This window comes from Methylobacterium mesophilicum (assembly GCF_022179445.1).
GTDB classification, from domain to species: domain Bacteria; phylum Pseudomonadota; class Alphaproteobacteria; order Rhizobiales; family Beijerinckiaceae; genus Methylobacterium; species Methylobacterium mesophilicum.
The window spans coordinates 1-55,411 of sequence record NZ_BPQU01000015.1 but is presented as its reverse complement, the minus strand read 5'-3'; the positions used below and the strand labels follow the sequence as shown (position 1 = coordinate 55,411).

At 70.9% G+C, this 55,411-nt stretch carries 54 protein-coding genes and 1 pseudogene; 35 read left to right on the top strand and 20 right to left on the bottom strand.

Annotation, left to right across the window (positions count from 1 at the left end):
- The first annotated feature begins 83 nt into the window (after positions 1-83).
- From MFF40_RS16085 to MFF40_RS16065, 5 genes are all read left to right on the top strand, one after another.
- Complete coding sequence (locus MFF40_RS16085) at positions 84-692, top strand: CvpA family protein (RefSeq protein WP_058191883.1); 609 nt, start codon at positions 84-86, stop codon at positions 690-692.
- A gap of 132 nt (positions 693-824) precedes the next feature.
- Positions 825-2,294, top strand: coding sequence for an amidophosphoribosyltransferase (gene purF, locus MFF40_RS16080; RefSeq protein ID WP_147856073.1), 1,470 nt, complete (start codon positions 825-827; stop codon positions 2,292-2,294).
- A 155-nt stretch (positions 2,295-2,449) separates the two neighbouring features.
- A complete protein-coding gene (locus MFF40_RS16075; RefSeq protein WP_147899174.1) occupies positions 2,450-3,199 on the top strand; it encodes an SDR family NAD(P)-dependent oxidoreductase in 750 nt (249 codons plus the stop codon).
- Between the two features lie 63 nt (positions 3,200-3,262).
- The gene (locus tag MFF40_RS16070) at positions 3,263-3,670 is read left to right on the top strand and encodes a dihydrofolate reductase (RefSeq protein WP_050733992.1); all 408 of its coding nucleotides are present in this window, start codon (positions 3,263-3,265) and stop codon (positions 3,668-3,670) included.
- Positions 3,671-3,731: 61 nt separating this feature from the next.
- Entirely contained in the window at positions 3,732-4,850 is a 1,119-nt protein-coding gene (locus MFF40_RS16065) for a carboxylate-amine ligase (RefSeq protein WP_147899173.1), read from the top strand.
- Between the two features lie 9 nt (positions 4,851-4,859).
- On the opposite strand, the gene der is transcribed toward MFF40_RS16065, so the two are convergent.
- From der to MFF40_RS16050, 3 genes are all read right to left on the bottom strand, one after another.
- Positions 4,860-6,206, bottom strand: coding sequence for a ribosome biogenesis GTPase Der (der, locus tag MFF40_RS16060; RefSeq protein WP_147857545.1), 1,347 nt, complete (start codon positions 6,204-6,206; stop codon positions 4,860-4,862).
- A gap of 31 nt (positions 6,207-6,237) precedes the next feature.
- On the bottom strand, positions 6,238-6,948 hold the full coding sequence (locus MFF40_RS16055; protein ID WP_147899172.1) for a tetratricopeptide repeat protein: 711 nt from the start codon (positions 6,946-6,948) through the stop codon (positions 6,238-6,240).
- A 107-nt stretch (positions 6,949-7,055) separates the two neighbouring features.
- Positions 7,056-7,664 carry an NnrU family protein gene (locus MFF40_RS16050; RefSeq protein ID WP_147899171.1) on the bottom strand — a complete coding sequence of 203 codons (609 nt, stop codon included), beginning with the start codon at positions 7,662-7,664 and terminating at the stop codon, positions 7,056-7,058.
- Positions 7,665-7,926: 262 nt separating this feature from the next.
- Here MFF40_RS16050 and MFF40_RS16045 point away from each other — a divergent pair, with 262 nt between their 5' ends.
- The 3 genes from MFF40_RS16045 (at position 7,927) to MFF40_RS16035 (ending at position 9,992) form a co-directional block, all read left to right on the top strand.
- Positions 7,927-9,138: a hypothetical protein gene (locus tag MFF40_RS16045; RefSeq protein WP_378997204.1), complete on the top strand. Its 1,212-nt coding sequence runs from the start codon at positions 7,927-7,929 to the stop codon at positions 9,136-9,138.
- Between the two features lie 129 nt (positions 9,139-9,267).
- Complete coding sequence (locus MFF40_RS16040) at positions 9,268-9,624, top strand: hypothetical protein (RefSeq protein WP_187278089.1); 357 nt, start codon at positions 9,268-9,270, stop codon at positions 9,622-9,624.
- Between the two features lie 107 nt (positions 9,625-9,731).
- On the top strand, positions 9,732-9,992 hold the full coding sequence (locus MFF40_RS16035; protein WP_147854980.1) for a hypothetical protein: 261 nt from the start codon (positions 9,732-9,734) through the stop codon (positions 9,990-9,992).
- A gap of 21 nt (positions 9,993-10,013) precedes the next feature.
- On the opposite strand, the gene MFF40_RS16030 is transcribed toward MFF40_RS16035, so the two are convergent.
- The 4 genes from MFF40_RS16030 to MFF40_RS16015 form a co-directional block, all read right to left on the bottom strand.
- The gene (locus MFF40_RS16030) at positions 10,014-10,688 is read right to left on the bottom strand and encodes an SOS response-associated peptidase (protein WP_147854979.1); all 675 of its coding nucleotides are present in this window, start codon (positions 10,686-10,688) and stop codon (positions 10,014-10,016) included.
- A 57-nt stretch (positions 10,689-10,745) separates the two neighbouring features.
- The gene (locus tag MFF40_RS16025) at positions 10,746-12,224 is read right to left on the bottom strand and encodes a methyl-accepting chemotaxis protein (protein WP_147854978.1); all 1,479 of its coding nucleotides are present in this window, start codon (positions 12,222-12,224) and stop codon (positions 10,746-10,748) included.
- Positions 12,225-12,643: 419 nt separating this feature from the next.
- Entirely contained in the window at positions 12,644-13,825 is a 1,182-nt protein-coding gene (locus tag MFF40_RS16020; protein WP_147854977.1) for an L-dopachrome tautomerase-related protein, read from the bottom strand.
- A 92-nt stretch (positions 13,826-13,917) separates the two neighbouring features.
- Entirely contained in the window at positions 13,918-15,093 is a 1,176-nt protein-coding gene (locus MFF40_RS16015; protein WP_238261321.1) for a zinc-dependent alcohol dehydrogenase, read from the bottom strand.
- Positions 15,094-15,412: 319 nt separating this feature from the next.
- Between MFF40_RS16015 and MFF40_RS16010 the strand changes: the two genes are divergently transcribed.
- Positions 15,413-16,525 carry an alkene reductase gene (locus MFF40_RS16010; protein WP_147854975.1) on the top strand — a complete coding sequence of 371 codons (1,113 nt, stop codon included), beginning with the start codon at positions 15,413-15,415 and terminating at the stop codon, positions 16,523-16,525.
- 128 nt (positions 16,526-16,653) lie between these two features.
- Here MFF40_RS16010 and MFF40_RS16005 read toward each other — a convergent pair whose 3' ends face one another.
- From MFF40_RS16005 to MFF40_RS15990, 4 genes are read right to left on the bottom strand one after another with little or no spacing between them, the layout of a single operon-like run.
- Positions 16,654-17,895: a cytochrome P450 gene (locus MFF40_RS16005; RefSeq protein WP_238261401.1), complete on the bottom strand. Its 1,242-nt coding sequence runs from the start codon at positions 17,893-17,895 to the stop codon at positions 16,654-16,656.
- A 4-nt stretch (positions 17,896-17,899) separates the two neighbouring features.
- Entirely contained in the window at positions 17,900-19,207 is a 1,308-nt protein-coding gene (locus MFF40_RS16000; RefSeq protein ID WP_238261319.1) for an NAD(P)/FAD-dependent oxidoreductase, read from the bottom strand.
- Positions 19,204-19,416, bottom strand: coding sequence for a ferredoxin (locus tag MFF40_RS15995; protein ID WP_147857393.1), 213 nt, complete (start codon positions 19,414-19,416; stop codon positions 19,204-19,206). Before MFF40_RS15995 ends, MFF40_RS16000 begins: the two co-directional genes overlap by 4 nt.
- Before the next feature lie 23 nt (positions 19,417-19,439).
- Positions 19,440-20,762 carry a nucleotide disphospho-sugar-binding domain-containing protein gene (locus MFF40_RS15990; RefSeq protein ID WP_238261317.1) on the bottom strand — a complete coding sequence of 441 codons (1,323 nt, stop codon included), beginning with the start codon at positions 20,760-20,762 and terminating at the stop codon, positions 19,440-19,442.
- 510 nt (positions 20,763-21,272) lie between these two features.
- On the opposite strand from MFF40_RS15990, the gene MFF40_RS15985 reads away from it, so the two are divergent.
- The 3 genes from MFF40_RS15985 to MFF40_RS15975 are packed head-to-tail and all read left to right on the top strand — an operon-like array spanning position 21,273 to position 23,219.
- A complete protein-coding gene (locus tag MFF40_RS15985) occupies positions 21,273-21,827 on the top strand; it encodes a hypothetical protein (protein WP_238261315.1) in 555 nt (184 codons plus the stop codon).
- Positions 21,828-21,837: 10 nt separating this feature from the next.
- Positions 21,838-22,728 (top strand): hypothetical protein, encoded by an 891-nt coding sequence (locus MFF40_RS15980; protein ID WP_147897519.1) that lies wholly within the window; start codon positions 21,838-21,840, stop codon positions 22,726-22,728.
- Entirely contained in the window at positions 22,725-23,219 is a 495-nt protein-coding gene (locus MFF40_RS15975) for a hypothetical protein (protein ID WP_147897520.1), read from the top strand. Before MFF40_RS15980 ends, MFF40_RS15975 begins: the two co-directional genes overlap by 4 nt.
- A gap of 229 nt (positions 23,220-23,448) precedes the next feature.
- Here MFF40_RS15975 and MFF40_RS15970 read toward each other — a convergent pair whose 3' ends face one another.
- Genes MFF40_RS15970 through MFF40_RS15960 form a run of 3 tightly spaced genes read right to left on the bottom strand, consistent with a single transcriptional unit; the run spans position 23,449 to position 25,529 of the window.
- Positions 23,449-24,081, bottom strand: a complete 633-nt coding sequence (locus MFF40_RS15970) for a TPM domain-containing protein (protein WP_147853987.1) — start codon at positions 24,079-24,081, stop codon at positions 23,449-23,451.
- Positions 24,071-24,874, bottom strand: a complete 804-nt coding sequence (locus tag MFF40_RS15965; protein WP_147853988.1) for a TPM domain-containing protein — start codon at positions 24,872-24,874, stop codon at positions 24,071-24,073. Before MFF40_RS15965 ends, MFF40_RS15970 begins: the two co-directional genes overlap by 11 nt.
- A gap of 19 nt (positions 24,875-24,893) precedes the next feature.
- Positions 24,894-25,529 carry a LemA family protein gene (locus tag MFF40_RS15960; RefSeq protein ID WP_147853989.1) on the bottom strand — a complete coding sequence of 212 codons (636 nt, stop codon included), beginning with the start codon at positions 25,527-25,529 and terminating at the stop codon, positions 24,894-24,896.
- A gap of 195 nt (positions 25,530-25,724) precedes the next feature.
- Here MFF40_RS15960 and MFF40_RS15955 point away from each other — a divergent pair, with 195 nt between their 5' ends.
- The 5 genes from MFF40_RS15955 to MFF40_RS15935 all read left to right on the top strand — a co-directional run bounded on the left by MFF40_RS15955 (position 25,725) and on the right by MFF40_RS15935 (position 30,776).
- Positions 25,725-26,135 (top strand): hypothetical protein, encoded by a 411-nt coding sequence (locus MFF40_RS15955; RefSeq protein ID WP_147854001.1) that lies wholly within the window; start codon positions 25,725-25,727, stop codon positions 26,133-26,135.
- 32 nt (positions 26,136-26,167) lie between these two features.
- Positions 26,168-27,058 (top strand): LysR family transcriptional regulator, encoded by an 891-nt coding sequence (locus MFF40_RS15950; RefSeq protein ID WP_238261313.1) that lies wholly within the window; start codon positions 26,168-26,170, stop codon positions 27,056-27,058.
- A 105-nt stretch (positions 27,059-27,163) separates the two neighbouring features.
- Positions 27,164-28,357, top strand: coding sequence for a CaiB/BaiF CoA transferase family protein (locus tag MFF40_RS15945; RefSeq protein ID WP_147853991.1), 1,194 nt, complete (start codon positions 27,164-27,166; stop codon positions 28,355-28,357).
- Positions 28,354-29,277 carry a hydroxymethylglutaryl-CoA lyase gene (locus MFF40_RS15940; RefSeq protein ID WP_238261311.1) on the top strand — a complete coding sequence of 308 codons (924 nt, stop codon included), beginning with the start codon at positions 28,354-28,356 and terminating at the stop codon, positions 29,275-29,277. Before MFF40_RS15945 ends, MFF40_RS15940 begins: the two co-directional genes overlap by 4 nt.
- A 176-nt stretch (positions 29,278-29,453) precedes the next feature.
- Positions 29,454-30,776: an MFS transporter gene (locus tag MFF40_RS15935; protein WP_147853993.1), complete on the top strand. Its 1,323-nt coding sequence runs from the start codon at positions 29,454-29,456 to the stop codon at positions 30,774-30,776.
- Between the two features lie 16 nt (positions 30,777-30,792).
- Here the strand turns inward: MFF40_RS15935 and MFF40_RS15930 are convergent, their stop codons facing one another.
- The 3 genes from MFF40_RS15930 to MFF40_RS15920 all read right to left on the bottom strand — a co-directional run bounded on the left by MFF40_RS15930 (position 30,793) and on the right by MFF40_RS15920 (position 34,049).
- Positions 30,793-31,752 carry a helix-turn-helix domain-containing protein gene (locus tag MFF40_RS15930; RefSeq protein ID WP_147853994.1) on the bottom strand — a complete coding sequence of 320 codons (960 nt, stop codon included), beginning with the start codon at positions 31,750-31,752 and terminating at the stop codon, positions 30,793-30,795.
- A gap of 310 nt (positions 31,753-32,062) precedes the next feature.
- Positions 32,063-33,052, bottom strand: coding sequence for a helix-turn-helix domain-containing protein (locus tag MFF40_RS15925; protein ID WP_147853995.1), 990 nt, complete (start codon positions 33,050-33,052; stop codon positions 32,063-32,065).
- Between the two features lie 37 nt (positions 33,053-33,089).
- A complete protein-coding gene (locus MFF40_RS15920) occupies positions 33,090-34,049 on the bottom strand; it encodes a helix-turn-helix domain-containing protein (protein ID WP_147897521.1) in 960 nt (319 codons plus the stop codon).
- Positions 34,050-34,301: 252 nt separating this feature from the next.
- Between MFF40_RS15920 and MFF40_RS15915 the strand changes: the two genes are divergently transcribed.
- Both MFF40_RS15915 and MFF40_RS15910 read left to right on the top strand, forming a co-directional pair.
- Complete coding sequence (locus MFF40_RS15915) at positions 34,302-34,715, top strand: Ros/MucR family transcriptional regulator (RefSeq protein WP_147853997.1); 414 nt, start codon at positions 34,302-34,304, stop codon at positions 34,713-34,715.
- A gap of 15 nt (positions 34,716-34,730) precedes the next feature.
- Positions 34,731-34,958, top strand: coding sequence for a hypothetical protein (locus MFF40_RS15910; RefSeq protein WP_238261308.1), 228 nt, complete (start codon positions 34,731-34,733; stop codon positions 34,956-34,958).
- A gap of 120 nt (positions 34,959-35,078) precedes the next feature.
- On the opposite strand, the gene MFF40_RS15905 is transcribed toward MFF40_RS15910, so the two are convergent.
- A complete protein-coding gene (locus MFF40_RS15905; RefSeq protein WP_238261306.1) occupies positions 35,079-36,707 on the bottom strand; it encodes an inorganic phosphate transporter in 1,629 nt (542 codons plus the stop codon).
- A 494-nt stretch (positions 36,708-37,201) separates the two neighbouring features.
- Here MFF40_RS15905 and MFF40_RS15900 point away from each other — a divergent pair, with 494 nt between their 5' ends.
- From MFF40_RS15900 to phnE (MFF40_RS15865), 8 genes are all read left to right on the top strand, one after another.
- Positions 37,202-40,387, top strand: a complete 3,186-nt coding sequence (locus tag MFF40_RS15900) for an autotransporter family protein (protein WP_238261303.1) — start codon at positions 37,202-37,204, stop codon at positions 40,385-40,387.
- Positions 40,388-40,529: 142 nt separating this feature from the next.
- Entirely contained in the window at positions 40,530-41,678 is a 1,149-nt protein-coding gene (locus tag MFF40_RS15895; RefSeq protein ID WP_147897524.1) for a ceramide glucosyltransferase, read from the top strand.
- A gap of 26 nt (positions 41,679-41,704) precedes the next feature.
- Positions 41,705-42,391, top strand: coding sequence for a DUF1045 domain-containing protein (locus MFF40_RS15890; protein WP_238261301.1), 687 nt, complete (start codon positions 41,705-41,707; stop codon positions 42,389-42,391).
- A complete protein-coding gene (locus tag MFF40_RS15885; protein ID WP_147897526.1) occupies positions 42,384-43,016 on the top strand; it encodes an LbetaH domain-containing protein in 633 nt (210 codons plus the stop codon). Before MFF40_RS15890 ends, MFF40_RS15885 begins: the two co-directional genes overlap by 8 nt.
- Positions 43,017-43,139: 123 nt before the next feature.
- Positions 43,140-43,988: a phosphonate ABC transporter ATP-binding protein gene (gene phnC / locus MFF40_RS15880; protein WP_147897527.1), complete on the top strand. Its 849-nt coding sequence runs from the start codon at positions 43,140-43,142 to the stop codon at positions 43,986-43,988.
- Positions 43,989-44,114: 126 nt separating this feature from the next.
- On the top strand, positions 44,115-45,044 hold the full coding sequence (phnD, locus tag MFF40_RS15875; protein ID WP_147857800.1) for a phosphonate ABC transporter substrate-binding protein: 930 nt from the start codon (positions 44,115-44,117) through the stop codon (positions 45,042-45,044).
- 25 nt (positions 45,045-45,069) lie between these two features.
- Entirely contained in the window at positions 45,070-45,951 is an 882-nt protein-coding gene (gene phnE / locus MFF40_RS15870) for a phosphonate ABC transporter, permease protein PhnE (protein WP_147897528.1), read from the top strand.
- Entirely contained in the window at positions 45,948-46,817 is an 870-nt protein-coding gene (phnE, locus tag MFF40_RS15865; protein ID WP_147857430.1) for a phosphonate ABC transporter, permease protein PhnE, read from the top strand. Before phnE (MFF40_RS15870) ends, phnE (MFF40_RS15865) begins: the two co-directional genes overlap by 4 nt.
- 26 nt (positions 46,818-46,843) lie before the next feature.
- Here the strand turns inward: phnE (MFF40_RS15865) and phnF are convergent, their stop codons facing one another.
- Positions 46,844-47,587 carry a phosphonate metabolism transcriptional regulator PhnF gene (phnF, locus tag MFF40_RS15860; protein WP_238261300.1) on the bottom strand — a complete coding sequence of 248 codons (744 nt, stop codon included), beginning with the start codon at positions 47,585-47,587 and terminating at the stop codon, positions 46,844-46,846.
- A 79-nt stretch (positions 47,588-47,666) separates the two neighbouring features.
- On the opposite strand from phnF, the gene phnG reads away from it, so the two are divergent.
- The 8 genes and pseudogenes from phnG (at position 47,667) to phnN (ending at position 53,982) form a co-directional block, all read left to right on the top strand.
- Positions 47,667-48,134, top strand: coding sequence for a phosphonate C-P lyase system protein PhnG (phnG, locus tag MFF40_RS15855; RefSeq protein WP_147897531.1), 468 nt, complete (start codon positions 47,667-47,669; stop codon positions 48,132-48,134).
- A 2-nt stretch (positions 48,135-48,136) separates the two neighbouring features.
- Positions 48,137-48,724 (top strand): phosphonate C-P lyase system protein PhnH, encoded by a 588-nt coding sequence (gene phnH, locus MFF40_RS15850; RefSeq protein ID WP_238261299.1) that lies wholly within the window; start codon positions 48,137-48,139, stop codon positions 48,722-48,724.
- Between the two features lie 3 nt (positions 48,725-48,727).
- Positions 48,728-49,828, top strand: coding sequence for a carbon-phosphorus lyase complex subunit (locus MFF40_RS15845; protein ID WP_147857188.1), 1,101 nt, complete (start codon positions 48,728-48,730; stop codon positions 49,826-49,828).
- Between the two features lie 173 nt (positions 49,829-50,001).
- Positions 50,002-50,835, top strand: a pseudogene (locus MFF40_RS15840) (alpha-D-ribose 1-methylphosphonate 5-phosphate C-P-lyase PhnJ); the annotation flags it as partial.
- Entirely contained in the window at positions 50,832-51,605 is a 774-nt protein-coding gene (gene phnK, locus MFF40_RS15835; protein WP_147897533.1) for a phosphonate C-P lyase system protein PhnK, read from the top strand. The pseudogene MFF40_RS15840 and the gene phnK, both read left to right, overlap by 4 nt.
- Complete coding sequence (phnL, locus tag MFF40_RS15830) at positions 51,602-52,306, top strand: phosphonate C-P lyase system protein PhnL (protein WP_147856638.1); 705 nt, start codon at positions 51,602-51,604, stop codon at positions 52,304-52,306. The genes phnK and phnL overlap by 4 nt, the downstream gene beginning before the upstream one ends.
- Positions 52,307-52,315: 9 nt before the next feature.
- A complete protein-coding gene (locus MFF40_RS15825; protein ID WP_238261295.1) occupies positions 52,316-53,452 on the top strand; it encodes an alpha-D-ribose 1-methylphosphonate 5-triphosphate diphosphatase in 1,137 nt (378 codons plus the stop codon).
- Positions 53,452-53,982, top strand: coding sequence for a phosphonate metabolism protein/1,5-bisphosphokinase (PRPP-forming) PhnN (gene phnN / locus MFF40_RS15820; RefSeq protein ID WP_238261292.1), 531 nt, complete (start codon positions 53,452-53,454; stop codon positions 53,980-53,982). Before MFF40_RS15825 ends, phnN begins: the two co-directional genes overlap by 1 nt.
- A 200-nt stretch (positions 53,983-54,182) precedes the next feature.
- Here phnN and MFF40_RS15815 read toward each other — a convergent pair whose 3' ends face one another.
- Positions 54,183-55,046: an outer membrane protein gene (locus MFF40_RS15815; RefSeq protein WP_238261290.1), complete on the bottom strand. Its 864-nt coding sequence runs from the start codon at positions 55,044-55,046 to the stop codon at positions 54,183-54,185.
- Positions 55,047-55,411: the final 365 nt, after the last annotated feature.

Sequence of the window (55,411 nt, the reverse complement as noted above, 5' to 3'; positions counted from 1 at the left end):
GGTTCGGCTTGGTATACTTAGTCTGCGGTCCTGGGGAGCCGCAGGGCCGCCGCGGCATCCCCACTGGTGCCTAAAGTTCACAGATGCCGTTTACCGTCCTGGATCTCGTCGTGCTCGGCATCGTCGCGGTCTCCGCGCTGCTCGCGGCCGTGCGTGGCGTCACCCGCGAGGTGCTGGCCATCATCGCCTGGGTGGCCGCCGCCGCCGTCGCGTGGTCGTTCTATCCGATGCTGCTTCCGCTGGTGAAGCAGCACGTCAACAGCGATACCGTGGCGCTGGTCGCCTCGATCGCGGCGATCTTCCTGGGCACGCTGATCGTCGTCTCGATCATCACCGTGAAAATCTCCGACGTGGTGCTCGATTCGCGCATCGGCGCGGTCGACCGCTCCCTGGGCTTCCTGTTCGGGGCGGGCCGCGGCTTCCTGATCTGCGTGATCGGCTGGGTGTTCCTGTCCTGGCTGGTGCAGGGCAAGGTGCCGGATTGGGCGGCGCAGGCGCGCACGCGCCCGATGCTGGAAAAATCCGGCGACGCCCTGGTGGCTCAGCTCCCTGAGAATCCGGAGGGCTTCCTGAAGCAGTTCAAGAAGCCGAAGGCCGTCACGCCGCCCAACGAGGCGGCCGACGCCCCCGCCGAGACCGACCCGGCGCCCCAGCGCCGCACCGAGACCGCGCCGAGCCCGACGCGACGCTGACCTGCGGCATTCGCCGTTGGTCGGTCTGCGTGGAACGCCTAGATAGCGGTTCCGGAGACGATCGGATGATATCCGCGACGACCGGCGCGCCGGCCCGTCGCCGCCGGGACTCGTGAAGTGATCGATCGCACCATGTCCCAATCCGACGCCTACGCCGCCGATTTCGACCTCGATGGCGACACGCTGCGCGAGGAGTGCGGCGTCTTCGGCATCTTCGGGCACCCGGATGCCTCGGCCATCGTGGCGCTGGGCCTGCACGCCCTGCAGCACCGCGGCCAGGAGGCGGCCGGCATCGTCTCGTTCGACGGCGCGGTGTTCCATTCCGAGCGCCGCCCCGGCCTCGTCGGCGATTCGTTCTCGGACGGCGACACCATCGCCCGGCTGAAAGGGCGCGCCGCCATCGGGCACGTGCGCTACTCGACCACCGGCGGGACGATCCTGCGCAACGTGCAGCCGCTCTTCGCCGAGCTCGCCAGCGGCGGCCTCGCGGTCGCCCACAACGGCAACCTCACCAACGCCCTGTCGATCCGCCGCGACTTGGTGCGCGACGGCGCGATCACGCAGTCGACCTCCGACACCGAGGTGATCCTCCACCTCGCGGCCCGCTCGCGGAAGCCCCGGATCGTCGAGCGCTTCATCGACGCCCTGCAGGCGATCCAGGGCGCCTACGCGATCGTGGCGCTCACCAACAAGAAGCTGATCGGCGCCCGCGACCCGCTGGGCATCCGCCCGCTGGTGCTCGGCGAACTCGACGGCCGCTACATGCTGGCCTCCGAGACCTGCGCCCTCGACATCATCGGCGCCCGCTACGTCCGGGACATCGAGAACGGCGAGGTCGTGGTGATCTCCGAGGAGGGCGTCGAGTCGATCCGCTTCGCCGACGCCGTGCCGATGCGCCCGTGCATCTTCGAGTACATCTACTTCGCGCGGCCGGATTCCGTGGTGAACGGCAAGAGCGTCTACGCGGTGCGCAAGGCCATCGGCCGGGAGCTCGCCCGCGAGGCCGCCGCCCCCGCCGACATTGTGGTGCCGGTGCCGGATTCCGGCGTGCCGGCGGCGCTGGGCTTCGCGCAGGAGACCGGCATCCCGTTCGAGATGGGCATCATCCGCAACCACTATGTCGGGCGGACCTTCATCCAGCCGACCCAGTCCGTGCGTGAACTCGGTGTGCGGATGAAGCACTCGGCCAACCGCGCCGCGATCGAGGGCAAGAGCATCGTTCTGGTCGACGACAGCCTGGTGCGGGGCACGACCTCGGTGAAGATCGTCCGGATGATGCGCGAGGCCGGCGCCGCCGAGGTGCATTTCCGGATCGCCTCGCCGCCGATCACCTACCCGGACTTCTACGGGATCGACACGCCGGAGCGGGAGAAGCTGCTCGCCGCGACCCACGACCTCGAGGCCATGCGCAAATATATCGACGCTGACTCGCTCGCCTTCCTGTCGATCCCCGGCCTGTACCGGGCGATGGGCGAGGAGGAGCGCAACGCGGCCTGCCCGCAATATACCGACCATTGCTTCACGGGCGACTACCCGACCGGCTTGACCGACCTCTCCATCGCCGGCCCGAAGCGCTTCGCGATGCTCGCCGAAGCGGACTGACACGGGGATCCCAAAGGGCGAGCCCTTTGGCGGGGTCCAGGGGCGGCGCCCCTGGGTCCTTGGAGGGCTCCGCCCTGCACCCGCAAAAGGTCACGGACCTTTTGAAACCGGAATTTTCCGATCCCCCCGGCACGGAAATGCGCTAGGTCCCGCGCATGGCTGAGTCTCACAGAATCCTCGAAGGCCGCGTGGCGGTCGTCACCGGGGCGTCCCGCGGCATCGGGCGCGCCGCCGCCCTCGCGCTGGCCGGGGCCGGAGCCCACGTGGTCGCGGTGGCCCGCACGGTCGGCGCCCTCGAGGAGCTGGACGACGCCATCCGGGCGGCCGGGTCCAGCGCCACGCTGGTGCCCTTCGACCTCGCCGATTACGACGCGATCGACCGGCTGGGCGCGGCGATCAACGATCGCTGGAAGCGCCTCGACATCCTGGTCGGCAATGCCGGCATCCTCGGCGCCCTCATGCCGATCGGCCACATCACCCCGAAGGTCTGGGACCAGGTGATGCAGGTCAACGTCACGGCCAACTGGCGCCTGATCCGCTCGCTGGACCCGCTGCTGCGCATGTCCGATGCCGGCCGGGCGATCTTCGTCTCGTCGGGCGCGGCCTCGAAATGCCGGGCCTATTGGGGGCCGTATTCGGTCTCGAAGGCGGCCCTCGAAGCGCTGGTGCGGACCTACGCGGCCGAGAACGAGACCACCGCCATCCGGGCGATGCTGCTCAACCCGGGGCCGCTGCGCACCGGCATGCGCCGCTCGGCCATGCCGGGGGAGGATCCCGAGACCCTCAAGACCCCCGAGGATCTCGCTCCCCACTTCGTGCGGCTCGCCGCGCCGGACTGGACCGAGACCGGCAAGCTCTACGATTTCCCCACCGACCGGGTGATGCAGTTCCGCGCGCCCGAGTAAAGGGGTCCGGGGCCTGCGGCCCCGGCGGGTTGCGGGCGGAGCCCGCAGGGTTTGGGATTTACGATGATCGACGTCCGCTGCATCTGTGCGATCGGCCTGCGCGGCCAGCTCGGCCTGAACGGGCACCTGCCCTGGGAGGGCAATACCGACCCGCTGTTCGTGGAGGACGTGACGCGCTTCTTCGCCCTCACCATGGGCCACGTGCTGATCGCGGGGCCGAAGACCGTGGCCTCTGTCCCGGACTTCGCGTTCAAGGACCGCACCATCGATGTGATCCGCAGTCACGAGGATCCCGAGCAGGTGCTCAAGCGCTACCCCGGCCGGCGGATTTTTGTCGGCGGCGGCATCGCGGTGTGGAACGTCTACGCCAAGTACATCCAGAACTGGGACATCACCCGCCTGCCCTACGACGGCGAGGCCGACCGCTGGTTCGACCCGGCCTGGCTGGTGGGCGGGGCGCTGCGGCCCTGAGGAGCGGCATCTTCGGGCAGCCCGGCGCGTTAGCGTGCGAGTTGCGTGTCCGGAGACGCAGATGAGCGCCCACAGCTACCGCTTCGGCATCGAGGAAGAGTATTTCCTCGCCGATGCCGAGACCCGCGGCACGCCCCGGGGCGACTTGGCCGGCTTCCATGCCCGGGTGCAGGCGGAGCTGCCCGAGACCGGGCGGGAGCTGGTCGCCGCGCAGGTCGAGGTCTGCACGCCGCCGCTGGACGACGCGCAGGCGGCGCGCAACAATCTCGGTGGCCAGCGGGCGCAGCTCGCCGGCATCGCGGCCGAGAACGGCTTGAGCCTGCTCGCCTGCGGCACCCATCCGCTCGCGCGCTGGTCCCGCCAGACCGCCACGGACGGCGAGCGGTACAAGGGCATCCTGTCGGATGTCGGCATCGCGGCACGGCGGGCGCTGATCTGCGGCATGCACGTCCATGTCGAGGTGCCGGACCCGGACGCCCGGATCGACCTGATGAACCGGCTGCTGCCGTTCCAGCCGCTGCTGCTGGCGCTCTCGGCCTCCTCGCCGTTCTGGCAGGGCGAGGCGACCGGGCTGATGGCCTACCGGCTCAGCGTGTTCGGCGAGTTGCCCCGCACCGGACTGCCCGAGATTTTTTCGGACTCAGCCGCGCATGCCCGGTTCGTGGAGATCATGACCCGCTCCGGCGCCATCGCGGATGCGAGTTTTCTCTGGTGGTCGCTGCGGCCCTCCATCAAGTTCCCGACCCTGGAGCTGCGCATCGCCGACGCCTGCACCCGGCTCGACGATTCGTTCTGCATCGCCGCCCTGTATCGCTGCCTGGTGCGCCTGTGCGTGCGCCGTCCGGCGCTGAATGCCGGACTCGACGGCGTCTCGCGCGCCCTGGCCTCGGAAAACCTGTGGCGGGCCCAGCACAGCGGCGTACGCGCGACGCTGATCGACGAGGCGCGGGGCGAGGCGGTGCCGTTCGTCGAGGCGCTGGAGGCGGTGCTGGCCCTGGTGGCGGAGGATGCCGACGCGCTCGGTTGCGCCGCGGACGTCGCCCGCGCCCGGGCGATCGTCACCGAGGGCACCAGCGCGGACGGGCAGGTCGGCGCCTACGAGGCGGCCCTGGCCGACGGAAAGGACGAGCGCGCCGCCCTGTCGGCCGCTGTGGACTGGATCGCTGACGCGGCTCGGTGACCGGCCGCCTCAGCCCTTGTCGAACGGGTTCTGCGAGGTCCGCAAGCTCAGGCGGATCGGCGTGCCCGGCAGCTCGAACGCCTCGCGCAGGCCGTTGACCAGGTAGCGGGTGTAGGATTTCGGCAAGGCGTTGAGCTGGTTGCCGAACAGCGCGAAATGCGGCGGCCGGCTCTTCACCTGGGTGGCGTAGCGGATCTTGATCCGCCGGCCCGACACCGCCGGGGGCGGGTTGCGCGAGGTCGCCTCGTTCAGCCAGTCGTTGATGCGCGAGGTCGAGATCCGCTTGTCCCAGACCTCCGAGGCCTGCACCACCGCCTGCATCAGCTTGTCGAGGCCGTCGCCGGCGAGCCCCGAGAGCGGCACCACCGCGACGCCGCGCACCTGCGGCAGCAGGCGGGTGCAATCCTCGCGCAGCTGCTTGAGCAGGCCCGGCTGGTCGGCGACGAGATCCCACTTGTTCAGGCCGATCACCACAGCCCGGCCCTCGCTCTCGACCAGGTCGATGATGGTCAGGTCCTGCTTCTCGAACGGGATCGTGGCGTCGAGCAGCACCACCACCACCTCGGCGAAGCGCACGGCGCGCAACCCGTCCGAGACCGCGAGTTTTTCCAGCTTGTCGTCGATCCGGGCGCGGCGGCGCATCCCGGCCGTGTCGTGCAGCTTGATTTTCCGCCCGCGCCATTCCCAATCCAAGGAAATCGAATCGCGGGTGATGCCGGCTTCGGGGCCGACCAGCAGCCGGTCTTCGCCGAGCATGCGGTTGATCAGCGTGGACTTTCCGGCATTCGGGCGGCCCACGATGGCGACCTTCAGGGAGCGGCCGCCGGGGGCGTCCTCATCCTCGTCGTCCTCGTCGCGCTTGGGCAGGACGCCTTTCAGCGTCTCGTGCAGCTCGCCCAGGCCCTCGCCGTGCTCGGCCGAGAACGGGATCGGGTCGCCGAGACCGAGGGTGAAGGCCTCGTAGGCCCCGGCGAGCCCGGTGCCGCCCTCGGCCTTGTTGGCGATCAGGATGACCGGGCAGCCGGCCCGGCGCACCAGCTCGGCGAAGGGCTGGTCGGCCGGCAGCACGCCGGCGCGGGCGTCGATCACGAACAGCACCACGTCGGCGGCGAGGATCGCCGCCTCGGTCTGCATCCGCATCCGGCCGGTCAGGGTGGCGGCGTCCGATTCCTCCAGCCCGGCTGTGTCGATCACCCGGAAGTGGAGGCCGCCGAACGCGACATCGCCCTCGCGCCGGTCGCGGGTCACCCCCGGCCGGTCGTCCACGAGCGCGAGCTTCTTGCCCACGAGGCGGTTGAACAGGGTCGACTTGCCGACGTTCGGCCTCCCGACGATCGCGACGGTCGGCATATCCATGGTCTGTCTCGAAATGGTCGACGAAAAAAAATCAGCGCGTGATCGGCGGGGGCGGGGCGGCGACTTCGGGCTTGGCCTCGGTCACGGTGACCGGGCCGCCCGCTACGAGCGCCGCGTAGACCTCGATCCGCTCACGCAGATTCCGGGGTGTCTCGGGATCGGCCGAGAGCTGGTCGAACCAGCGGCCGGCTTCCTCGAAATCGCCCTTCTTCAGGGCGGCGAGACCGAGCATTTCGCGGGCGGTGTGGCGGAACGGGGTTCCGGCCGCGAGCCCCTGGAGGTTGGCCAGAGCCGGGTCCGGGTTCGGGCTGTCGAGGCGCAGCAGCGCCGCGCGCAGCCGCGCGAGGTCGCGCAGGCCGTCGCCGAGGCCGCTGTCGCCGGCCAGCGTATCGAAGTCCTTGGCACCCGCCTCGGGGTCGCGCTTGGCGGTTTCGGCGGCAGCGCGGAACCGGGCGAGCAGCCGGTAGCCGGCCGGACCCTGCTGCTCCAGCGCGTCGAAGATCGTGTCGGCTTCCGCGACCTTGCCGTCCCGGGCGAGGCGGTTGGCCTCGTCGAACCGCACCGAGGCGGTCTCGGCGGCCACGCGCTGCTGATTCTGCCAGTAGCGCCAGCCGGCCACGCCCACCACCAGGAGCACGGCGAGCGCGATGATCACGCCGCTGTAGCGCTTCCAGATCTGGAGGATCCGGTCGCGGCGATAATCCTCGTCGACCTCGCGGATGAACTCGTTGTTCTCGGCCATCGTTTCCCGGCCCGCGCTTGTCCGCGGGCCACCTTGCACAGCTATCGAGCCCCGCGCCTAACACACGGGCGCCGGGTTGGCGACAGCGGGTGTGGTCGGCGGTGGCCTCAGGCCGTGCCGGGCCAGACCGAGACGCCGATCAGCGGGTAGTGCAGGTAGCGGGAGAACACGAACCAGACCGCCGTCCCGATCACCACGGCCAGGATGTCGTTGCGCCAGCCATGCGGGGCCGCGACGGCGCCCCCGTGCTGGGCGACGACCGCCCCCGGAGCGAGCGCCCGGCGCTTGGCGCTGATCCGCGCCGCCACCGCCCAGGCCAGGAAGCCGCCGAACAGCAGGATCGAGCCGAGATCGCCGTTGGCGAGCAGGTGGGCGGTCGCCCAGATCTTCACCGCGAGCAGCATCGGGTGCTTGGCCTTCGCCCGGATGTGCCCCGGCAGGTAGGCGGCGGCGAGGCACACGAAGGCGAGCCAGACGAGCGTCAGGGCTAGGTGGCGCGTCCAGACCGGCGGATCCCAGACCGGGATGTAGCCGCTGAGCCGGTAATCGTGGAAGCCGACCCCGATCAGCACCAGCCCGAGCAGCGACAGGGCGGTGTAGCCGAGCTTGTACCGGCCCTCGCCGACCCGGCCGACGATCGCGGCGCGCTGGGAGCGTACCATCGAGAAGGCATGCGTGCCGAGGAACAGCACGAGCCCGAGGATCAGGAGAAGCATGAAGGACTTTCGAGCGACAGCCGGTCGGCAAGTACTCTGTAACCGTTCTCAAGCGAATCTGGCGTGCTTTGTCCAGGCGTGGCCGGGACGCACCCGGATTTCAGTGATGGACTCGGCGTACGGGATGCGGGGCGGAGCGGCGCCGCTTCTCCCTCACCCCTCTGCGGGGGAGGGTGTTCACCCATCTCAAGACGGGGCGCGGGTCCCCTCTCCCGTGCGGGAGAGGGGGCCTGTCGCGGCCTGCAGGGGCCGATCCGTCACTATGACAGCCGCTGCGTGGGGAGGGATCCGGCAGCGTTCCGCTTTGCTTGCCGCCGCCCTCTCGACGCTCGTCCTGTTCATCCCCCCGCCCGCCCGGGCCGCCGCCGAGCCGCCCCTCTCGGCCCTGACCCTGGTCGGGCCGCCCGCCGTGGTGTTCAAGGCCGGCCGCGATGCCTGCGACGGCGCCGACGTCCCGGACGCGCCGGCCCGGGCGTTCCGCGACGCCGCCGGGGCTGTGGCGGTGTTCGGGATGCATTACCGCAACCGCGCCCTGCGCGGGCCGGACCTCGACCACCTCAAGCTCGACTGCGCCGTCGTGCTCGATTCGGGCGAGAAGGCCGACCCGGCGGCCTATGACGACCGGTCCTGGATCACCGCCACCTGGACCGAGGACGGCAGCCGCGTCGCCGCACTGCTGCACCACGAGTACCAGGCCAACGAGCATCCCGGCCGCTGCCCGGCGGGGTCCTACATGGCGTGCTGGTACAACACGATCACGGCGGCCGCCTCGACGGATGGCGGGCGCAGCGTCCTGCGGCGGAGCCCGCCCGTCGTGGTGGCCAGCGCGCCGTTCCGGCAGGAGGTCGACCAGGGCCGGCACCGGGGCTTCTTCAACCCGTCGAACATCGTGGCGGACGGGCGCTGGCGCTACTTTCTGGCCTCGACCACGGGCTGGGATCGCCCCGGCAGCGACCAGGCGGCCGGCGTCTGCCTGTTCCGCAGCGACGATCCGGCGGATCCGACCCGCTGGCGCGCCTGGACCGGCGCCGGCTTCACCGCCGCCTTCCCGGATCCGTACCGCGCCGCCGTCGCGCTGCCGGCCACCTGCCGGCCCGTGGGGCCGTTCCCGGGGCCGGTCGGCGCGGTCGTCCGCCACCGGGCCACGGGCGCCTGGATCGCTGTGTTCATGGCCAAGGTCGGCGGCACCTTCGCACGCTCCGGCTTCTACTGGACCACCTCGCGCGACCTGCTCGCCTGGGACACGCCGCGCCTGCTCCTCGAAGGCGCGACCCTGTACGACGATCCCTGCATGGCGACCGCGCCGCTGATCGCCTACCCGTCGCTCCTCGATCCGGGCGCGCGGGGCCGCAACTTCGACGATGTCGGCGACGGAGCGCTGCTGACCTACGCGACCCTGCGCGTCGAGGGCTGCACGATCACCTCCGACCGGGACCTGGTGCGCCGCCCGGTGGCGATCCGGGTCTGGCCTTGAGGGGCGCGTCCCGAAATACGCGGCTCTACTGACCGGTCCGCCCCACCTGGGGGCCGCCGCGCGCGCTCCGGCCTTGCCGTGCTCCGGAGGGAGGGCGATACCCGAGGATCCGCCGCCAGAGGATCCCGGATGCCCGAGGAGATGACGCGCCGCCCGGTCGGGGCCGGAGCCGCCCGGTCCCGCGACCCGGCCGCGCTCGGGGCAAGGGCCATCGGGGCAGGGGCCATCGGAGCCGGAGCCGTTGGAGCCGGGGCGGTCGGCGCCTCCGCGGTGGGGGCGTTGGCGATCGGGGCCTTGGCCTTCGGCGCGGTGGCGCTGGGCGCCTTCGCGATCGGCCGGTTGTCGGTCGGCCGCGCCCGGGTCGGGGCCTTGCAGGTGGACTCCCTGCAGGTGGACTCTCTGGAGGTGGGATCCCTGAAGGTCCGATCCCTGGAGATCGACACGCTGACGGTCCGGACGCGGCGCCTCCCGGACGGGGAGCGCTGACGCATCATCCTCCGAGGTAATCGCCCGCGCCCGAGGCTGGCCCGCGGGCTCCCGATCGCGTAGCGTTTCATCCGTCATACCGGACATGCCCGCGAGGTCAGGCCGCGATGAACGACAAGACCAAGCCCTTTCGACCTGGCGACGCCATCGACGTCCTCGGCGAGACGGAGGGCGACTTCGTCCTGCCGCTCTGCCTGCCGAAGCCAAGCCTGCTCGTCGGCGAGGACCTCGCCATGGTCGTCCTCGATACGATCCTCGGTCAGCGGGTCGGGCTTCCCCTCAGCCTGCAGGGCGCGGCCGACCTGCACGCGGTGCTGGGCGAGGCCCTGCGGCTTCTTCAGACGCCCGACGGCGGCTCGATCCAGTGACCGGAACGCCGCAGCCCGCGGTCACGCCTCGGGCTCGGCATCCGGCGCGGCGCCGTCCGAGCGCTCGCCCCGGGCCACCTCGCGCAGGGCCGAATCCGGCAACGGGCGCTGCAGCTTGAGCGCCTCGGCGGTCGGAGCCTCCAGCCAGGCCGCCCATTCCTCCGGCTCGGTGAGGACGACCGGCATCGCCTTGGGGTGGACCGGGCCGACGACCCCGTTCGCCTCCGTGGTCAGGAACGAGAACAGCCGGTGCTCCTCGGGGACGCGGTCCGGGTTCTCCCGCTTGGTCCCGCGCACGCCGGTCCAGGGCCGCCAGATCCCCGCGAAGGCGAAGAGCGGACGGTCCTCGTCGCAGGCGAACCAGACCGGGATCTTGCGCGGCTTCGCGTCGGCGTACTCGCTGAACGCGTTGGCCGGCACCAGGCAGCGGTGGGCCGGGCCCAGCCAGGGGCGCCAGTGCGGGCTCGCGGCGTTGCGGACGTTGGTGACGGGGTGCTCGCCGAAGGCCTTCGGGCCGGGAATGCCCCAGCGCATCAGGGCGAGTTCCCGGCCCTCCGGCCCGTTCCAGACCACCGGGGCCATCTGGTCGGGGAAGATCGCGGGCAGCGGCGGCAGGTTGCCGGTGCGGTCGCCGACGGTTCCGAAGGCGCGGCGCAGCCCGGCGGGGCCGGTGCGCAGGCTGTAGAGGTTGCACATGGGGGTCTCGGATCGTCCTCCGGGTCGTCGGGAACCGGGTCGCGGTCCCGCAGGCGGTCAAGTGGCGTCCTGTGCGGCGGCGCGCAATTGCTGCGTGGCGCCGTCCGCCTGCCGGGCGGATCGGGCGATCAGATCGAGGCTGCCGGTGATCGAGCCGACGCCCTGCGCGGCCGCCTGCATGCTCGCCGACATCTCGCGGGTGACGGCGGATTGCTCCTCGACCGCGGTCGAGATCGCGGTGGCGACCTCGTTGAGCCGCACGATCGTGCCCTGGATCGCGTCGATCGCCGCCACGGCGCCCCGGGTGGCCTCCTGGCTCCCGGAGATGTGCGCGCCGATCTGCTCGGTGGCCCGGGCGGTCTGGTTGGCCAGCTCCTTGACTTCGGCGGCGACCACCACGAAGCCCCGGCCCGCCTCGCCGGCCCGGGCCGCCTCGATGGTGGCGTTGAGCGCCAGCAGGTTGGTCTGCGCCGCGATGCTCTGGATCAGCGCGACGACCTCGCCGATCTGGGCGGCCGACGCGCTGAGGCCGGCGATGATCCGCTGCGTCTCCCGGGCCTGGCTCACGGCCTGCCCGGAGATCTCGGATGCTTGCACGACCTGCGCGCTGATCTCGGAGACCGAGGCGGCCAGTTCCTCGGCGCCCGAGGCCACCATCTGGATGTCGCCGGAGACGTGCGTCGATGATTGGGCGGCCTGTCCGGCCTGCTGCGAGACGCCGGAGGCGGCCTCCGCGATCGCGGTGAGGTCGCGCGCGAGGGCGCTCTGAAGGTCGGCCCGGCGCCGGCGCTCCAGCACCGCGGCGGTGACGTCGGTGGCGAACTTGACGATCGTGATGACGCGCCCGTCACGGTCGAAGATCGGGTTGTAGCTGCCCAGGATGAAGACCTCGCGCCCACCCTTCGCGAGGCGCTTGTACTCGGCCATCCGGCTCTCGCCGCGGCCCAGATCCTCCCAGAAGCGCCGGTATGCGGCGCTGTCGCGCTCGGTCTGGTCGATGAACAGGCCGTGGTGGCGGCCTTGGATCTCGTCCAGCCGATATCCCAGGGTGGTGAGGAAGTTCTCGTTCGCGGTCAGGATCGTGCCGTCCAGGGCGAACGCGATCACCGCCTGCGACCGGTTGATCGCCGCGATCTGCCCCTCGTACGCGATGGTGCGCATCACCTGCGCGGTGACGTCGGCGGCGAACTTGACGACTTTGATCGGCTTGCCGCGGCGGTCGAGGATCGGATTGTAGGTCGCCTGCAGCCAGATCTCGCGGCCGTCCTTGCCGATGCGCTTGAACTCGCCCGCCTGGAACTCGCCGCGCCGGAGCGCCGCCCAGAACGCGCGGTAGGCGTCCGTCTCCCGGATGGCCGGGGCGACCAGCATCGGGTGGGACTGGCCGCGGATCTCGTCGAGGCTGTAGCCGACCGCGTCGAGGAAGTTCTTGTTGGCCGTCAGGATCGTGCCGTCGAGGGCGAATTCGATGACGGCCTGAGACCGGTCCAGGGCCTCCACTTTCGAGCGGAGATCCTTATCGAACAGCAAGTTCATCGCTCATATAATCCCTGTTACGAAATCTCGAATCTTATAAAATTGATTTTGATGGTGTCGATCGGGAAGCTGCCGGACCATGTGCCTCCCCATCATGAATAGGTGGCCGATATCGTAATTTGTGTTGGAGATGGAATTGTTTCTGTTTGTATTTTTCGACTGACAGATCTGACTTCATGTCACGACCGGACCGGTATTCAATTTTAAATGGTCGAAGAGCGGTCTTTAAAATATCGGACGTTCTATGACCCAAGATTATGAATGATAAACAGGGGGATTTGTATTTATGGTGACGTAAAGTGAATTTATCTGTTGCGACGCCATTCGCGATGTACAAGCAATCTCGTTGCGTGGTCCTGCCCCATATTGGGTGATGAGCTTCCGGCCCGGCGCCGACAGACGTCGGGCGTGTGACGGGCTCAGCGCGGAGCCGCAACCGGCTTGAAGCTCCACAGCTCGGTCGGGAGCGCGACCGGGGCGCCCTCCTTGTAGAAGGCGGAATCCTGGATGTGCGAGGTCGTGACGTAGACGGTCCCGTCCGGCCCCTGGCTGAACGTGTCCGGCCAGCGCAGGCGCGGATCCTGAATCAGCGTGGTCACCCCAGAATCCTTGGACGCGAGATCGCGGACCTTGATCGAATCGTCCTGCGGCGACGTCACGTATAGGCGGCTGCCGTCGCGATCGATGAGCAGACCGTCGGCTGGCCCATTCTCGCCCACGGTGACGACCTTGCCGGTGAGGGTCTTGTCGGCCAGCATCTCCGGCACCAGCGATGCCGTGACCCAGCCGGTCAGCGCGTCGGTCGGCAGGCTGTACAGAACCTTACCCTTGATCGCCTGCCAGTACAGCGTCTTGCCGTCCGGTGAGAGGGCGATGCCGTCGGCCGAGAACGCGACGCCGCGCCCGTCCGGCCGCCGCAGGGGCTTGCCGTCATACGTCACCGTCACGGCCGGATCGGGCATGGTCGCAGGCACGCCCGCGAGCAGCCGCTTGGCCGTCCCGGATTCGATGTCGACCACCACCAGGGCGCCCTCCGCGCCGGAATCCGTGAGGTAGGCGGTCTTGCCGTCGGGCGAGATCCGCACGTCGTTCAGGTAGGAGCCCTGCGGGGCCACCGTCGGGTCGAACGCGATCGTCTTGGCGACCGTGTTGGTCTTCAGGTCGATCGCCACGAGCTTCGGGCCATCCTTGACCACGGCCGCCATCGCGGGGGCGGCGGCATCGACGACCCAGAGCCGGCCCTGCCGGTCGGCGACCACGCTCTGTACACAGACGAAGTGGGTTTTTGGGTCGACCTCGTCCTTGCGGGCGTTGCGCCAGGCATTCCACTCGGCATCGGGGTAGGGGACCGGCTTGCCGTCCTTCAGCTCCGCCACCGACACCGGCGAATCCTCGGTCCAGCGCGGGAAGTTCACGAAGATCCGGCCGTCCTGCGCCACTGTCACGCCGGTGACCTGATGTTGGAAGTGCGCAACCTGCGTCAGCGCGGTCGAGCCGGCCGGCGGCGGCGAGGTGGCGGCCACGGGCTCCTGCGCCAGGGCCGATCCGGCGAGGGTGCAGAGGAGGAGGGGCAGCAGGGTGCGGGCGGCCGGCATCGTCATACGGGATTGGTCCTGGGATAAAGCGACGGTCGAAGCCCCGGTCTCTGGCGACCGGGGCCGTCTCGGCGGCGGCGGGCGCGCCGCAATCGGGCTCAGTTCGGGTGGAACACCACCTTCACGCAGCCGTCCTTTTTGTCGCGGAAGGTCTTGTACAGGTCCGGGCCGTCGGCGAGGTTCGTGGACCGGTGGGTGATCATCGACGTCATGTCGAACTTGCCCTCCTGGATCAGCTTGGTCAGCGTCTCCAGGTAGCGCTTCACGTGGGTCTGGCCGCTCTTGAGGGTCAGGCCCTTCTGCACGATCGAGCCCATGTTGACCGGTACCGGGCCGCCATAGACGCCCGGCACCGAGACGATGCCGCAGGGGCGCACCGCCTTGATCGCCTCGGCCAGCGCGTAGGGCCGCTCGGTGGAGGTCAGCTTCTCCTGGAGGGTCGAGAGCACGCCGGTGAGGCCGCCATGGCCCGCGCTCGCCTCCATGCCGACGCAGTCGATGACGCCGTCGGCGCCCTGGCCCTTGCCGATCTCACGGATCCGCTCGAACACGTCCTCGTTCATGAAGTCGATGACGTCGGTGGCGCCGGATTTCTTCGCGAGGGCGAGGCGCTCGGGCACGGTGTCGATGGCGATGATGCGCCCGGCCCCCATGATCTTGGCCGACTGGATCGCGAACAGGCCGACCGGGCCCGCGCCCCAGATCGCGATGGTCTCGCCGCCCTGGATCTCGCAATGCTCGGCGCCCTGCCAGCCGGTGGGCAGGATGTCGGTGAGGAACAGGACCGACTCGTCGTCCATGCCATCCGGCACCTTCATGGGCGCCACGTCCGCCATGGGCACGCGCACGTACTCGGCCTGCCCGCCGGCATAACCGCCGGTGAGGTGCGAGTATCCGAACAGGCCCGCGGTCGGGTAGCCGAACTGCGCGGCCGCCATCTCGCCGTTGCGGTTCGAGCGCTCGCAGACCGACCAGTTGCCGAGCTTGCACTGGCGGCAGGCGCCGCAATTGATGTTGAACGGCACGACGATGCGGTCGCCCTTCCTGAACTTGGTGAAGCCCTGGCCGACCTCGACGACCTCGCCCATGAACTCGTGGCCGAGCACGTCGCCGGATTTCATGGTCGGCATCTGGCCGTCCATCAGGTGGAGATCGGAGCCGCAGATCGCGCAACTCGTCACCTTGATGATGACGTCGCGGGCATCCTCGATCACCGGGTCCGGCACCGTGTCGCAGCGGATATCGTTCTTGCCGTGCCAGCAGAGTGCCTTCATCGGGTCGGTTCTCCAGATCGGGGAAGCACAGCCGCGCGGTGCGGCCTCGCCAGGGCAAGCGCCCGGCCGTACGGTCAAGTTCCGCTGCGGCGACGCCCAAGGCCGCGCCGCTCGCAAGCGACCGACAGGGCAAGGCGGGCCCTGGAGGCCGGTTCCCGCGGCATTCCGCGCCGCCGGCCTGCGATGGCAGCCGATTCGGCCGATCCAGGCGCGACCGTGGAACCCCGGACGGGCCTCGACGGGTTATTGGCCATCCCTTCCGAGCCTGGGCGAGGCGTTTTCGGCCATCGTCCTTCCGCGATGCCGTGTGCGAGGCCCCATGCCGAACAGCCCGATCCTTCAACCCGTCACCATCGGCGACCTGACGCTCAAGAACCGGGTGGTGATGGCACCCCTGACCCGCAGCCGCTCGAACGACGAAGGCGTGCCGCCGGACTTCGCCGCCGACTATTATGGGCAGCGCGCGAATGCCGGGCTGATCATCTCCGAGGCGACCAACATCTCACCGCAAGGCGTCGGCTACGCCTACACCCCGGGGATCTGGTCCGACGCGCAGGTGGAGAGCTGGTCGCGGATCGTGAGGACGATCCACGCCAATGACGGGCGGATCTTCTTGCAGCTCTGGCACACCGGCCGGATCTCCCATCCCGATCTTCAGCCGGGCGGCGCATTGCCGGTCTCGGCCTCCGCGATCAAGCCCGAGGGGACCGCGTTCACCCAGGACGGCATGAAGCCCCACGAGACGCCGCGGGCGCTGGAGACCGACGAGATCCCCGGAATCGTCGCCGACTACCGGCGGGCCGCGGAGAACGCCAAGCGGGCCGGCTTCGACGGCGTCGAGATCCACTCGGCCAACAACTACCTGCTGGAGCAGTTCGTCCGCGATTCCACCAACAAGCGAACCGACCGGTACGGCGGGTCGATCGAGAACCGCCTGCGCTTTCCCCTGGAGGTGGTCCGGGCGGTCACCGAGGTCTGGGGCGGCGGCGCCCGCGTTGGCATCCGGCTCTCGCCCGCCACCACGCAGCCCGGCGAGACGCCGCTCGATTCCGATCCGCACGCCACCTACGGCGCCTATGTCGACGCGCTGAACGGCTTCGGCCTGCTCTACGTCCACACGATCGAAGGCGTGACCCAGCAGACCCGCGACGTTCCGGACGGGATCGACTTCCTCGACCTGCGCCGTCGGTTCAAGGGCGCGTATATCGGCAACAACCAGCTGACCCTCGACCTCGCGGAGACCGAGCTGGCCGAAGGCCGGGCCGACCTGTTCAGCTTCGGCCGCCCCTACATCGCGAACCCCGACCTCGTCGATCGCCTCGCCAGCGGCGCACCCCTGGCCGAGGCGCCCAAGCCCTACTGGTACGGTGGTGGCGCCAACGGCTACTCCGACTGGCCCGGCATGAACGGTCCGGTCCCGGTGCGGCGCTGATCGCACGGGATCGACGGCTCCTCCGTCCCAGCAGGGACGGGGGCCGGAACCTGTGAATGTTTCACGGGAAACATTCCGGCGGTTCACGTTTCGTAACCCATCCGGAATCCGGCCGGGGCGACGGGCTCTCAGACGATCCCGTCGATCCCGATCCCGAGCTGCTCCGGCCCGCGCAGCGACGCGCCAGGCCGGTAGGGCGGCGGGTCGCGCAGCAGGCGGGGCGCTACGAGGCGGCGGCTCAACGCCACCAGGGCGATCTCGGCCTCGATCCGGGCGAGCGGTGCGCCGATGCAGTAGTGCAGGCCGCCGCCGAAGCCGAAATGCTGGATGTCCGCTCGGTCCGGATCGAACCGGTCGGGCTCGGAGAACCGTTCCGGGTCGCGGTTCCCCGCGGCGAACAGCAGGATCACCGGGGCGCCCTTCGGGATCGTCTCGCCGGCCATGGTGATCGAACCCAACGCCTTGCGGGTCCGAAAATGCACCGGCGGTTCGTAGCGCAGCACCTCCTCGATCACCTGCGGCGCCCGCTCCGGGTCGGCGCGCAGGCGCTCGAGTTCGCCCGGGTGGCGCAGCAGGGTCAGCATCGCGTTGGTGATGAGGTTCACGGTGGTCTCGTGGCCCGCGACCAGGAGCAGGACCGCGGTGGCGATCAGGTCGAAGTCGCTCAGCTGCTTCCGGCCATCCGGACCGGGCGCGGCCAGCCCGCTGAGCATGTCGTCGGCCGGGCGCCGGCGCTTCTCGCGGATGAGGTCGCGCATATAGGCGGCGATCGCGTCGAAGGCCCCGACGATCTGACGGCGGGTTTCGGCGTCGTGGTGGGCATCCGGTTCCACCGCGGTGGCGAGCTGCGTCGCCCAGACCTGGAAGCGCGGCTCGTCCGCCTCGGGGACGCCGAGCAGTTCGCAGATCACCGTGACTGGCAACGGGTACGACAGGTCGCTCACCAGGCAGATCTCGGAGCGCCCCCGGCAGGCGTCGATGAGCTGATCGACCTCGCGGGCGATCCGGTCGCGCAGGCCGAGCACCCGGGTGATGGAGAATTCGCGCATGACGAGGCTGCGCAGGCGGTCGTGGTCGGGCGGGTCGCGGAAGATCAGCGGCCGGTGGGTCGCGGTGATGCGGTTCTTGATCGGGTTGAGGATGAGGTCCTTGAGCGGGTTGCCGGTGCGCGGCCGGCGGGGCGGCGGCAGATCCTCCGAGCTGAGGCGCGGATCGAAGATCAGGCCGCGGATCGCCGCGTGGCCGCTCACCACGTAGCTGCCGTCCGGCTGGCGCCAGACCGGGCGCTGCCGCAGACGGGCATAGAGCGGGTAGGGGTCGGCCCGGTTGGCCGGGTCCGTCACGGCGGCGAACAGGGCCTCGTCGGACATCGGGTCAGCCATGGGCGGCCTCGGCGGAGGGGCGCGCCGGCGGGAAGCCCGGCGCTGCGGTCTCGATCCGGGGCTGGTCCGTGGCGTCGAGGATCGGCGGGAAGGCGGCGCCCGCCTCGATCGCCTCGGCATAGGCGGGCAGCCACCGGGCCTGGTCGAACGAGACCGCCGCGATGCTGCGTCCGGCCCGGCCGTAGACCGCGAGGAAGCGCCGGGACGCGCGCGTACCCTGCACCACCGCGACGGCGTCGGCACCCTCGGTGAGACCCACGGCCTTGATGTTGATCCCGAACTGGCTGGACCAGTAGGCCGGAAGATGCACGTAGGCGCGCTGGTCCTCGGGGGCCGCCAGCATGTTGCGGGCGGCGTGGGCCGCCTGCTCGACGGCGTTGCCCCAATGCTCCACCGAGACCAGCCGGTCGCCGTAGAGCCGGATCGGCCAGCGGGCCACGTCTCCGGCCGCGTAGATGTCGGGGCAGGGCGCTCCGTCCGCGTCCAGGACCCGGCAGGCCGCGTCGCAGGTGACGCCGCCGGGATCCGCCGTCAGGCCGGCGCCCCGGAGCCAGCCGGTGGCCCGGGTCGCGCCCAGAGCGGCGATCACGAGGTCGGCCTCCACGGTGCCGCCGTCCGCGAGGCGGGCCCGGGCGACCCGGCCGGCCGCGTCGCCCTCGAACCGCAGCACCTGGGTGCCGGGGCGGAACACCGCGCCGGACTCGCGCAGGCGCGCGGCGATCACGCCGCCGACCCAGGTCCCAAGAGCCCGGGCCAACGGGGTCGGGTTGGGATCGACCAGGGTCACCGGCAGGCCGAGGTCGCGCAGGCAGGAGGCCGCCTCGCAGCCGATCAGCCCGCCCCCGACGATGAGGACCCGCCGGGGCCCGGCCAGGAGGTCCGCCCGGAGGGACGCGGCGTCGTCACGGCCGCGCAGGGTGTGGATGCCGGCGAGCCCGCCGCCGGTCTCGACCGGCCAGGGACGGGAATCGGCCCCGGTGGCGATCAGCAGTTTTTGATAAGCCAGCTCCGTACCGTCCGCGAGGCGGAGCGTGCGGGCTTTCCGGTCGAGGGACACGGCCGCGTTCCCCAGCCGCCAGCGAGCGCGCAGGCGCGTACGCTCCGGCAGCCGGGTCGCCTCCGGCCTCAGCTCTCCGGCGAGCACGTGCTTCGACAGGGGCGGCCGATCGTAGGGGCGATACGGCTCGGCTCCCACCAGGGTCAGCGGCCCGTCATAGGAGCCGTGCCGCAGGGCCTCGGCGGCGCGCAGGCCCGCCAGCGAGGCGCCGATCACCACGATGCCGGCGGGCTCGGCGGTCACGGCAGATCTCCGTCGTCCGGGCCGGCCTGCAGGCTGATGGCGCGAACCGGGCAGGCCTGGACGGCGCGCTCGATCGCACCGCGCCGCTCAGCCGGCGGGGCCGGATCGTAGAAGAGGATCTCGTGGCCCCGGATCGCGAAGGCGTCCGGGGCCGCGTAGCAGCATTGGGCGTAGCCCTGGCAGCGGTTGAGATCGACCACGACCCGCAGCACCGGATGATCGGTAGCCGGCTTCACGCCGACCTCGCCATCGGAACCGCCGTGCCGCTGTTGTGGGCCGGGCCGGTGCGGACCAGCGCGTCGATCGCACCCAGGATGCCGGCCATGGCGTCCCGCGCCGCGAAGGCCTCCTGCAGGGCCATGGCCCGCTGCCGGAAGCCCGGCTCGCCGAGCACCCGCGCCACGGCTTCCCTCAGGGCGTCGACCCCCGCCGCGTTGGTGGCGAGGTTGAGGCCGACCCCGGACCAGCCGATCCGGGCGTTCACCTCCGCCTTGTCCTCGGTCAGGCCCGCCGAGACGATCGGCACGCCGTTCGACAGCGCCTGCGAGACGCTGCCGTAGCCGCCATTCGTGACGAGCACGCTCACCCGCGGCAGCAACTCCCGGAACGGCAGGAACCGCGCGACCCGCGTGTTGGCCGGGATCGGCCCGCGCAGCGCCTCGACCGGGCGGCCGCCCGTGGTGGCGAGGACGAGAAGGTCGTCCCGGTCGGCGAGGGCGGCCAGGGTCGGCTCGACCAGCGCGCCGAAATCGGCGTTGGCGAGGGTGCCCTGGGTGACTAGCACCACGGGCTTGCCGTCGGCGTTGGCCCGTTCCAGCTCCGGCCACCAGTCCGGCAGGGGCGCCGGCGGGGCCGGGGGCTGGAGCAGGCCGATGAAGCGGACGCCCGGCGGCAGCGTGCCGTAATCGTACTCGAAGCCCGGCACGGTCGGCTGGAGGAACAGGTCGGGCAGGACCACCACCGCGTGCGGCAGCGACGCCGGCAGCGGGGCCGCGCCCAGCCGCGCGAGCTGCGCGTCCGCGTAGGCCCGGACCGGGTTGGCGAAGGCGGCATCCATGCCCGCCTTCAGGGCGGCGTAGCGGGCGAGTTCGGACGGGTCGCGGGCGGGCGGCAGGCCCAGGCCGATCGGAGCGTGGTCGGGCCGTTCGAGGAACAGGAAACTGATGTTGGCGGTGACGATCGGCGGGCGCGGCGCCCTGTCGAGGAGCAGCGGCAGAACGCCGAGGAACATGCTGCCGGCCACGATCACGTCCGGCGCATCCGCGGCGATCAGGGCCCGCAGGGCGGCGGCCTGGACCGGCATGGGATCGATGAAGCGCCGCTGGAATTCGCTCCGGAACCGCTCCGGGCCGGCGGGCAGCGCCGTCTCCAGGAAGCCGGCGGAATCGTTGTCCGCGTAGGGCGCGAAGCCCAAGCCCGCCGCCTCGACCTTGGCCTGGAAGGCCGGGTCGGTCAGCACCTGCACGGTGTCGCCCCGGGCGGCGGCGGCGCGGCCGATGGCGAGCAGCGGGTTCACGTGGCCGGTGAGCGGCGTGGCGGCAATCAGGATCTTCATCACGGCCTCCTCGGGCGATCCCGGCCTAACCGACCGCGCGCCCTCTCGATCTCGGCGTCCCGCGTGCGGATGCCGAAGGCGCGGCTCGGCCCGCGCCTGTCGTGAGGGAGAATCGCCGGCGGACTTGCGGAGTTACCGGTACAGATTCGGGTTCGTGCGGCAACGCACAAATCCTGCCACCGTGAACTTTCACGAAGACTGTCACTGCCTCCGGGTGTGGCTTGCGAAGGCCGTATTCACGCGATCGACTGCTTCGATTCAAGCCTCGCGCCGGCCGACACTGTTCGCAGGCACGCCATCGAAAGTAGTAGGCGCTATAGCGGGCTTAATAAGTAGATAGCCACGCTTGACCGCGCTCGTTGGTGCCAGTCATATCGTCAAATACTGATATAACAGAATATTGGTTAACGTCCTAAGGTTCGTTATTCATTTCGATGGCGGGGCGATGGGGCTGATGCGGTCGAAGGGGAGCGGCAGATGAGTAAGAGCCTATCGCGTGTCGTCGCGGTCATGGCCATGGCCATGGTGGCGCAGGCCTTGCCGGCGCGGGCGCAAACGATCGATCTCGCCCTCGGCGCGGGGTACCGATCTTTCGATTTCGGCGGTCCGGGCTCGGTGCTGCCGACGTTCTCCTTCAGCCTTGCCGGGCCGGGAACGCTCTCGATCGTGGATTCCTATCTCAGCGGTGATCAGTTCCGGATCAACGTGACATCATCGACGGGCGTGACGATCTTCTCAGGGCTCACATCCACGCCCGCGCTCGGGAGTTACGCGACCTCGGCTTTAGACGCGTTGCAGAATCCCGCCTTCAGCTCGGCGCAGATCCACCTGAGCGCCGGCACCTACACGGCGGGTGGGTTTGCCGAAGCGAGCCCCTACGGAACCGGCGGGGCGTTTGCCGGCCTGTTCGAATCCAGCGCCGCTGCCGGTGCCGGTGCCGGTGGCGGTTCCGGTGGCGCGCCCTCGCCCGAGATCAACGCGATCCTGGGTCTCGCGCTCGCCGGCGGCACCGTGACCTTCCTGCGCCGCAGGCGCCGCGAGCAGTCCGGGCCGGCTGCCGCCTGAGAGCGCCGGCGTGGCCGAGATCCTGGCCGGACGGGGGACGGCGATCGTGGGCGGCACGGCCCACGCGCGCCCGTCGAGCCCGCCGGTCCACGCCGCGCGCTGGAGCCTGCTGGTCTTCGGCTGCGGCACCTCCCTGTCGGCCGCCCTGCAGCGCCTGCTGCTCGAGCCCGATCCGGGCCTTCAGCGCCTCGTCGAGCTTAAGTTCGGCGAGGTGTTCGCCGCGCTGGCGACGGCGGTCCTCCTGTTCACCGCCCGTGAGGTCCGCCCGGCGCTGACGCGGTCCGACCCCGGTATCCTGGTCGCCGGTGCGCTCACGTGGTTCCTGCCCGAGCCCCACGCGGTCTACGCCGGCATGACGCTCGTCGCGGCGTGGTTCCTCGTCCGGCGCTCGGAAGACCGTCTGCTCGCCGATATCGGTCAGATCTGGCTGGCCCTGTCGGTGTGCGAGCTGTGGAGCAAGCTCGTCTTCAAGCTGTTCTACCACGCCATCGAGCCGTTCGAGGTGGCCGTGATGGCCTGGGTCGGGCGCCTCGCGTTTCCCGGCCTGCACGCCACCGGCGTCTATCTCAGCACCCGCCCGGACTGGTCGATCGTGATGCTGGAGGGCTGCTCGGCGTTCCACAACCTGTCGCTGGCGGCCCTGATCTGGCTGTGCGTGCTCAAGATCGCCGGGCGACCGATCGGCCGCGGGGCGCTGGGAGCCCTGGCGGCGAGCGCGATCCTGGTCGTCGCGATCAACATCGCCCGGATCCTGGCGATGCTGCCGTCGGCAGAGGCCTATCATCACTGGCACGACGGGGCCGGCTCGGTGACCGTGGCGCTGGTCTCGGTGGCGGCCTCGCTGCTGCCCATCGTCATCCATGTCGAGAGGTCGCCGTGCCCGGTCGCGCGTCCCGTTTGACCAGAGCCGACCGCGCGGGCCTGGGCGCCCTGTGCCTGCTGCTCGCCCTGTCGGTCTCGATGCGGGTCCAGGCCTACGGGACCGGCCCGGCCGCCCCGGAGCCGGCCGCCGCCGTCGCGGCGGTCGATCTCGGCGCGGGCGTGGTCCTGACCCGGGCCGAGGCCGTGCGCCGGGTGGTCTGGACCGCCGCGTGCCCGCGCCCGGTGGTGGCCGACTTCGTCGAGCCCTCGCCCCACGGCACGGACACGTCCCTCGCGGCGCCGCGCGACCCGAACGACCGCGTCGTCTACGTCTACCGGGGCTGGACCCTCGACGGCCCCCGGGCCGCGATGGCGCTGGGCGTCCTGCATGTCGTGCGCCGGGCCGGCGCGGTTCTGGGAGCGAACGGGGCCGCGACGCGGCACGAGCTGGCCGTGAAGCTGGTCGTGCCGGCGGGATGCGACGCCTCGCCCGAGGCCGTGATGGCCGCGCTGCGGCGGACCCGAGATTAGGCTCAGGTCTCGATGGAAACGTGCGTCGCCGGGCGTTTCCTGTCTCGCGGTGCCGTTTCCCGGATGCATGCAGCGGCGGCGCTGTCCGCGCCGGGCCCCGGATCATCGTCCCCTGACGTGCCGGATGTCCGGGAAAGGGCCGCGCTTCATACGCCAGGCACGATGCGCCAGGTCTTTGCTTCGCATCGTCCCTTTCCGAAAGCCGGCGCCCGCCTTCCGGAATGACGCTTCAATCCGCGACGATCACCCGGTTCGGCAATTCGTCCGGATCGTGGGGCCCGGCCGGGAGGTGCTGCGCCAGGCAGGCGCCGATGCGCTCCACCGCCACGGTCAGGCCGCCCTCGATCTCGCCGCGCGCCAGCGCCCCGCCGAGTTCGGCCAGGATGCCGTCCCAGGCTTGCGCCGGGATTCGCCCGAGCACGCCGAGATCCGTGACGATCTCGGCGTGGCGCTCGGCCAGGGACAGGTAGAGCAGCACGCCGGTGCGGGACCGGGTCCGGCTCAGGCCCCTGGACCAGAACGCCCGCTGCCCGGCCTCCCGGGCCCGGGCGCTGCGCAGGCTGCGCGGCACCAGGGCGAGGCTCAGCCGCTCGATCTGGCTCAGGCCCAGGATCGCGGCGACCAGGGCCGCCTGCGCGAGCAGGATCGTGACCGCACTCCAGCCGGTCAGCGCGATCAGCGGCCAGGGCAGGATCAGCCCGGCGATCAGGGCGGCGTGCAGCACCACGGAGCGGTAGGCGCCCGCGCGGCGGCCGACCATCACGACGATCTCGCCGGACGTGCCGGATTCGGCCCGGGATACCGCCTGGGCGAGGCGTTCGCGCGCCTCCGGGGGGAGAACGTCCGCGATCCTACCAGTCACCCGAGGCTCCCCCGCCGCCGGAGGAGCCGCCCCCGCCGGAAAATCCGCCGCCGAAGCCGCCGGACGAACCGCCATCCGAGTAGCCGCCGCTCCATCCGCCCGAGCCTGGGCCGGGCAGGAACACGATGCCGCCGCCCCGCCCGGCCCGTCCGCCCCGGTTCATGCGCCAGGCCACGAACAGGACGATCAGGAACAGGGCGATGAAGATCGCGACCTGCCCGGGATCGACCTCGTCGCTGCGGACCTGCGGCTTGCGTTGCCACTCCTGCGCATCCCCCGACAGGATCCCCAGGATCCCGTCGACGCCGGCATCGATCCCGCCGTAATAGTCGCCGGTCTTGAAGCGCGGCGTGATCGCGCTGGCGATGATCACCCGGGACAGCGCGTCCGTCAGCGCGCCCTCGAGCCCGTACCCGACCTCGATCCGAACCTTGCGCTCGCTCGGCGCCACCAGCAGCAGGGCGCCGTTGTTGGTCTTGGCCTGCCCGAGCTTCCAGTCCCGGAACAGGCGGTTGGCGTAATCCTCGACGGTCGTGCCCTGCAGGTTGGGCACGGTCGCCACCACGACCTGGTCCGAGGTCTTGTCCTCGTGCGCCTTCAGCTTGGCCTCGAGCGTCCCGCGCTGGTCCGGCGTGAGGATGCCGGCCGCGTCGACCACGCGGCCGGTCAGCGGCGGGAAGGTCAGGTCGGCTGCCAGCGCGCCGACCGCGTAGACGGCCAGGCACCCGAACAGCACGACCAGCGCGAGGAGGAGCCGCACCACCGTGGTGAGGCTCAAGCCCATGAGCCGCATCGATCTATCCGCGCCGTCTCTAGAACTTCACGTTCGGCGGACGGTCGGAGTTGGGCGTCGCCGAGAACGTCTCCATCGGCTTGGACTCCGGATACATGATCGCTGCGATCCAGCGGCCCGGGATGGTGCGCAGCTCGGTGTTGTAGGCCTGGACCGCGCCGATATAGTCGCGCCGCGCCACGGCGATGCGGTTCTCTGTGCCTTCGAGCTGCGATTGCAGGGCCAGGAAGTTCTGGTTCGACTTCAGGTCGGGGTACTTTTCCACCGTGACCAGCAGGCGCCCGAGGGCCCCCGACAGCTGGTTCTGCGCGTCCTGGAATTCCTTGAACTTCTGCGGGTCGCTCACCGTCGAGGCGTCGACCTTCACGCTCGACGCCTTGGCGCGGGCCTCGGTCACGCCGATCAGCACGTCCTTCTCCTGCTGGGCGTAGCCCTTCACGGTCTCGACCAGGTTGGGGATCAGGTCGGCCCGGCGCTGGTACTGATTCTGCACCTCGCTCCAGGACGACTTCGCCTGCTCCTCCAGGGTCGGCACGCGGTTGATCGCGCCGCAGCCCGAGAGGCCGGTGGCGACCAGCAGGACCGTGAGCGCGCTCAGCAGGCGCGCCGCCGCGGAGGAGGGGCGCAGGGCGCCGGCATTCAGCATCGAAACCATTCCGGGGAACTCCCTTCCGGGCGAGGCCCGGTACACCGATCACAGTTCCGAGAGATAAGGCCGCGCCTTGTCAAGGTAAGGGCCCCGCCGGATTCACGCTTGAGGGCAGGCGGTGCGACCCGGTAAGGGCCTCGGCAACGGCCGGGACCGGCGCGCGTTCGAGACAGCATGGGCGAGACCGCACGGGGACCCGGGATGGATGCAGAACTCGCCGACCACGTCAGGGCCGCGGCGGCGGCGGCAAGGCGCCACGCGCTGGCCTTCCGGGCGCCTGTGGACAAGGACGCGCTGCCCTGGTCGGTGATCGAGGCGTTCGACGCCCGGGTCCGCGGCCATGTCGAGCGCGACCGGCGGATCGAGGAGGAGCGCGACCGGGTGCTGATCGCCGCCGTGAACCTCGCCGAGACCCCGGGCGAGGAAGGCGAGGGCGCGGTCGCGGCCGCCCGCGCCGACCTCGTGGACGCCATCGACTACCTGGAGCAGGCTGTCCTGCGCTTCGGCGTGGTCAACCGGCAGGGCGCGAAGCTCGGTCACGGCGCGTACGGCCAGCCGGTCGGCGCGCGGGACTGGCGCGGCCCCCCGGGGGCCGCCAAGACGAGGCCGTAGGCATTCGCGAGACGCGTCCGACCGCGGCGACCGTGAGCCGCCTCGACCTGAAGACGCTGCGCCTGTTCGCGGCGATCTGCGAGGCCGGGACGCTCAACGGCGCGGCAAGGCGGGCGGCGATCGCCCCCTCGGCGGTGAGCAAGCGCCTGGCCGAGCTGGAGCGCGCGCTGGGCTGCGCGCTCCTCACCCGCGAGCCCCGGGGGATGCGCCCGACGCCGGCCGGCGAGACGCTGCTGCACCATACCCGTCGGATGCTGGCGAGCGCCGAGCAGATGGCGCTCGAACTCGCCGAGCACGCGCACGGCGTGCGCGGCTTCGTCCGGATGCTCGCCAACCTGTCGGCGATCGTGCAGTTCCTGCCCGAGGACCTCCAGGCCTTCCTGGCCGCGCAGGAGCAGATCCGCGTCGACCTGGCGGAACGGCCGAGCGGCGGCGTGGTGCTGGGCGTCGAGGAGGGCGCGGCCGATCTCGGGATCTGCGCCGGCGGCACCGATACCCGCTCGCTCACCGCCTACCCGTATCGCGGCGACCGCCTGGTCCTGGTGATGCCGGCCGACCATCCGCTGAGCGGGCACGCCGCAATCGCCCTCGCCGACACCCTCGAATACGACCATGTCGGCCTGCACGTGGAGAGCTCGATCTACGCCGCCCTGCGGGACGAGGCCCGGCGCCTCGGGCGGCCCCTGCGCCTGCGGATCCACGTGCCGAGCTTCGACGGGATCTGCCGGATGGCGCAGGCCGGGATGGGCCTCGGCACGATCCCCGAGGGGGTCTTCGCCCTGCTCGGGCCGCAGCTGAACCTCGCCGCGGTGCCGTTGACCGACCCCTGGGCGACGCGGACGCTCACCCTGGTGGTCCGCCCCGGCGCGCTGCCCCCTGCCGCCGCCCTGTTGCTGGATCACCTGCGCACGGCCGGGGGATAGGAGGGGCTTCCGTTCGCGCGCGGAGAACGCAGCCTCGCGCATAGCGTTTGGACATCGCCCGGAAGCCGGTCGTATCCTCCGGGCAAAGACAGGGAGAGAACGACGGTGTCAGGTCCGCTCAGCGGGATCCGTGTGCTGGAACTCGGCCAGCTCATCGCCGCGCCCTTCGCCACCAAGCTCCTGGCCGAGTTCGGTGCCGAGGTGATCAAGGTGGAGGCGCCCGAGGGCGGCGACCCCTTGCGCACCTGGCGCAAGATGCACGGCGACACCTCGCTGTGGTGGTATCTCCAGTCGCGCAACAAGAAGTCGATCGCGGTCAACCTCAAGACGCCGGAGGGGCTCGACATCGTCAAGCGCCTCGCCGCGAGCGCCGACGTTGTGGTCGAGAACTTTAGGCCCGGCGGCCTGGAGAAGCTGGGTCTCGGCTGGGACGTGCTCTCGGCCCTCAACCCGTCGCTCACGATGGTGCGCATCTCCGGCTACGGCCAGACCGGGCCGTATCGCGACCGGCCGGGCTTCGGCGCCATCGGCGAGGCCATGGGCGGGCTGCGCTACACCACGGGCTCCCCCGACAGCCCCCCGGCCCGGGTCGGCGTCAGCATCGGCGACACCCTGGCCTCGCTCCACGGCGTGATCGGCGCGCTGATGTCGATCCTCAACGTCAAGGTCAACGGCGGCGCCGGGCAGGTGGTGGACGTCTCACTGGTCGAGAGCGTCTTCAACGTCATGGAGAGCCTGGTCCCCGAATACGATCTGCTCGGCGAGATCCGGACCCGCACCGGCGGCGCGCTGCCCGGCATCACCCCGTCCAACACCTACCCGACCCAGGATGGCGGCTACGTCGTGATCGCCGGCAACAGCGACCCGATCTTCCGCCGACTGATGACGGCCATCGGCCGCCCCGACCTCGCCGAGGACCCGCGGATGCGCTCGAACGAGGGCCGCTCGCAGCACGCCGCCATGCTCGACGGCGTGATCGGCGACTGGTCGAAGGCCAGGAGCGTCGCGGACGCGCTGGCTGCCCTCGACGCCGCGGACGTGCCGGCGGGCCGGATCTACTCGGTGGCCGACATCGTCGCCGACCCGCACTACCAGGCCCGCGACATGATCCTCCAGGCCGAGTTGCCCGGCGGCACGCAGGTCAAGATGCCCGGCATCGTGCCGAAATTGTCCGGCACCCCCGGGGCGGTGCGCTGGCAGGGGCCGGCGCTCGGCGCCCACACCGACGCGGTCCTGGCCGATCTCGGCCTCGACGCGACCGCGATCCAGACGCTGCGCGACGCGGGAGCCGTGAAATGAGCGACGCCACGATGCTGGTCCAGGAGGTCGCCCCCCGCGACGGCCTTCAGATCGAGTCCGCCTGGGTCGAGACCGCGGAAAAAATCGCCCTGGTGGACGCGCTCTCGGATGCGGGCTTCTCCCGCATCGAGGTCTCGTCCTTCGTCTCGCCCAAGGCGGTGCCGGCGCTCCGGGACGCCGCCGAGGTCTTTTCCGGGATCCGCCGCCGTCCCGGAACGGTCTACGTGGCCCTCGTCCCGAACCCCAAGGGCGCCGAGCGGGCGCTGGCGGCCGGGGTCGGCGAGATCAACCTCGTCGCCTCGGTGAGCGAGACCCACAACCGCGCCAACATGGGCATGAGCCCGGACGACTCAATCGCAGGGTTTTCCAAGATCATGGAGACCGTGAAGGGCTCGGCCGTCCTGACCAACGCCTCCGTCGCCACGGCCTTCGGCTGCCCGTTCGAGGGCGACCAGCCGGTCGACAAGGTCGTCGCGCAGGTGGAGCGCTATCGCGCGCTCGGCATCACCGGCGTGACGCTCGCCGACACCACCGGCATGGCCAACCCGCGCCAGGTCGAGCGCCTCGTCGCCCGCGTCCTGCAGATCGTCCCGGCCGAGCACCTGACGCTGCATTTCCACAACACCCGCGGGGTCGGCCTCGCCAACGTGCTGGCGGCCTGGCAGGCGGGGGCGCGCCGCTTCGATGCGGCGCTCGGCGGCCTGGGCGGCTGCCCGTTCGCCCCGGGCGCCACCGGCAACATCTGCACCGAGGATCTGGTCAGCATGACCCACGAGATGGGGATCCCGACCGGCCTCGACCTGCCGGCCCTGATCGCCCTGTCCCGGGACCTGCCCCGGCTGGTCGGCCACCCGGTGCCCGGCCAGGTCGCCCAGGCGGGCCGGCCCTGCGACCTGCACCCGGTCCCCCGGGCCGCCTGAGCGAAGGGCGGCCTTAGCCCGATGCATCGGGGGCTCCGCCCCCGAACCCCGCCAAAGGGCTGAGCCCTTTGGAAACCCGTGACTTGAGACACCGTGCGAGGAAGCCGCCCATCTGAAGGCGGTCCCGCGCAGCTGCCCCCGTCTTCGACGGGCGGACCGATCGAGGGAGGAACACGATGGCCATCGCGGTGACCGGCGCCCCCGCGCGCCCAGAGGACGTGACCGAGGCCGGCATCGTCCGGAAGGTGGCGTGGCGGCTGATGCCGCTGATCATGGTCTGCTACCTGTTCGCGTTCTTCGACCGGATCAACATCAGCTTCGCCAAGTTCCAGCTGCAGAGCGACCTCGGCTTCAGCAACGTCGCCTACGGTCTCGGCGCCAGCATGTTCGTGGTCGGCTACGTCATCTTCGAGGTGCCGTCGAACCTGTTCCTCTACCGGGTCGGCGCGCGGCGCTGGATCGCCCGGATCATGATCTCCTGGGGGATCGCCACCGCGCTGATGATCTTCATCCGCACGGAATGGCACTTCTACACCCTGCGCTTCATCATCGGCGCCATGGAGGCCGGCTTCGCGCCCGGCATCCTGTACTACCTGACCCTGTGGTTCCCGGCCTCGCATCGCGGCCGGATCACCTCGTTCCTGTTCGTGGCCTCGGCGTTCTCGGGCATCCTCGGGGCGCCGGTGGCCGGCCTGATCCTCGGGGGCCTCAACGGCGTCGCCGGGCTCGCCGGCTGGCAATGGCTGTTCCTGGCCGGCGGCTTGCCCTGCCTGCTGCTCGGCGCCCTGGTGCTGATGCGCCTCGACGACCGGATCTCCGATGCGCGCTGGCTGTCGCAGCCGGAGAAGGACCTGCTGTCCGCCCGGATCGCCCACCACAACCGCGAGATCGGCGACCATTCGCTCCTCGGCGCGCTGCGCCAGCCGGGCTTCCTGATGATCGGGCTGGTCTACTTCCTCCTCCAGATCGGCTCCTACGGGCTGAACTTCTGGGGGCCGGACCTGATCAAGACCGCCAGCGGCAGCAGCGCCGCCTATGTCGGCCTCCTCACGGCGGTCCCGTACATCTGCGGCGCGATCAGCATGGTGGTGGTCGGGCGCCTGTCCGACGCCTCGGGCGAGCGGCCGAAGTTCGTCGCCGCGCTGGCGATCGCCGCCGCCATCGGGTTCTTCACCGCCGGCCTGTTCGACCGGCAGATCGTGCCGCTGATGATCGCGCTGGCGCTGCTGGGATCCGGCATCGTCGCCTCGATCCCGACCTTCTGGACCCTGCCGGCAAAGCTCGTCACCGGCGTCGGCGCGGCCGGGGGCATCGCGCTGATCAACACGCTCGGCCAGTTCGGCGGCATCGTCAGCCCGGTGATGGTCGGCTGGGTCAAGGACCTGACCGGATCGACCACGCCGGCCCTCTACGTCATCGGGTCGCTCTGCCTGGTGGCGGCCGGCCTCCTGCTGTTCGCCATGCCGGCGAGCCTGCGCCGGAGCGACCGCGGCCCTTGAACGGCTTGCCGAACCGCTACTGCGGACTGAGCCCGACGGCGTAGCGGAAATCGCTGGGCGTCAGGCCGAAGCGGTTCTTGAAGCGGCGCGTGAAGTAGACCCGGCTGGTGAAGCCGCAGCCGGCGGCCAGGGTCGCGATCGTCAGGTTGGTGAAGGCCGGGTCGATCAGGCGGTCGGCGGCGACCTCGAGCCGGCGTTGCCAGATCCAGTCGGAGACGTCCTGGCCCCGCTCGTGGAACAGCTGCTGCAGCCGGCGCGGCGACACGCCGACCGCGGCCGCCAGCTGAGACGGATCGAGGCTCGGATCGCCGAGGTTCGCCTCGACATGCGCCTTGGCCCGCTGGACCAGCACGTTGCCGCCGAGCGGCTGCGGCAGGTCCTGCGCCATCCGCTCGGCGATGCTGGCGACGATCAGGTCCACGCCGATCGACCCCATGCGGGCGGCCGCGACCGGGTCGAGCTGGTGATGCATGCGGCTCAACTCCGCGAAGTAGCCCATCGCCAGGGTCGCGGTGGCCAGGTCCGCGCCCACCGTCCGGGCCGCGTAGCGGTGGGCCGGCCCGAGCACGCCCTCCAGCCGTTCGCGCGGAATCTTCAGGTACAAGGATCGATTGCCCGGGCTCGTCGTCATCACCGTCGGCTGATGCTCGATCACCACCAGGTCGCCCGGCCGCTGCGTCGAGACCCGATCCCGCTGCGCGATCGTCGTGGTGCCGGCGAGGGTGAGGCCCACGCTGATCCAGCCGTCGTCACCCAGACGGCGGATCTTGGCAGGTGTCGCCTCGCTGCGCAGCGGGCCCTCCGAGACCCGGGTCATGGTGAGCGGACCGAGCGTGGCGATCTCCAGCCTGGCCTCGAAGGGCGCGGCGTCGAGCTGCTCCTGTTCGAGGGGCAGGCGCTGCTCTTCCAGCGTCTCCAGCCATCGTTTGAATCGAACATCGATAGGAATATTATCTGTCGAAAACAATAATTTCATAAGTATATTTCCGTTTTCGGCGATGGCAGACGCCGGACAACGGCGCGACAGACCTCTGAAATATTTGGGCTGAACCTCGATCTGTTGCTGAAAACTGTGCTATAAAATTCAGTACTTGCCGGATTATCAAAGTCGTGAAGACGGTGTTTTGTCCTTGTATACAAAAAATTTCATCGTGTATGCAAGCGGAGTACCACGAGGCGAATGCGATCTTGTGTCCCGCGGGCGGGGCGATCCCCGACTGCCCTCACTCTGCCCGGAACAGGGACCGGACCGCGTGCGGCGGCGGCGATGAGACCGCCGGGGAATCCTATCGCCGCCGCGTCGGATCGTCGGGCCGCTCCGCCGTGTCCAGGAGGGCCGCGACCCGGTACTCCCGCGGAGACAGGCCGTGGCGCTCCTTGAACCGGCGGGCGAAATGGGCCTGGCTGGCGAAGCCGCAGCCGAAGGCCACGGCGCCGATCTGCAGATGCGCGCAGCTCGGGTCGGCCAGGCGCTTGGCGGCCGCCACGAGGCGGCGCTGCCAGATCCAGTCGGAGATGTGCTGGCCGCGCTCGTGGAACAACTCCTGCAGCCGGCGCAGCGACACGCCCACCGCCGCCGCGAGTTGGGGCGGGTCGAGGGTCGGGTCGCCGAGGTTGGCTTCGACGAAGGCCTTGGCGCGCTGGACCACGACGGTCCCGTGCAGCGGCTGCGGCACCTCCTGGGCCATCCGCTCGGCGATGCAGGCCACGATCAGGTCGAGCCCGATCGTCGACATCCGCTCGGCCGAGTCCGGATCGAGCCGGTGGCGCACCTGGATCAGCTCGCGGAAGAAGGTCGATGCCAGGCTGGTCGAGGCCATCTCCGCCCCCATCGACAGCGCGGTGTAGAGGCGGGTCGATCCGAGCATGCTCTCGAGGCGTTCGCGCGGCAATTCGAGGAACACGGCTTGGCTGCCCGGGCTCGTCGTCACCACGGACGGCCGGTGATCGAGCACCACGATGTCGCCCGGCTTCTGGACCGAGTCCCGGCCGTCCTGAAGGCAGGTCGACCTGCCGGAGAGCTTGAACAGCACGACGGCCATGCCGGCCCGGTCGTGATGGCGCGCGGCATTGGGGGTCGTCTCGTTGCGCAGGGCGCCCTGCGTGACCCGGGTCATCCGCAGGGTGCCGACGTTGGCGAACTCCATCTTGCCGGCGAACGGGCTGTCGTCGAGGCGCTCGATCTCGATCGGCACCAGCCGCTCGAACAGCGTCTCCCGCCAGATCTTGAAGCTGCTCTTCGGGTGAAGGTTGTCGGTCGAGAATACGGGCTGCACGGGTGCTGTCCCTGGCGATGCCGGGCGATGTGGTGGTTTACGGGATGCTCAAGAGGGTCGCGTGGCGGTACTCCCGGGGGGCCATGCCGTAGCGTTCCTTGAAGCGGCGGGAGAAGTGGGCCTGGCTGGCGAAGCCGCAGCCGAAGGCCAGGGTTCCGATCGGCAGGTGGGCGCAGCCCGGGTCGGCCAGGCGCTTGGCCGCAGCCTCCAGCCGACGCTGCCAGATCCAGTCGGAGATGTGTTGGCCGCGCTCGTGGAACAGTTCCTGGAGCCGGCGCAGGGACACGCCCATCGCCGCCGCGAGCTGGGGCGGGTCGAGGGTCGGGTCGCCCAGATGGGCCTCGACATGGGCCTTGGCCCGCTGGACCACGACGGTCCCGTGTAGGGGCCGGGACACCTCCAGCGTCAGGCGCTCGGCGATGCTGGCGACGATCAGGTCCACGCCGACCGACGCCATGCGGGCGGCCGAGTCGGGGGCGAGCCGGTCGCGCAACCGGACAAGCTCGTGGAAGAACTTGACCGTCAGCCCCGTCGAGACGACGTCGGCACCCATCGTCAGGGATGTGTAGAGCCGGGTGGACCCGAGCACGCTCTCCAGGCGCTCCCGGGGCAGCTCCAGGAACATGGACTGGCTGTCCGTGCCCGACTCGTGCGCGGCCGGACGATGATCGATCACCACGAACTCGCCGGGGCGCTGCACCGAACTGCGGTCATCCTGGCTGCGCATCGACGTGCCGGCGAGCTTGAAGATCACCACGACGGTGCCGTCCTTGCCGTTGCGCCGGATCAGCCCGCGCGTCGCCTCGCTGCGCATGGCGCCGTGCGCGACGCGGGTCAGCACCAGCGGGCCGACGCTCGCGGCTTCCAGCTTGGCCCGGAAGGGGCGGTCGTCGAGGCGCGTCTGCTCGAGGGGGACACCCCGCCCGACGAGCGACTCCCGCCAGCGCCGAAAGCTGTGCAGGGGGTTAAGACCCTCTGTCGAAAACAATGCTTCCATAAGTAAATTTTTCGACCGAACGGCATTTCGCGCGGCCGGAACAAGGGATCCGCGTCACCAGACAAGCGCCGCCCGACACATATTGTATATTATTTTCAGCCTCAAGGGATGCATTTGAGCAACCTGAGGTGAACTTGGCAACTCACCGCCGGTGGGACGCCTCGCGGCTGTCGATCACTGGGGCGGACCTTCGGGCCGTCGGTCGGCGGACGTGGGGTATTGATGACGTGAGATTGAACAGCAGCGCCTCACATGATCAACGAACCCGAACCCCGCTCATCCTTCCTGCTCGAGAAAGTCGGCGCGATCGTTGCGGCCTACGTGTCGCGAAACCCTGTGGGGGCAGGGGATTTGCCGGTGCTGATCGATCAGGTCCATGCCGCGATCGCGGTGCTCCAGCGCAAGCCCGCCGGCTCCGCCACGTCCTGGACCGGCCCGGCCGCCGCCGAGGTCGAGGCCTCGATCGGCGAGGACGGCCTGATCAGCTTCATCGACGGCCGCTCGTACAAGACGCTGAAGCGCCACCTCACCGCCAACGGTCTCACCCCGGAGCGCTACCGCGCCAAGTTCGGCCTGCCGGCCGACTACCCGATGGTGGCCCCCGGCTACGCCAAGCGGCGCTCGGAGATCGCCCGGGCGATCCAGCTCGGTAACCAGGCGGCCTGAGCGATGGCCTGCGCCATGACCCATCCGGTTCACGGGCAGCCCGAGACGGATCGCTCCGGGGAGATCCTGGAGCGGATCGCCGGAACGCTCCGCATGCCGGTCGCCGCCTTCCTGCCGGACGAGCCCGAGCCGCGCGAGGCCGTGGCTCAGGCGGCGGATCTCGTGACGGCCTTCATGGCGATCGAGACCGTCGCCGCGCGCCGCACCTGCCTCGCCTTCGTGCGAGCCATGGCGCGCCCGTGAGGTCTCGGGAAACCGGGGCCGGAACAGATGGGGCCGTTTCCGCGGGGTGCGGAAACGGCCCTGTCCGTCGTCATGCTTGTCCGTCGATTGCGGGGCTCGACCCCGCCGATACCCGCGGCGTCAGAACACGTGGCGCAGCAGGAAGAACAAGGTCGCGGCCAGCGTGATGGCGGCCGGCAGGGTCAGGATCCAGGCGAGCGCCATGTTGCGCACCGTGGCCATCTGCAGGCCCGAGCCGTTGGCCGCCATCGTCCCGGCGACGCCCGAGGACAGGATGTGCGTGGTCGAGACCGGCAGGCCGTAGAGTTCGGCGAGCCCGATCGTCCCCGCGGCGACCATCTCGGCCGAGGCGCCCTGGGCGTAGGTGAGGTGGGTCTTGCCGATCTTCTCGCCCACCGTGACGACGATGCGCTTCCAGCCGACCATGGTGCCGAGGCCGAGCGCCAGGGCGACGCAGACCTTCACCCAGCCCGGGATGTAGCGGGTGCCGTTGTTGAGCAGCCCGGTGTAGCTCTTCAGGGTCGTCGTCTCGGCCTCGGAGAGACCCGCGCCGGCGTTGGGCAGCAGCCGCACCGCGTCGGCGGTGAGGTACATGGCGCTGCGCAGGTTCTCGGTCTGGGCGGCCGGGACGGTGCGGATCGCGCCGTAGTTCTTCACGCTGGTGGCGATGTCGGTGGCGAGCGCGGAGAGCGCGGCGTAGACCGGCGGCTGGTTCAGGTCCTTGGACTTGAGGGCGTCCGTCACCGTCCGGCGCGCCTGTGCCGCCTCCGGCTGGGGAGCGCCGGCGGCCCGGGCGGAGAACACCTGGCTCGCCGCCGCCGAACTCTGGATGAAGGCCGGGGTCGTGTCGTCCGACATGGTGCGGTTCAGCGCGTAGGCGGTGGGTGCCGCGCCGATCAGGATCAGCATGATCAGGCCCATGCCCTTCTGGCCGTCGTTGCCGCCGTGGAAGAACGACACCAGCGTGCAGGTCAGGATCAGGAGGCCGCGGATCCACACCGGCGGCGGCGTCTCGCCCTTGGGAGCCTCGTAGAGGTCCTTGCGGCGCACCGCGAATTTCAGGGCCAGCAGCAGCAGCGCCGCGAGGGCGAAGCCGCACAGGGGCGAGAACAGCAGCGCCTTGAACACGTTGAAGGCCTGGTTCCAGTCGACGCCGGCGGTGCCGTCGCCGCCGCCCATCAGCTGGTTGGCGAGGCCGACGCCCAGCACCGAGCCGATCAGCGCGTGCGACGAGGAGTTCGGCAGGCCGAAAGCCCAGGTCCCGAGGTTCCAGATGATGGCGGCGAGCAGCAGCGCGAAGATCATCGCGTAGCCGGCCCCCGAGCCGACATGCAGGATCAGCTCCACCGGCAGCAGGGTGACGATGGCGTAGGCCACCGCGCCGGAGGACAGCATCACCCCCAGGAAGTTGAAGAAGCCCGACCAGACCACCGCCACCAGCGGCGGCATCGAGTGGGTGTAGATCACGGTGGCCACCGCGTTGGCGGTGTCGTGGAACCCGTTCACGAACTCGAAGGCGAGGGCGATCAGCAGCGCGAGCCCGAGCAGCGCGAAGGCCCCGTAGGCCAGCGGCGCCTCGCCGACGGCGTTCATGTCGGCGATGAGGCTCACCACCGCGTAGCCGAGCCCAGCCACCAGGACCGCCAGGAAGGCGACGACGCCCCCCAGATGGATCCCGTGCTCGAGGCGCGGACCGCCCGCGGGCCTGCTCCCCACCCCGTGTTGCGGAATGACGGCGAAATCGGACATGGGCCCTCGCGTTGAATCGTCTTGGGAAGCGAGCCGGGATTAAGATTCTGGGATGACGTTTCGGTGACGTTTTACCGAATGTATTCAGCGAAGCATTATATTCGTGCGTCCACCGCCAACGATCCGAAAATATCAATCCGGACGAAGTCTATTCCGCCCTCTTCGAGGTCTGGGTCGCGGTGTTTACTGGTACGACCGCGCCGGGTCCGGGTACCGAGACCTGACATCCGTCCGGCGATGGTCCGCGTCGATCGAAAGGCCGGCGTCGGGCGCGGGGGACGCGTGAAGCTTTTGTGGCGGTGCGGCCGCAGCTTCGGAAGCATAGCGCAAGACGATCCGAACCTGGATTTGTGCCGGCTAATATATCGTGCTGTTGCTGCCGGGATACACGCGATGATTCAGGGCTTTGTGAATGGATTATGACGCATTCGCGTTCGTGGAAGTGGCTAAATCTCCCGCCGCAGGCCGAATGGCCGCGGGCTTGGGGGCCAGGAATGAACGTTCGCTTTGGGGTCTCGATCGCGGCCTTGATGGTCGCCGCGTGCGGGTCGGAGGTGCAGGCGCAGACCGTCAACACGACGGCCTCCGACGTCAACGTGCTCAATCTGCTGGCGCCCTACCTGGCGCTCAACGGGACGGCGGCCGGGCAGGCGACGCTGACCCTGAACCTGGCGCAGACCATCGCGCTCAACACCGGCGCGGACCTCGCCCGGCAGCAGGTGGCGATCAGCGACAAGAACCTGCTCAGCGCGGCGAGCAACAGCCTGTCGTCCTCGGGGCTCGGCAGCTACGGCGTCGCGGCCAACATCGCCGGCGGCCTGCCCGGACAGATTCCGATCAACGGCATCGTCCCGCAGCAACGGGTCGGCGGCCTCGGTGCGCAGCTCGGCCCGATCTACCAGCGCGGGACCGCCCAGGGCGTGAACGGCGCCCTCGGCAGCGTGGTCAACCTGCTGGTCAACGCCAACACCTTCACGGGCAACAACCTCGGCGTCGCCAAGAACTACTTCGCCAACGGCGCGGCCAACAACCCGAGCGTGACGCCGGCCAACTACGTGGCGGTGCCGGCCGTGGCGCCGGCGGGTTACAGCCTGCCCACCGCCAACGGCCTGCCCAACACCACCAACAGCGTCTACGACCTCGCCTACGGCGTCACCAACACCCAGCCCGGCCAGGACGTCTACGGCTCGTCGCGCCCGGTCCAGGTCGCACCCGGCCGGATCAACCCGTTCGATCCGACGGCGCTCACCGGCCTCGCGACCAACGCCTCCTTCCCGAGCGGGCACACCACCTACGCGTTCACCAGCGGCTACCTGCTGGCGATGCTGGTGCCGCAGCAATATCAGAACGTGCTGCTGCGGGCCTCCGAGTACGGCGAGAGCCGGATCGTGCTCGGCGTCCACTATCCGCTCGACGTGATCGGCAGCCGGGCGCTGGCGGCCTACGACCTGGCCCAGGCGTTCACGAACCCGGCCTACGTCAACAACGCCGCGGTGACCGGCGTCGCGATCAACCTGCCGAACCAGTTCGTGCAGGCGCAGGGGCAGCTCCAGGCCTACCTCGCCGCCCAATGCGGCGACACCGTCGCGGCCTGCGCGGGTGGCGCCGCCAACACCGCCGGCAACCCCTACGTGCCATCCGGGGCCAGCCAGGCCGCCTACCAGCAGCGCCTCACCTACGGCCTGCCGACCCTCACCTTCGCCCAGGCCCCGCGCGAGGCGGCCCCGGCGGGCGGCCCCGACGCCGCGATCCTGCTGGCGCCGCTCTACGGCGGATCGACCGCGGCCGCCCGCACGCTCGCCCCGCAGGGCGGCCTCTACGGCCAGCTCTCGACCGCCACGATCAACCAGATCGTGGTCAACACGCAGACCAACGCGCTCGCCGCCTTCTACGGCAGCCCGCTCAGCTACTGGAGCCGCATCGACCTCTATTCCGCCGCCGGCTATTTCGGAGCCGTCACCGGCACCCTGCGGATGGACACGAGCGACCGCCTCGGCATCGATGTCGGAATCGGCAACGGCGGCGCGCTCTACGCCAACGGCACCATCGCGGGCACCGTCTCGGTCGGGGCCGGCGGACTGCTCGGCGGCTCGGGCACGCTCGGCGGCCTCAACGCCCTGTCGGGCGGTATCGTGGCGCCGGGCAACTCCATCGGCACCCTCAACGTCGCCGGCTCGGTCGCCTTCGCGCCGGGCTCGGTCTACCGGGTCGAGGCCAACGCCGCCGGACAGGCCGACAGGATCGCGGCCGGCGGTGCCGTGAGCCTCAGTGGCGGCACCGTGCAGGTCGTGGCCGCCTCAGGCGCCTACAGCCCGCGCACCACCTACGCCATCCTGAGCGCGGCCGGCGGCGTCTCGGGACGGTTCGACGGGGTCACGGCGAACCTCGCCTTCCTCAGCCCCGGCCTGCGCTACCTGCCCAACGACGTCGCCCTGACGCTGACCCGCAACGACGTCCCGCTGGCCGCCGGCGCCACCGGCCGCAACGGCGTCGCGTCCGCCAACGCGCTCCAGGCGGCGGGGTCCGGCCGGGCCTACGACGCCGCCCTGGCGTTCACCACCGCCGAGGCCGCCGACGGCTTCCGGGCGCTCGCCGGCGACATCCACGCCGGCACGGTGTCGGCGGCCTACGAGACGGCGTTCTTCGTGCGCGAGGCGGTGCTCGACCGGCTGCGCTGGGGCGGCTCGGCCGCGAGCCTCGACGACGGCCGCGTGCCGGCGGCCTACAGCGCCGACCTGCCGGGCCGGTCGCCCGTGGTGGCGAGCGTGCCGGCGCGGATCCTCGACCCGCAGGTGTTCGGGCTCTGGGGCCAGGGTTTTGGTGCGTTCGGCACGGCCGGCGGGGGCGGCAACGCCTTCGACCTCGACCGGCAGATCGCCGGCTTCGCGCTCGGCGCCGACATCCGGCTGCCGAGCGGGTTCAAGTTCGGCGTGGTCGGCGGCTACACCGAGGCCAACCTCGACAGCGCCGGCCGGCAGGGCGGCAATGCCCGGGCGGAGAGCGCGACGCTCAAGAGCGGCTTCGGCGGCGTCTACGGCGGGTACGAATTCGGTCCGGTCGCGGTGCGGCTCGGCGCCCTCTACGCCGACACCGACACCCGCACTCGGCGCAGCGTGCTGTACGGCCTGTCGGACAGCCCGACCGGGCATGGTGGCGGCCACACAATCCAGGGCTTCGGCGAGATCGGCTACCGGTTCACCCTGAGCGCGCCGGCGGCCCTGATGGCGAAGGACGGCCCGGCGCTGCAGCAGGCCTCGACCTATCTCGAGCCGTTCGTCGGCGCGGCCTATATCGGCATCCGGCGGGACGGGTTTGCGGAGACGGGCGGCGCGGCGGCCCTGGTGAGCTACGCGCGCGACTATGACCTCGGCGCGGTGACGGCAGGCGTGCGGGCGCAGACCAGCCTGGATCTGGGCTTCGGGCTTCCGGTGAAGGCCTACGGCCTGCTTGGCTACCGGCGGGCGTTCGGGGACGTGGTCCCGACGGCGCTGCTGAGCTTCGGCACCGGCCCGGCCTTCCTGAGCGCGGGGGTGCCGATCGACCGGGACGCGCTGGTCGCGAGTGCGGGGCTCGACCTGCGGGTGGCGCCGAACGCGACCCTCGGCGTGTCCTACACCGGCCAAGTCGGCGCCCGGGCGCAGGACCAGGCCGTGAAGGGCAACCTCACGCTGCGGTTCTGAGGGAGGCGCTGTCACACGGTTGACGCGGTCCGGCCGCTAGAGCCGTCCCCGATCACGTTGTGATCGGGGACGGCTCTAAGTCCTTGATTCAACGCGCTCGCCGGCGATCCGGGCCGATCACGGGCGTGAACAAGGGATCCGCATGATTGACCCCACGGTGTCGGCGTTGTCCCTCGGCGCGCTGTTGGCCCTGATCCAGATCGCCAGCATCGCGATCGCGGGCCGGCGCATCGGGACGGTCCACGGCGCGTCCACCTTCCCGGCCGGGGCCCCGGTCTCCCTGGTCCGGCCGCTCCACGGGGTCGAGGCGTTCAGCGACGAGATGCTGGCTCGCAGCTTCCGCCTCGCCTATCCGGCCTACGAGCTGATCTTCTGCGTGGCCGACCCGGCCGATCCGATCGTCCCGCGGGTGCAGCGCCTGATCGCCGACCACCCGCAGGTGCCGGCCCGGCTGATCCTCGGCGACGAGCGCGTGAGCGACAATCCCAAGCTGAACAATTGCGTGCGCGGCTGGCGCGCCGCCGCGCATGACTGGGTCGTGCTCGCCGATTCCAACGTGGCGATGCCGCCGGATTACCTCCAGCGGCTGCAGGCGGCCTGGCGGGCCGACACCGGCCTGGTCTGCTCGACCCCGGCGGGCGCCCGGCCGGGCAATTTCATGGCCGAGGTGGAATGCGCCTTCCTCAACACCCTGCAGGCCCGCTGGCAATACGCGGCCGAGGCGTTCGGCCTGGGCTTCGCGCAGGGCAAGAGCATGCTCTGGCACAAGCCGTTCCTGGAGGCCCGGGGCGGCCTTCAGGCGCTGGCCTCCGAGATCGCCGAGGATGCAGCCGCCACCAAGCTGGTGCGCGCCGCCGGCAAGCGCGTCCACCTCGTGGCGAGCCCGTTCGAGCAGCCGCTGGGACAGCGCGGCTTCCGCGAGGTCTGGGCGCGGCAGCTGCGCTGGGCGCGCCTGCGCCGGGTGACCTTCGCGCTGTTCTTCATCCCGGAGATCGGCAGCGGCGTCCTGTTGCCGGCGCTGCTGGTGGCGCTGTGGGCCGGCAGCCCGGCCGGCCTCGCGGGCGCTGCCGGCCTCGTCGGGCTGTGCTATGGCGCCGAGTACCGGCTCGCTTTCCGCGCGGGCTGGCAACGCGGGCCGCGCATGCTGGCGGCGTTCGTGGTGCGCGACGCGCTGATCCCGGCTCTGTGGCTCGGCGCCTGGGTGCAGAGCGCCATCGTCTGGCGCGGCAACGCCATGGATGTGCGCCCGCGCCGCGCCGGCGTCGACCGCGCCTGCGCGCCGACGGCGTGACCGCGCGGAAGGCCGGAGGTCACGATATGACGCGCCGTTACGCCCTCTACTGGCTCCCCCCGCCCGGCTCGGGCCTGGCCGCCTTCGGCAGCGCCGTCCTCGGCTACGACAACGCCGCCGGCGCGCCGGTGCCGCATCCGCAGGCGCTCGGCGACCTCGCCGCCGTCACGGCGGGCGCCCGGGTCTACGGCTTCCACGCGACGCTCAAGGCACCGATGCGCCTCACCCCGGGGGCCGAGGAGGCCGACCTCGTCGCGGCGGCGCGGGACCTCGCGGCCGGGCACCCGCCGGTGGCGCTCGGCCCGCTGGCCGTCGCGGCGCTCGGACCGTTCCTGGCGCTGGTTCCCGCGGCCCCGCCGCCGGAACTCGGGCTGCTCGCCGCCGAATGCGTCGCCGCCCTGGACCCGTGGCGGGCGCCGCTGTCCGAGAGCGAGCGCGCCAAGCGCCGCCCGGAGCGCCTCGATCCGCGCGGCCGCACCCTGCTCGCCCGCTGGGGCTATCCGTATGTCTTCGAGGCCTTCCGGTTCCACATGACGCTGACCGATGCGCTGCCGGATCCCGACCGCGCCGCCTGGCAGCGCCGCCTGACCGACGCCTACGCGGCCACCGGCCCGGAGCCCGCGGTGATCGACGCCCTGAATGTGCTCGTGCAGGACGGGGCCGAGCCGTTCCGGCTGCTGGCGCGCCTGCCGTTCGGAGACGCGCATGGCTGAGCGGCATCTCGGCCTCCAGCCGGCCGTCGACCCGAGCGCCCGGATCGTCGAGTGCCATCTCGGCCGCTACACCGAGATCGGCGCCCGCACGCGCCTGACCGAGACCGTGCTCGACGATTATTCCTACATCGGCCAGGACGGCGAGGTCATCTACACCACCATCGGCAAGTTCTGCTCGATCGCCGCCGCGGTGCGGATCAACCCGGGCAACCACCCGATGGAGCGCGCGAGCCAGGCGCATTTCACCTACCGGGCCCAGGCCTACTGGCCCGAGGAGGCGGACGAGGACGCGTTCTTCGCGCGCCGCCGGGCCAGCCCGGTGACCATCGGGCACGACGTCTGGATCGGCCACGGGGTGGTGGTGCTGCCCGGCCGCAGCATCGGCACCGGCGCGGTGGTCGGGGCGGGCGCGATCGTCACGCGGGACGTCCCGGCCTACACGATCGTCGTCGGCAACCCGGCCCGGCCGGTGCGCCGCCGCTTCCCCGAGCCGGTCGCCGAGCGGCTGGAGCGCCTCGCTTGGTGGGATTGGGACCACGAGCGCCTGCGCAGGGCGCTGCCGGATGTCCGCGCGCTGCCGATCGAAGAGTTTGTGGAGCGGTATACGAGTTGGTCGGGGACCTAGGGAGAAACCGGGTCGGGCGTCGCGGATTTTGGTGCGCCGACTAAAGAAATCATTTCGTATTCGTCATTCAACCGTCGTGGAAGAGGCGTTTAGCTGCCTCCACCCCGCAGCGGATGGAAGTTTATGCTCGTCGTCGAGGATCTCACGCGTCAGTACGGCGGCCGCCTGGCCGTGGACGGAGTCTCGCTGCGGATCGAGCGCGGCAGTTTCGTCGGCGTCATCGGCCGGTCTGGAGCTGGCAAATCAACGCTCCTGCGCCTGATCAACCGCCTCGCGGACCCGAGTTCCGGGCGCATCCTCCATGACGGTCGCGACATCACCGGCCTGAGCGGTCGGCCGCTCCGGGAATGGCGCACCCGCTGCGCCATGATCTTCCAGCAGTTCAACCTCGTCGGCCGTCTCGACGTGATGACCAACGTGCTGATGGGCCGGCTCAGCCATGTGCCGACCCACCGCTCCCTGCTCCGGCTGTGGTCGGACGAGGACAAGGCCATGGCGCTCGCCGCCCTGGAGAGCTTCGACATGGGCGAGTTCGCCGGCCAGCGGGCCGACGGCCTGTCGGGCGGCCAGCAGCAGCGCGTCGCCATCGCCCGGGCGCTGGTGCAGGAGCCCGAGATCCTGCTCGCCGACGAGCCCGTGGCGTCCCTGGACCCGCGCAACACCCGGCTGGTGATGGACGCGCTGGCGGCCGTGAACCGGCGCTACGGCATCACGGTCCTGTGCAACCTGCACTCCCTCGACCTCGCCCGGGCCTATTGCGACCGCCTCGTCGGGCTCGCCGCCGGCCGGGTGGTGTTCGAGGGCGGCCCGTTCGACCTCACCGAGGACGTGGCGCGCCGGCTCTACGGCCTGGAGGCGGGCGAGGTGCTGGACGATTCCCCGGAGCGCGAGGCCGAGCAGCGGGCGGCCCTGCCGGGGCTGCCCGGCCTCGTCCCGGCCCAGCCCATCCGCGAGGCCGCCATCGGCGCCTGAACCGGGCGCCGGTCGCCGGCGCACCGGGCTCGAGGCACCCAACAACGACGGATGGAAACGCCCGACCGGGCGCGCCGAGCGCGCGGCCGGACGATCCCGCGCTTGAACAGACCCGAGGACCACCCGATGATCACCCGACGCACCCTCGCCGCCGCCGCGGCGTCGCTCGCCCTCTTCAGCCTGCCGGCCGCCGCCCAGGAGTGGAAGGCCAAGTATCCCGAGCTGACCCTCGCGGTCATCCCGATGGAGAATGCCAGCGGCACCAACGACCGCTACGCGCCCCTGGCCGACTACCTGACGAAGACGATCGGTGTGCCGGTCAAGCTGCGGGTCGCCAGCGACTACGCCGCGGTGATCGAGGGCCAGCGCGCCGGCAACATCCAGATCGCGTTCTACGGGGCCGCTTCGTTCGGCCGGGCCGTGATGACCGGGGTGAAGATCGAGCCGCTGGTCAACCCGCAGCACGAGACCGGCGCCTCGGGCTATTACTCGGTGCTCTACGTGCTGGCTTCCAGCCCGTACAAGACGGTGGCGGATTTGAAGGGCAAGAACCTCGCCCTGGTCGACCCGAACTCCACCTCCGGCAACCAGGCGCCGCGCTTCTTCCTGAAGCGGGCCGGCTTCGACGTGGACAGGCATTTCGGCAAGGCGGTCTTTGCCGGCAGCCACGAGAACGCCGTCCTGGCCCTGACCCAGGGCACCGTCGAGGCCGCCGCCAACCTGTGGAATTCCGAGACCGACACGATGGTGACCCGCATGGTCGCCAAGGGCGTCCTGAAGAACCCGGACGGCACGCCGATGAAGCAGTCCGACTTCCGGGTGGTGTTCAAGTCCGACTTCCTGCCGGAGGGCCCCTACGCCGTGCTGGCGAGCCTGCCGGACGACCTGAAGGCCAAGATCCGCCAGGCCTTCCTCGACCTGCCGAAGGCCGACAAGGCGGCGTTCGACAAGCTGTCCGACGGCAAGGATCTCAGCCTCACCCCGGTGACGCTCAAGGATTACCAGCCGGTCATCGACATGCTGAAGTTCAACGACGAGCAGCGCAAGAAGTCCTGATCGCGGTCCTGAGGAGGCGCCGGCCTTGCGCGGCCTGACACCCCTGCCGCCGGAGCGGGCAGCCGCCCTCTCCGGCCTGTACGCGGCGGCGAGCGGCTCCGCCCGCCGCCGCACCCTCGCGAGCTTCGCCGTCCTGGCGGTGCTGGCGCTCCTGGCGGGCCTCGCCGCCGAAGTCCGGCCGCTGGTCTTCGTCGAGAACATCGGCAAGTTCACCGCCTATATCGAGCAGATCTGGCCGCCGATCGGCCTCGATCACCCGCTGGAGGACGTGCGCGCCTGGTACTGGGGCCTGCCCGGCTGGCTCGCCCTGCTCGGCGAGACGCTGCTGATGGCGTATCTCGGAACCCTGCTCGGGGCGGTCGCGGGCTTCGCCCTCAGCTTCGTCGCGGCCGCCAACCTGGTGCGGTCGGCCACGGTTCGCTTCCTCGCCAAGCGCGTCCTGGAGGTGTGCCGCACGATTCCCGACGTGGTGTTCGCGCTTTTGTTCGTGATCGCCTTCGGCCTCGGCCCGATGGTCGGCGTGCTGGCCCTGGCGATCCACACCACGGGGGCGCTGGGCAAGCTGTTCTCAGAGGTGGTCGAGAATATCGACATGCGGCCGGTCGAGGGCCTGTCGGCCTCGGGCGCCAGCTGGCTCGAGACCGTGCGCTTCGCGGTGCTGCCGCAGGTGCTGTCGAACTTCGTCTCCTACGCGCTGCTGCGCTTCGAGATCAACGTGCGCGGGGCGGCGGTGCTGGGCTTCGTCGGCGCCGGCGGCATCGGGCAGGAGTTCCTGGCCGCGATCCGCAACTTCTACTACGCGGATGTCAGCGCGATCCTGGGGCTGATCATCCTGACCGTCGTCGGCATCGACCTCGCCACCGAGCGGGTCCGGCACCGGCTGACCGGCCCGGAGGAGGCCCGATGAGCCGCGCCGGAACCGAAACCCTGCGGGCGGCGGCCCGGGCCGATCTCGCGCGCCTGCGCGCCCGCTATCCCGCCCAGTTCCGGACCGATCGGGCCGCGCGCCTGCGCCGGCTGGCGGTCCTCGCGGGCCTGGCCGGGCTTGCCGGCTTCGGCGCCTGGCAGTTCGAGATGTCGCCCGCCCGGATCCTGTATGGGCTCGGCCGTCTCGGCACCTTCGCGGTGCTGATGCTGCCCCCCTCGCCGGAGGGGCATTTCGGCACCTTCGTGCACGCGCTGGGCGAGACCCTGGGCATCGCCTTCCTGGGCACCCTGACGGCGGCGATCCTGGCCTTCCCGGTGGCATTGCTGGCCGCCCGCAACGTCGTGCCCAACCCGTTCGCGCATTTCGCCGTGCGCCGGGGCCTCGACGTGATGCGCTCGGTCGACGTGCTGATCTGGGCGCTGATCTGGATCAACGTCGTCGGCCTCGGCCCCTTCGCGGGCATGCTCGCCATCGCGTGCTCGGATTTCGGGGCGTTCGGCAAGCTGTTCTCCGAGGCGATCGAGACCTGCGACCGGCGGCCCGGCGAGGGTGTCGTCGCCTCGGGGGGCTCGACCCTCCACCGCATCCGCTTCGGGTTGATCCCGGGGGTGCTGCCGGTCCTGGCGAGCCAGGTGCTGTACTTCTTCGAATCGAACACCCGCTCGGCGACGATCATCGGCATCGTCGGGGCGGGCGGCATCGGCCAGTACCTCACCGAGCTGATCCGCGTACTGGAGCTGAAGCAGGTCGCCTTCCTCGTGCTGATGATCCTCGCCACCGTGGCGGCGATCGACTGGGTCTCGACCCGCCTGCGCCGGGCGATCATCGGGCCGGCGGCCCGCTGACCGGCTCCAACCCGGCGGCGTGCGCTCTAGCCGCCGATCACCAGCTCGACCCGGTCGGCGGCGAACAGGGTGCGGTTCGCCTGGATCGGCGCGCCAGCGGTGTCGATGTTGACGCTCGACACCACCATGACGACCCGCCCGGGGGCGATATCGAGGCGCTCGGCCTCCTGGGCGTCGGCCGGGCGGGCGCGGATCCGCGTCGAGAGCCGGGTGTAGTCGTGGACCCCGCAGGCCGCGAACGCCCGGGTGATCGAGCCGCGCTCGGCATAGGCTGCGGCGAAATCGGAGAAGCGCGGCAGGGGCAGCCAGGTCTGGGCGGTTGAGATCGGGGCATCGTCCGCCCGGTGGATCGTCAGCAGTTCCAGGATCGGCGCCCCCGGCGCGATCGCCAGGGCCGCCGCCTGCTTCGGGCCGGCCGGGACGGTGGCGGCGGCGAGCAGGTCGCCCCAGGCCTCGCGCCCCGCCCCGGTGACGATCTCCGAGAAGCGGGTGCGCGGGCCGATCGGATAGGCGAGCGGCGCCTCCTCCACGAAGGTGCCGCGCCCCTGGCTGGCGCGCACGAGGCCCCCCTCCGCCAGGGCGGCGAGCGCCCGCCGCACCGTGTGGCGGTTGACGGCGAAGCGCGCGGCCAGCGCCGTCTCGGTCGGCATCTGCTGGCCCGGCGCGTAACGCCCGGCCGCGATGTCGGCGGTCAGCGCGTCGGCGATCTGCCGCCACGCCGTCAGCCCCTCGCCCCGGATGAGGCCGGGCGCCTGCTCCTGTGCATCCATACCGTCATCCAAACTTCATTTGCGCCCGGCACGCTAGTTGTCTACACGACTAGACAACAGCTCGACAGAGGGATTCGCGATGGCGACGCGCCCGCATCAATCGGGACCGGACGATATCGCGGCCCGGCAGGCCGTCATGGCGCTCTGCACCGAGGCCAGCCGGGAGGACCTCGACGCCGCCTTGCGGTCCCTCGAAGCCCCGGCCTCCGAGGACCTGCGCCCCCCGGAGACCGGCCTCGTCATGGCGACGGGCCGGATCGGCGGCGACGGGCGCCCGTTCAACCTCGGTGAGGTGAGCGTGACCCGGGCGGCGATCCGGCTCCCGGATGGCGCCACCGGCTTCGCCTATCATCTCGGCCGCGACCGGACGAAGGCGCGGCTGGCCGCCACGCTCGACGCGCTCTGGCAGGATCCGGCCCGGCGCGCCGGGGTCGAGGCCGCCCTGCGACCCGCCGCGCAGCGGGCCGAGGCCGCGGGCCGACAGGCGGCCCGGCGCAGCGCCGCCACCCGGGTCGATTTCTTGACGCTGGTCCGCGGGGAGGATTGAGCATGCTCGCACCCGGCTTCGCCGACCCCGTCCACGACGCGCAGGGCACCTTCCGCGCGGTGATGGATGCGCTCGCCCGCCCCGGCCTGCCCCGGCGGCTCGACACACGGCTCGCGCCGCCCGCCCCGCTGACCCCGGAACTCGCCGCGGTCGCGCTGGCGCTGACCGATGCGGACACGCCGGTCTGGCTCGATGCCGGCCTCGCGGCCGCGCCCGAGGTCGCCGCCTACCTGCGCTTCCACACCGGCGCGCCGCTGACGGACGACCCGGCCCGGGCGGCCTTCGCGCTGATCCGCGATCCGGCCCGCTGCCCGCCGCTCGCCCGGTTCGCCCAAGGCACCCCGGCCTATCCCGACACCTCGACCACCCTGGTGCTCGCCCTCGACCGGATCGCGGCCGGGGTGGGGCTCCACCTCACCGGGCCCGGCATCAGGGGCGCGACCCGCATCGCCCTCGCGCCCGTGCCGGACGGGTTCGTGGACCAGTGCGCCGCGAACCACGCGGGCTTCCCGCTCGGAATCGACCTGATCCTCACCGCGCCCGGCCTCGTCGCGGGCCTGCCGCGCTCCACCGCCGTCACGGAGAGCTGACCGATGTACGTGGCCGTGAAGGGCGGCGAAGCCGCCATCGACAACGCCCACCGGCTGCTCGCCGAGGCCCGCCGCGGCGACCCGGCCGTGCCGGAACTCTCCGTGTCGCAGATCCGCGAGCAGATGGCGCTCCTGGTCGATCGGGTGATGGCCGAGGGCTCGCTCTACGATCCCGACCTCGCGGCGCTGGCCCTCAAGCAGGCCCGCGGCGACGTGGTCGAGGCGGTCTTTTTGGTCCGCGCCTACCGGACGACCTTGCCGCGCTTCGGCGCCTCCAAACCCGTCGATACCGGCGCCATGGCGGTGGCCCGCCGGGTCTCGGCGACTTTCAAGGACTTGCCCGGCGGCCAGGTTCTGGGGCCGACCTTCGACTACACGCACCGGCTGATCGACTTCGCGCTGGCCGCCGAGGGTGCGGTCGCGCCCGCCGCCGAGGCCGAGCCGCGCGACGATGCCGGGATCTGCCCGCGGGTCACCGATATGCTGGCCCAGGACGGCCTGATCGAGCCTTCGCCCCCGGATGACGGCGCCCCCGTGGGCGACCTCACCCGGGAGCCGGTGGATTACCCCGCCGACCGGGCCCTGCGCCTCCAGGCCCTGGCCCGGGCGGACGAGGGCTTCGTGCTCGGCCTCGGCTACTCGACCCAGCGGGGCTACGGCCGCACCCACCCGTTCGTGGGCGAGATCCGGGTCGGCGACGTCGCCGTGGAGTACGTGCCGGAGGAACTGGGCTTCCCGGTGCCGCTCGGCCGGATCCGGCTCACCGAGTGCCAGATGGTCACCCAGTTCAAGGGCTCGGGTACGACGCCCCCGCAATTCACCCGCGGCTACGGGCTCAGCTTCGGCCAGAGCGAGCGCAAGGCGATGGCGATGTCCCTGGTCGACCGGGCGCTGCGGGCGGAGGAACTCGGGGAGCCGGTGGCGAGCCCCGCCCAGGACCAGGAATTCGTGCTCGCCCATTGCGACAGCCTGCAGGCGACCGGCTTCGTCGAGCACCTGAAGCTGCCCCACTACGTCGATTTCCAGGCGGAGCTGGAGCTGGTCCGGCGCCTGCGCGCCGAGTTTTTTCGAGGCTCAGACAGCATGCAGGAGGCGGCCGAATGAGCGCGATAGGGATGCTTCCGCTTGAAGGCGGCGCTCCGGAAGTGGCGCAGGTCCCCTCTCCCGTGCGGGAGAGGGACAGGGTGAGGGATGCGCCGTATCCGGAAAGACCTGATCCCTCACCCCAACCCTCTCCCGAACGGGAGAGGGGGCCCGGTGCGTCGGAGGCTTCCGAAGCCGGCTACAATTTCGCCTATCTCGATGAGGGCACGAAGCGGATGATCCGCCGGGCCATCCTCAAGGCCATCGCGGTGCCGGGCTACCAGGTGCCGTTCGCCTCGCGCGAGATGCCGATGCCCTACGGCTGGGGCACCGGCGGCGTGCAGGTCACGGCCGCGATCCTGGGGCGGGCCGACGTGCTCAAGGTGATCGATCAGGGCGCCGACGACACCACCAACGCCGTCTCGATCCGCCGCTTCTTCGCCCGCACCTCCGGGGTCGCCACAACCACCCGGACCACCGAGGCGACGATCATCCAGACCCGCCACCGCATCCCGGAGACGCCGCTCTCCGAGGGGCAGACCTTGGTCTACCAGGTGCCAATCCCCGAGCCGCTCCGCTTCCTCGAACCGCGCGAGACCGAGACGCGCCAGCTCCACGCGCTCGCCGAGTACGGGTCCATGCACGTCAAGCTCTACGAGGACATCAGCCGCCACGGCCACATCGCCACCACCTACGCCTACCCGGTGGAGGTGGCCGGCCGCTACGTGATGGACCCGTCGCCGACGCCGAAATTCGACAACCCCAAGATGGACGACTGCCCGGCGCTCCAGCTGTTCGGGGCCGGGCGCGAGCGGCGCATCTACGCGGTGCCGCCCTACACCGCGGTGCGCAGCCTCGACTTCGAGGACCACCCGTTCCGGATCCAGGAATTCACCGAGCCCTGCGCGCTGTGCGGCGCCCGCGGCCACTACCTCGACGAGGTGGTCACCGACGATTCCGGAGGCCGGATGTACGTCTGCTCGGACACCGACTTCTGCGAGACCCGCGTCGCGGAGGCCGCCCGATGAGCACGCCGCTCCTGTCCGCCCACGGCCTGACCAAGGCCTACGGGGCGCGGCTCGCCTGCGCGGGGGTCGATCTCGACGTCACCGAGGGCGAGGTGCTCGCCATCGTGGGCGAATCCGGCTCCGGCAAGTCCACGCTCCTGTCCCTGCTGGCGGGCGAGCTGGCGCCGGATTCCGGCTGCGTCCGCTACCGGATGCGCGACGGGCAGAGCCGCACTCTCGCCGACCTCGGGCCCGCCGAGCTGCGCCGGCTGATGCGCACCGACTGGGGCTTCGTCCGGCAGGACGCCCGCCAGGGCCTGCGCATGGCGGTCTCGGCCGGCGGCAACGTCGGCGAGCGGCTGATGGGCATGGGCGAGCGCCATTACGGCCGGATCCGCGGCCAGGCGCTCGACTGGCTCGGCCGGGTCGAGATCGAGGCGGCCCGCGTGGACGACCCGCCGAGCCAGTTCTCCGGGGGCATGCGCCAGCGCCTGCAGATCGCCCGCAACCTCGTCACCGGCCCCCGGCTGGTGCTGATGGACGAGCCGACCTCGGGGCTCGACGTCTCGGTCCAGGCCCGGCTCCTCGACCTGATCCGGCGGCTTTCGGCCGAACTCGGTCTCGCGGTGATCATCGTCACCCACGACCTCGCGGTGGCGCGCCTGCTCTCGCACCGGATCGCCGTGATGCGGGCCGGCCGGGTGATCGAGACCGGGCTGACCGACCGGGTGCTCGACGACCCCGAGCACGCCTACACCCAGCTCCTCGTCTCCTCGGTGCTCGCCGCATGACCGCGCTTCTGACCTTCCAGGACGTCGCCAAGAGCTTCACCCTGCACCTGCGCGGCGGCGTGGTGCTCCCGGTTGTGGGCGGCGTGAGCCTCGCGGTGGCGCCAGGGGAGTGCGTGGTGCTCGGCGGCCCCTCGGGCGCCGGCAAGTCCTCGCTCCTGAAGATGGCCTACGGCAACTACCGCTGCGATGCCGGCACGATCCTGGTCCGCGACGGCGGCGCCGCGATCGACGTGGTCCGGGCCGACCCGCGCACCATCCTGTCGCTGCGCGCCCGGGTCATCGCGTACGTGTCGCAGTTCCTGCGGGTGATCCCGCGGGTCTCGGCCCTCGACGTGGTCGAGGCCGCCGGCCGCGAGGGCGGATTGTCCGAGGACGAGGCCCGCGCCCGGGCCAAGACCCTGCTCGCCCGGCTGAACCTGCCCGACCGGCTCTGGAGCCTGCCGCCCGCGACCTTCTCCGGCGGCGAGCAGCAGCGCGTGAACATCGCCCGGGGGCTGATCGCCGACCGGCCGCTGTTGCTGCTCGACGAGCCCACCGCATCGCTGGACGCCAGCAACCGCGCCGTGGTCGCCGAACTCGTCCGCGAGAAGCTGGCGGCGGGGGCCGGCGTGCTCGGCATCTTCCACGACGGCGAGATGCGTGATGCCGTGGCGACGCGAATCGTCGACGTGACCCGCTTCGCGCAAGCCCGGGCGGCCTGAGGAGACCCGATGAGCGACATGATCCTCGAGAACGCGCGCCTGGTCCTGCCGGACCGTGTCGAGCACGGCTGGCTCGCCGTGGCCGACGGCCTGATCGCGGAGATCGGCACCGGGCGGGCGCCCGAGCGCGGCCTCGACCTCGGCGGCGACCACCTGATCCCCGGGCTGATCGAGCTGCACACCGACCATCTCGAGAGCCACTTCGCCCCCCGGCCCAAGGTCCGCTGGCATCCCCTCGGCGCGGTGCTGGCCTACGACGCGCAGATCACCGCCTCGGGCATCACCACGGTGTTCGATTCGCTCCGCGCCGGCAGCGACCCCGACGGCAGCGGCCTCGGCTCCGAGCTGAAGCAGCTGGCCGCGGCGATCGAGACCGCGCGGGCCGGCAACCTGTTCCGGGCCGAGCACTTCACGCATCTGCGCTGCGAGCTGCCCTCGGCGGACGTCCTCGACACGGTGGCCGAGTTCAAAGCGCAGTACACGATCGGCCTGATCTCGCTGATGGACCACACCCCGGGCCAGCGCCAGTTCCGCGACATGGAGAAGTACTACACCTACGCCACGCGGGGCGGCCGGAGCCTGGAGGAGATCCGGCTCAACACCGAGCGCAAGATCCGGGACGGCAAGGCCCTCAACGGGCGCAACCGCCCGGCCCTGGTCCAGTTCGCGAAAGACATGGGCATCCCCCTGGCGAGCCACGACGACACGACCCTGGCCGACGTCGAGCTGGCGGCCGGGGAGGGGGTGGCGCTCGCCGAGTTCCCGACCACCCTGGAGGCGGCCGAGGCCGCGCACGGGCGGGGGATCACCGTGATGATGGGCGCGCCGAACCTGATCCGCGGCGGCTCGCATTCCGGCAACGTCGCCGCCCTGGCGCTGGCCGAGGCCGGCCACCTCGACATCCTGTCGTCGGATTACGTGCCCGCGAGCCTGCTGATGGCCGCGTTCCTGCTGCCCGAGCAGGCGCCCGGGATCTCGCTGCCGCAGGCGCTGGCCACCGTCACGGCCAACCCCGCCCGCGCCACCGGCCTGACCGACCGCGGCGCCCTGACGCCCGGCCTGCGGGCCGACCTCGTGCGGGTCCAGCGCGCCGAAGGGGTTCCGGTGGTCCGCGAGGTCTGGCGCACCGGCCGACGGGTCGCCTGATGGCGGGCTGCCTGGTCCTGGTGGTCGGCCCGAGCGGGGCCGGCAAGGATACGCTGATCCGGCTGGCCCGGGCGGAACTCGCGGGCGACCCGCGCTACGTCTTCCCGCGCCGCCTGGTGACCCGGCCGCCGTCGGGCGACGAGGACAACGACGAGATCGACGAGGTCGCCTTCGCGCGCGGCTGCGCGGCCGGCGCGTTCACCCTGCACTGGCGGGCGCACGGCCTGGGCTATGCGATCCCGACGCAGGCCGCCGAATGCGCGCGCGGCGATCGCGTGGTGGTCTGCAACGTCTCCCGCCGGATCGTCGAGGAGGCCCGGGGCAGCGGCCTGCCGGTGAGCGTGGTCGAGGTCACGGCGCCCCCCGAGATCCTGGCACGCCGGATCGCGGCCCGGGGCCGGCCGGAGGACGGGGACGTCGCCGCGCGCCTGGCCCGCGAGGCCCGGGTCTCGGCCGACTTGACCATCCTCAACACGGGCGCGCCGCAAGAGGCGGCGGCCCGGCTGATCGCGCATCTGCGCGCCCGCTAGAGCGCTTTCGTTCGTCGCAAGAGAGCGCGTCAAAACACGAGCTTAGAGCCGTGGCCGACCCAACGTGGTCGGGCACGGCTCCGGCGCGCGCGGCACGCGACCGACCAAGACAACGACGAAGGGCGCGCACCGGTCCCGGCACGCGCCCTCGAAGGATGGCCCGGGAGGATCGCTCCCGGACCGATGTCTGTGGCGAAGTCCTAGAAGCCGCCGAACTTATAGTTGAAGCCGGCGCGGACGATGCTGCCCTCGGTCCGGAAGCGCGAGATGTACGAGCCGGTGCCCACGCCGGGGACGGCGCCGACCAGAACGCTCTGGCTGCCGAGGTCGTAGTGCAGGTACTCGGCCTTGATGGTCACGGCGTCATACTTGATGCCGAGATACTTGCCGACCGCGAAGGTGTTCAGGAAGCTGTCGGTCGGAATGGCGAACTCGATGCCGCCGCCGTAGGCGAAGCCGGTCTTGAAGTCGTCGTAGCGGCCGGCGAACTGCAGGGCGCCATCGGGCCGGTAGAAGTTCGCGTCGTGGAACACGTTGCCGTAGGCGAGGCCGCCCATGCCGTAGACCATGACCCGGTCGAACGCGTAGCCGACGCGGCCCGTGAGGGTGCCGAGCCAGTCGAGGCTCTGGCGGAACTGGCTGATGTTGGGGACCGTGCCGCCGGCGTTCGGCGCGCCGACAACCACCCGGTTCTTGGTGATGTCGGTCCAGTCGATGCTGTTGGCGATACCGACGACGATGCCGGAGCCCGGCGTGAACTGGTAGTTGTAGCCGGCGGTGCCACCGATGTTGGCGAAGCCGTCCTGCGAGGTCGAGGTCAGGAGCGGGCGGCGCCCGGCCTGCACGTTGGCGCCGTTGACCGGCAGGACGCCGACGGTGGTGATGCGCTGGTTGTCGGTGAAGGTGTAGGCCGACTCGAGACCCGCGTAGAAGCCCGTCCAGGTGAAGACCGGCACCGGGGTGAAGATCGGCGGCGGCGCGGCGCGGCGCGGCAGGTCGGCGGCGACGGCGGCCGTCGAGACCAGGACGGTGGCAGCGCTGGCGAGGAGGAGCTTCTTCATCATGTTCGCGGAACCCGGGTGACCAGTGGTTGTCCCCACTTAAGCTCGGCCGCGTCGGGTCCGCTATGCCCTCTAAGCCACACTGTGTCTCGAAAGTGTCCACCGGAAGTGGTGGCCATCAATATTCACGCTGTCCAATCCGGCGGTTCGGCGCTTGACAGACGCCGTCGCCCCGGGGGCCTCGTGCGCGCCGGACCTTGATCGCAAGCGGCCGACCCTCTAAGCGGACCGCGTTTTTCGCCCCGCTTCCGCGTTCGGGGCGGCCGTCCAGGATCCGGGGAACAGCGTGGTCCCCGCCGCAGGAATGGGAATCATGGGCAAGGAAAAGTTCGCTCGCACCAAGCCGCACTGCAACATCGGCACGATCG

Coding starts and splice junctions, on each gene's coding strand:
- MFF40_RS16065 (WP_147899173.1), top strand. CDS start 3,732: ATGAGCGCCCACAGCTACCGCTTCGGCATCGAGGAAGAGTATTTCCTC.
- MFF40_RS15985 (WP_238261315.1), top strand. CDS start 21,273: ATGGCCATGGCCATGGTGGCGCAGGCCTTGCCGGCGCGGGCGCAAACG.
- MFF40_RS16070 (WP_050733992.1), top strand. CDS start 3,263: ATGATCGACGTCCGCTGCATCTGTGCGATCGGCCTGCGCGGCCAGCTC.
- MFF40_RS15905 (WP_238261306.1), bottom strand. CDS start 36,707: ATGTCCGATTTCGCCGTCATTCCGCAACACGGGGTGGGGAGCAGGCCC.
- MFF40_RS16025 (WP_147854978.1), bottom strand. CDS start 12,224: ATGAACTTGCTGTTCGATAAGGATCTCCGCTCGAAAGTGGAGGCCCTG.
- MFF40_RS15940 (WP_238261311.1), top strand. CDS start 28,354: ATGAGCGACGCCACGATGCTGGTCCAGGAGGTCGCCCCCCGCGACGGC.
- purF (WP_147856073.1), top strand. CDS start 825: ATGTCCCAATCCGACGCCTACGCCGCCGATTTCGACCTCGATGGCGAC.
- phnL (WP_147856638.1), top strand. CDS start 51,602: ATGACCGCGCTTCTGACCTTCCAGGACGTCGCCAAGAGCTTCACCCTG.
- MFF40_RS15935 (WP_147853993.1), top strand. CDS start 29,454: ATGGCCATCGCGGTGACCGGCGCCCCCGCGCGCCCAGAGGACGTGACC.
- MFF40_RS15890 (WP_238261301.1), top strand. CDS start 41,705: ATGACGCGCCGTTACGCCCTCTACTGGCTCCCCCCGCCCGGCTCGGGC.
- phnK (WP_147897533.1), top strand. CDS start 50,832: ATGAGCACGCCGCTCCTGTCCGCCCACGGCCTGACCAAGGCCTACGGG.
- MFF40_RS16055 (WP_147899172.1), bottom strand. CDS start 6,948: ATGGCCGAGAACAACGAGTTCATCCGCGAGGTCGACGAGGATTATCGC.
- phnG (WP_147897531.1), top strand. CDS start 47,667: ATGGCGACGCGCCCGCATCAATCGGGACCGGACGATATCGCGGCCCGG.
- MFF40_RS16035 (WP_147854980.1), top strand. CDS start 9,732: ATGAACGACAAGACCAAGCCCTTTCGACCTGGCGACGCCATCGACGTC.
- MFF40_RS15895 (WP_147897524.1), top strand. CDS start 40,530: ATGATTGACCCCACGGTGTCGGCGTTGTCCCTCGGCGCGCTGTTGGCC.
- MFF40_RS16005 (WP_238261401.1), bottom strand. CDS start 17,895: ATGTCCGACGAGGCCCTGTTCGCCGCCGTGACGGACCCGGCCAACCGG.
- MFF40_RS15900 (WP_238261303.1), top strand. CDS start 37,202: ATGAACGTTCGCTTTGGGGTCTCGATCGCGGCCTTGATGGTCGCCGCG.
- MFF40_RS15845 (WP_147857188.1), top strand. CDS start 48,728: ATGTACGTGGCCGTGAAGGGCGGCGAAGCCGCCATCGACAACGCCCAC.
- der (WP_147857545.1), bottom strand. CDS start 6,206: ATGGATATGCCGACCGTCGCGATCGTCGGGAGGCCGAACGTCGGCAAG.
- phnF (WP_238261300.1), bottom strand. CDS start 47,587: ATGGATGCACAGGAGCAGGCGCCCGGCCTCATCCGGGGCGAGGGGCTG.
- MFF40_RS15885 (WP_147897526.1), top strand. CDS start 42,384: ATGGCTGAGCGGCATCTCGGCCTCCAGCCGGCCGTCGACCCGAGCGCC.
- MFF40_RS16075 (WP_147899174.1), top strand. CDS start 2,450: ATGGCTGAGTCTCACAGAATCCTCGAAGGCCGCGTGGCGGTCGTCACC.
- MFF40_RS16030 (WP_147854979.1), bottom strand. CDS start 10,688: ATGTGCAACCTCTACAGCCTGCGCACCGGCCCCGCCGGGCTGCGCCGC.
- phnN (WP_238261292.1), top strand. CDS start 53,452: ATGGCGGGCTGCCTGGTCCTGGTGGTCGGCCCGAGCGGGGCCGGCAAG.
- MFF40_RS15955 (WP_147854001.1), top strand. CDS start 25,725: ATGGATGCAGAACTCGCCGACCACGTCAGGGCCGCGGCGGCGGCGGCA.
- MFF40_RS15915 (WP_147853997.1), top strand. CDS start 34,302: ATGATCAACGAACCCGAACCCCGCTCATCCTTCCTGCTCGAGAAAGTC.
- MFF40_RS16015 (WP_238261321.1), bottom strand. CDS start 15,093: ATGAAGGCACTCTGCTGGCACGGCAAGAACGATATCCGCTGCGACACG.
- MFF40_RS15825 (WP_238261295.1), top strand. CDS start 52,316: ATGAGCGACATGATCCTCGAGAACGCGCGCCTGGTCCTGCCGGACCGT.
- phnD (WP_147857800.1), top strand. CDS start 44,115: ATGATCACCCGACGCACCCTCGCCGCCGCCGCGGCGTCGCTCGCCCTC.
- phnE (WP_147857430.1), top strand. CDS start 45,948: ATGAGCCGCGCCGGAACCGAAACCCTGCGGGCGGCGGCCCGGGCCGAT.
- MFF40_RS15920 (WP_147897521.1), bottom strand. CDS start 34,049: ATGGAAGCATTGTTTTCGACAGAGGGTCTTAACCCCCTGCACAGCTTT.
- MFF40_RS15965 (WP_147853988.1), bottom strand. CDS start 24,874: ATGCGGCTCATGGGCTTGAGCCTCACCACGGTGGTGCGGCTCCTCCTC.
- MFF40_RS16040 (WP_187278089.1), top strand. CDS start 9,268: ATGCCCGAGGAGATGACGCGCCGCCCGGTCGGGGCCGGAGCCGCCCGG.
- MFF40_RS15930 (WP_147853994.1), bottom strand. CDS start 31,752: ATGAAATTATTGTTTTCGACAGATAATATTCCTATCGATGTTCGATTC.
- MFF40_RS16050 (WP_147899171.1), bottom strand. CDS start 7,664: ATGCTTCTCCTGATCCTCGGGCTCGTGCTGTTCCTCGGCACGCATGCC.
- phnH (WP_238261299.1), top strand. CDS start 48,137: ATGCTCGCACCCGGCTTCGCCGACCCCGTCCACGACGCGCAGGGCACC.
- phnC (WP_147897527.1), top strand. CDS start 43,140: ATGCTCGTCGTCGAGGATCTCACGCGTCAGTACGGCGGCCGCCTGGCC.
- MFF40_RS15990 (WP_238261317.1), bottom strand. CDS start 20,762: ATGAAGATCCTGATTGCCGCCACGCCGCTCACCGGCCACGTGAACCCG.
- MFF40_RS16045 (WP_378997204.1), top strand. CDS start 7,927: ATGACAGCCGCTGCGTGGGGAGGGATCCGGCAGCGTTCCGCTTTGCTT.
- MFF40_RS15960 (WP_147853989.1), bottom strand. CDS start 25,529: ATGGTTTCGATGCTGAATGCCGGCGCCCTGCGCCCCTCCTCCGCGGCG.
- MFF40_RS16085 (WP_058191883.1), top strand. CDS start 84: ATGCCGTTTACCGTCCTGGATCTCGTCGTGCTCGGCATCGTCGCGGTC.
- MFF40_RS15815 (WP_238261290.1), bottom strand. CDS start 55,046: ATGATGAAGAAGCTCCTCCTCGCCAGCGCTGCCACCGTCCTGGTCTCG.
- MFF40_RS15910 (WP_238261308.1), top strand. CDS start 34,731: ATGACCCATCCGGTTCACGGGCAGCCCGAGACGGATCGCTCCGGGGAG.
- MFF40_RS16010 (WP_147854975.1), top strand. CDS start 15,413: ATGCCGAACAGCCCGATCCTTCAACCCGTCACCATCGGCGACCTGACG.
- MFF40_RS16020 (WP_147854977.1), bottom strand. CDS start 13,825: ATGACGATGCCGGCCGCCCGCACCCTGCTGCCCCTCCTCCTCTGCACC.